This is a genomic window from Pseudoalteromonas shioyasakiensis (assembly GCA_013391845.1).
Lineage (GTDB): Bacteria > Pseudomonadota > Gammaproteobacteria > Enterobacterales > Alteromonadaceae > Pseudoalteromonas > Pseudoalteromonas apostichopi.
The window spans coordinates 288,358-346,028 of record CP058414.1; the positions used below are offsets into that span (position 1 = coordinate 288,358).

The 57,671-nt window shown below is 39.6% G+C and carries 45 protein-coding genes and 3 pseudogenes (2 of these 48 only partly in view); 18 read left to right on the forward strand and 30 right to left on the reverse strand.

All coding sequences use genetic code 11. The features are described 5' to 3' along the window. The 5 genes in view from rplB to rpsJ are tightly spaced (at most 27 nt apart) and all read right to left on the reverse strand, a layout consistent with a single transcriptional unit that may run on beyond the window. Positions 1 to 384, reverse strand: partial view of a 50S ribosomal protein L2 gene (rplB, locus tag HYD28_01380; GenBank protein ID QLE07733.1) — the 5' end (the start) only. Its footprint begins 441 nt before the window's first position; 384 of the gene's 825 nt are visible here — the first part of the coding sequence; the start codon lies at positions 382 to 384; its stop codon lies beyond the left edge, outside the window. Between the two features lie 17 nt (positions 385 to 401). Further along, positions 402 to 704, reverse strand: coding sequence for a 50S ribosomal protein L23 (gene rplW / locus HYD28_01385; protein QLE07734.1), 303 nt, complete (start codon positions 702 to 704; stop codon positions 402 to 404). Further along, entirely contained in the window at positions 701 to 1,306 is a 606-nt protein-coding gene (rplD, locus tag HYD28_01390; protein QLE07735.1) for a 50S ribosomal protein L4, read from the reverse strand. The genes rplW and rplD overlap by 4 nt, the downstream gene beginning before the upstream one ends. 17 nt (positions 1,307 to 1,323) lie before the next feature. Then, positions 1,324 to 1,959 (reverse strand): 50S ribosomal protein L3, encoded by a 636-nt coding sequence (gene rplC / locus HYD28_01395; protein ID QLE07736.1) that lies wholly within the window; start codon positions 1,957 to 1,959, stop codon positions 1,324 to 1,326. A 27-nt stretch (positions 1,960 to 1,986) separates the two neighbouring features. Beyond that, positions 1,987 to 2,298, reverse strand: coding sequence for a 30S ribosomal protein S10 (gene rpsJ / locus HYD28_01400; GenBank protein ID QLE07737.1), 312 nt, complete (start codon positions 2,296 to 2,298; stop codon positions 1,987 to 1,989). 431 nt (positions 2,299 to 2,729) lie between these two features. Here rpsJ and plsB point away from each other — a divergent pair, with 431 nt between their 5' ends. Next, entirely contained in the window at positions 2,730 to 5,180 is a 2,451-nt protein-coding gene (gene plsB / locus HYD28_01405) for a glycerol-3-phosphate 1-O-acyltransferase PlsB (GenBank protein ID QLE07738.1), read from the forward strand. Here plsB and tesB read toward each other — a convergent pair. Next, positions 5,177 to 6,034: an acyl-CoA thioesterase II gene (gene tesB, locus HYD28_01410; protein ID QLE07739.1), complete on the reverse strand. Its 858-nt coding sequence runs from the start codon at positions 6,032 to 6,034 to the stop codon at positions 5,177 to 5,179. The genes plsB and tesB overlap by 4 nt on opposite strands. 79 nt (positions 6,035 to 6,113) lie before the next feature. On the opposite strand from tesB, the gene HYD28_01415 reads away from it, so the two are divergent. Beyond that, positions 6,114 to 6,572, forward strand: a complete 459-nt coding sequence (locus tag HYD28_01415; protein ID QLE07740.1) for an EVE domain-containing protein — start codon at positions 6,114 to 6,116, stop codon at positions 6,570 to 6,572. A 77-nt stretch (positions 6,573 to 6,649) separates the two neighbouring features. Next, on the forward strand, positions 6,650 to 7,681 hold the full coding sequence (locus HYD28_01420; GenBank protein QLE07741.1) for a cytosolic protein: 1,032 nt from the start codon (positions 6,650 to 6,652) through the stop codon (positions 7,679 to 7,681). A gap of 405 nt (positions 7,682 to 8,086) precedes the next feature. Here the strand turns inward: HYD28_01420 and HYD28_01425 are convergent, their stop codons facing one another. Continuing rightward, positions 8,087 to 9,151: a two pore domain potassium channel family protein gene (locus HYD28_01425; GenBank protein ID QLE07742.1), complete on the reverse strand. Its 1,065-nt coding sequence runs from the start codon at positions 9,149 to 9,151 to the stop codon at positions 8,087 to 8,089. 145 nt (positions 9,152 to 9,296) lie between these two features. Between HYD28_01425 and HYD28_01430 the strand changes: the two genes are divergently transcribed. Both HYD28_01430 and HYD28_01435 read left to right on the forward strand, forming a co-directional pair. Next, positions 9,297 to 10,250 (forward strand): chemotaxis protein CheV, encoded by a 954-nt coding sequence (locus tag HYD28_01430; GenBank protein ID QLE07743.1) that lies wholly within the window; start codon positions 9,297 to 9,299, stop codon positions 10,248 to 10,250. A 114-nt stretch (positions 10,251 to 10,364) separates the two neighbouring features. Further along, entirely contained in the window at positions 10,365 to 11,678 is a 1,314-nt protein-coding gene (locus tag HYD28_01435) for a short-chain fatty acid transporter (GenBank protein ID QLE07744.1), read from the forward strand. A gap of 54 nt (positions 11,679 to 11,732) precedes the next feature. On the opposite strand, the gene HYD28_01440 is transcribed toward HYD28_01435, so the two are convergent. Then, positions 11,733 to 12,749, reverse strand: a complete 1,017-nt coding sequence (locus tag HYD28_01440) for a site-2 protease family protein (protein QLE07745.1) — start codon at positions 12,747 to 12,749, stop codon at positions 11,733 to 11,735. A gap of 175 nt (positions 12,750 to 12,924) precedes the next feature. Between HYD28_01440 and HYD28_01445 the strand changes: the two genes are divergently transcribed. After that, positions 12,925 to 14,145: an EAL domain-containing response regulator gene (locus HYD28_01445; protein QLE07746.1), complete on the forward strand. Its 1,221-nt coding sequence runs from the start codon at positions 12,925 to 12,927 to the stop codon at positions 14,143 to 14,145. Here HYD28_01445 and HYD28_01450 read toward each other — a convergent pair. After that, the gene (locus tag HYD28_01450; GenBank protein QLE07747.1) at positions 14,142 to 15,206 is read right to left on the reverse strand and encodes an HlyC/CorC family transporter; all 1,065 of its coding nucleotides are present in this window, start codon (positions 15,204 to 15,206) and stop codon (positions 14,142 to 14,144) included. The genes HYD28_01445 and HYD28_01450 overlap by 4 nt on opposite strands. A 144-nt stretch (positions 15,207 to 15,350) precedes the next feature. Between HYD28_01450 and HYD28_01455 the strand changes: the two genes are divergently transcribed. Beyond that, positions 15,351 to 17,846 carry a S9 family peptidase gene (locus HYD28_01455; protein ID QLE07748.1) on the forward strand — a complete coding sequence of 832 codons (2,496 nt, stop codon included), beginning with the start codon at positions 15,351 to 15,353 and terminating at the stop codon, positions 17,844 to 17,846. A 165-nt stretch (positions 17,847 to 18,011) separates the two neighbouring features. Continuing rightward, positions 18,012 to 18,716 (forward strand): response regulator transcription factor, encoded by a 705-nt coding sequence (locus tag HYD28_01460; protein QLE07749.1) that lies wholly within the window; start codon positions 18,012 to 18,014, stop codon positions 18,714 to 18,716. A gap of 8 nt (positions 18,717 to 18,724) precedes the next feature. Here the strand turns inward: HYD28_01460 and HYD28_01465 are convergent. The 8 genes and pseudogenes from HYD28_01465 to HYD28_01500 form a co-directional block, all read right to left on the reverse strand. Beyond that, a pseudogene (locus HYD28_01465) lies at positions 18,725 to 19,327 on the reverse strand (ATP-binding protein). Positions 19,328 to 19,775: 448 nt separating this feature from the next. After that, positions 19,776 to 20,048, reverse strand: a complete 273-nt coding sequence (locus tag HYD28_01470) for a YkgJ family cysteine cluster protein (GenBank protein QLE07750.1) — start codon at positions 20,046 to 20,048, stop codon at positions 19,776 to 19,778. A 3-nt stretch (positions 20,049 to 20,051) separates the two neighbouring features. Further along, on the reverse strand, positions 20,052 to 21,530 hold the full coding sequence (locus tag HYD28_01475; GenBank protein QLE07751.1) for a hypothetical protein: 1,479 nt from the start codon (positions 21,528 to 21,530) through the stop codon (positions 20,052 to 20,054). Between the two features lie 49 nt (positions 21,531 to 21,579). Continuing rightward, positions 21,580 to 22,635 carry a hypothetical protein gene (locus HYD28_01480; GenBank protein ID QLE07752.1) on the reverse strand — a complete coding sequence of 352 codons (1,056 nt, stop codon included), beginning with the start codon at positions 22,633 to 22,635 and terminating at the stop codon, positions 21,580 to 21,582. A 15-nt stretch (positions 22,636 to 22,650) separates the two neighbouring features. After that, positions 22,651 to 23,037, reverse strand: a complete 387-nt coding sequence (locus HYD28_01485) for a TerB family tellurite resistance protein (GenBank protein ID QLE07753.1) — start codon at positions 23,035 to 23,037, stop codon at positions 22,651 to 22,653. 665 nt (positions 23,038 to 23,702) lie between these two features. Next, positions 23,703 to 27,608 (reverse strand): hypothetical protein, encoded by a 3,906-nt coding sequence (locus tag HYD28_01490; GenBank protein QLE07754.1) that lies wholly within the window; start codon positions 27,606 to 27,608, stop codon positions 23,703 to 23,705. A gap of 282 nt (positions 27,609 to 27,890) precedes the next feature. Next, entirely contained in the window at positions 27,891 to 30,911 is a 3,021-nt protein-coding gene (locus HYD28_01495) for a KAP P-loop protein (protein QLE10456.1), read from the reverse strand. Between the two features lie 35 nt (positions 30,912 to 30,946). Next, entirely contained in the window at positions 30,947 to 31,249 is a 303-nt protein-coding gene (locus HYD28_01500) for a helix-turn-helix transcriptional regulator (protein QLE07755.1), read from the reverse strand. 195 nt (positions 31,250 to 31,444) lie between these two features. On the opposite strand from HYD28_01500, the gene HYD28_01505 reads away from it, so the two are divergent. Further along, entirely contained in the window at positions 31,445 to 31,993 is a 549-nt protein-coding gene (locus HYD28_01505; protein QLE07756.1) for a hypothetical protein, read from the forward strand. Then, a pseudogene (locus HYD28_01510) lies at positions 31,987 to 33,367 on the forward strand (DEAD/DEAH box helicase family protein). Before HYD28_01505 ends, HYD28_01510 begins: the two are co-directional and overlap by 7 nt. Before the next feature lie 126 nt (positions 33,368 to 33,493). Here the strand turns inward: HYD28_01510 and HYD28_01515 are convergent. The 10 genes and pseudogenes from HYD28_01515 to HYD28_01560 all read right to left on the reverse strand — a co-directional run bounded on the left by HYD28_01515 (position 33,494) and on the right by HYD28_01560 (position 45,104). Further along, the gene (locus HYD28_01515) at positions 33,494 to 34,012 is read right to left on the reverse strand and encodes a GrpB family protein (GenBank protein QLE07757.1); all 519 of its coding nucleotides are present in this window, start codon (positions 34,010 to 34,012) and stop codon (positions 33,494 to 33,496) included. A 294-nt stretch (positions 34,013 to 34,306) separates the two neighbouring features. After that, positions 34,307 to 34,705, reverse strand: coding sequence for a hypothetical protein (locus HYD28_01520; GenBank protein ID QLE07758.1), 399 nt, complete (start codon positions 34,703 to 34,705; stop codon positions 34,307 to 34,309). Beyond that, positions 34,702 to 36,678 carry a hypothetical protein gene (locus tag HYD28_01525; protein QLE07759.1) on the reverse strand — a complete coding sequence of 659 codons (1,977 nt, stop codon included), beginning with the start codon at positions 36,676 to 36,678 and terminating at the stop codon, positions 34,702 to 34,704. The genes HYD28_01520 and HYD28_01525 overlap by 4 nt, the downstream gene beginning before the upstream one ends. A gap of 4 nt (positions 36,679 to 36,682) precedes the next feature. Beyond that, positions 36,683 to 38,317, reverse strand: coding sequence for a hypothetical protein (locus HYD28_01530; GenBank protein ID QLE07760.1), 1,635 nt, complete (start codon positions 38,315 to 38,317; stop codon positions 36,683 to 36,685). Further along, positions 38,307 to 39,611: a site-specific integrase gene (locus tag HYD28_01535; GenBank protein ID QLE07761.1), complete on the reverse strand. Its 1,305-nt coding sequence runs from the start codon at positions 39,609 to 39,611 to the stop codon at positions 38,307 to 38,309. The genes HYD28_01530 and HYD28_01535 overlap by 11 nt, the downstream gene beginning before the upstream one ends. Positions 39,612 to 39,718: 107 nt before the next feature. Beyond that, positions 39,719 to 40,627, reverse strand: a pseudogene (locus HYD28_01540) (YifB family Mg chelatase-like AAA ATPase). Between the two features lie 39 nt (positions 40,628 to 40,666). Next, positions 40,667 to 41,281: a trimeric intracellular cation channel family protein gene (locus tag HYD28_01545; GenBank protein QLE07762.1), complete on the reverse strand. Its 615-nt coding sequence runs from the start codon at positions 41,279 to 41,281 to the stop codon at positions 40,667 to 40,669. 438 nt (positions 41,282 to 41,719) lie between these two features. Further along, positions 41,720 to 43,135 carry a mannose-1-phosphate guanylyltransferase/mannose-6-phosphate isomerase gene (locus tag HYD28_01550; protein QLE07763.1) on the reverse strand — a complete coding sequence of 472 codons (1,416 nt, stop codon included), beginning with the start codon at positions 43,133 to 43,135 and terminating at the stop codon, positions 41,720 to 41,722. A gap of 65 nt (positions 43,136 to 43,200) precedes the next feature. After that, the gene (locus tag HYD28_01555; GenBank protein ID QLE07764.1) at positions 43,201 to 43,974 is read right to left on the reverse strand and encodes an amidohydrolase; all 774 of its coding nucleotides are present in this window, start codon (positions 43,972 to 43,974) and stop codon (positions 43,201 to 43,203) included. Then, entirely contained in the window at positions 43,962 to 45,104 is a 1,143-nt protein-coding gene (locus HYD28_01560) for an aminotransferase class I/II-fold pyridoxal phosphate-dependent enzyme (GenBank protein QLE07765.1), read from the reverse strand. Before HYD28_01560 ends, HYD28_01555 begins: the two co-directional genes overlap by 13 nt. 99 nt (positions 45,105 to 45,203) lie before the next feature. Here HYD28_01560 and HYD28_01565 point away from each other — a divergent pair, with 99 nt between their 5' ends. The 5 genes from HYD28_01565 to HYD28_01585 all read left to right on the forward strand — a co-directional run bounded on the left by HYD28_01565 (position 45,204) and on the right by HYD28_01585 (position 49,665). Continuing rightward, positions 45,204 to 45,833 (forward strand): methylthioribulose 1-phosphate dehydratase, encoded by a 630-nt coding sequence (locus HYD28_01565; GenBank protein QLE07766.1) that lies wholly within the window; start codon positions 45,204 to 45,206, stop codon positions 45,831 to 45,833. Beyond that, positions 45,830 to 46,516: an acireductone synthase gene (gene mtnC, locus HYD28_01570; GenBank protein ID QLE07767.1), complete on the forward strand. Its 687-nt coding sequence runs from the start codon at positions 45,830 to 45,832 to the stop codon at positions 46,514 to 46,516. The genes HYD28_01565 and mtnC overlap by 4 nt, the downstream gene beginning before the upstream one ends. After that, on the forward strand, positions 46,513 to 47,055 hold the full coding sequence (locus HYD28_01575) for an acireductone dioxygenase (GenBank protein QLE07768.1): 543 nt from the start codon (positions 46,513 to 46,515) through the stop codon (positions 47,053 to 47,055). The genes mtnC and HYD28_01575 overlap by 4 nt, the downstream gene beginning before the upstream one ends. Before the next feature lies 1 nt (position 47,056). Continuing rightward, positions 47,057 to 47,398 carry a gamma-glutamylcyclotransferase gene (locus HYD28_01580; GenBank protein QLE07769.1) on the forward strand — a complete coding sequence of 114 codons (342 nt, stop codon included), beginning with the start codon at positions 47,057 to 47,059 and terminating at the stop codon, positions 47,396 to 47,398. A gap of 98 nt (positions 47,399 to 47,496) precedes the next feature. After that, positions 47,497 to 49,665 (forward strand): winged helix-turn-helix domain-containing protein, encoded by a 2,169-nt coding sequence (locus tag HYD28_01585; protein QLE07770.1) that lies wholly within the window; start codon positions 47,497 to 47,499, stop codon positions 49,663 to 49,665. A 5-nt stretch (positions 49,666 to 49,670) separates the two neighbouring features. Here HYD28_01585 and mtnA read toward each other — a convergent pair whose 3' ends face one another. Then, entirely contained in the window at positions 49,671 to 50,696 is a 1,026-nt protein-coding gene (mtnA, locus tag HYD28_01590) for an S-methyl-5-thioribose-1-phosphate isomerase (protein ID QLE07771.1), read from the reverse strand. A gap of 134 nt (positions 50,697 to 50,830) precedes the next feature. Here mtnA and mtnK point away from each other — a divergent pair, with 134 nt between their 5' ends. Continuing rightward, a complete protein-coding gene (gene mtnK, locus HYD28_01595) occupies positions 50,831 to 52,048 on the forward strand; it encodes an S-methyl-5-thioribose kinase (protein ID QLE07772.1) in 1,218 nt (405 codons plus the stop codon). Positions 52,049 to 52,105: 57 nt separating this feature from the next. Here mtnK and HYD28_01600 read toward each other — a convergent pair whose 3' ends face one another. Both HYD28_01600 and HYD28_01605 read right to left on the reverse strand, forming a co-directional pair. Then, positions 52,106 to 53,590, reverse strand: coding sequence for an FMN-binding glutamate synthase family protein (locus tag HYD28_01600; protein QLE07773.1), 1,485 nt, complete (start codon positions 53,588 to 53,590; stop codon positions 52,106 to 52,108). A gap of 112 nt (positions 53,591 to 53,702) precedes the next feature. Next, complete coding sequence (locus tag HYD28_01605) at positions 53,703 to 55,481, reverse strand: DUF885 domain-containing protein (GenBank protein ID QLE07774.1); 1,779 nt, start codon at positions 55,479 to 55,481, stop codon at positions 53,703 to 53,705. 359 nt (positions 55,482 to 55,840) lie between these two features. Here HYD28_01605 and HYD28_01610 point away from each other — a divergent pair, with 359 nt between their 5' ends. After that, on the forward strand, positions 55,841 to 56,827 hold the full coding sequence (locus HYD28_01610) for a GGDEF domain-containing protein (GenBank protein QLE10457.1): 987 nt from the start codon (positions 55,841 to 55,843) through the stop codon (positions 56,825 to 56,827). 121 nt (positions 56,828 to 56,948) lie between these two features. Beyond that, positions 56,949 to 57,671, forward strand: partial view of a bifunctional demethylmenaquinone methyltransferase/2-methoxy-6-polyprenyl-1,4-benzoquinol methylase UbiE gene (gene ubiE / locus HYD28_01615; protein QLE07775.1) — the 5' portion only. It continues 33 nt past the right edge of the window; the window shows 723 of its 756 coding nt (coding positions 1–723); its start codon is at positions 56,949 to 56,951; the stop codon falls past the right edge of the window.

Below are 57,671 nucleotides of genomic sequence, written 5' to 3' on the forward strand. Positions count from 1 at the left end.
GTTACCAGCTTTGATTGGTGCATCAATACCAGATTGGATTGAATCACCAGCTTTTAAGCCTTTAGGTGCAATAATGTAACGACGCTCACCGTCTGCATATAATACAAGAGCGATGTTTGCGCTACGGTTTGGATCATACTCTAGACGCTCAACAACAGCTGGAATGCCATCTTTAGTGCGTTTAAAGTCGATTACACGGTAATGATGCTTATGACCACCACCGATGTGACGAACCGTGATACGACCTTTGTTATTACGACCACCAGACTTAGAGTTTTTCTCTAGTAGTGGTGCGTAAGGTTTACCCTTATGTAGATCTGGGTTAACCACTTTAACCAGGTGACGACGACCCGCAGAAGTTGGTTTACACTTTTGAAGTGCCATAATTCTAACTCCCCTTATTACTCGGCGCCGCCGACAAAGTCTAGCTCGCTACCTTCTTTAAGAGTAACGTAAGCTTTCTTCCAGTCTGAACGACGACCGAAACGCATGCCAGTACGTTTTGTTTTACCCTTAACGTTTAGTGTGCGAACACCAGTTACTTCTACTTCAAAAAGCTTTTCTGCTGCAGCTTTGATTTCAGCTTTAGTTGCATCAGAAGCTACTTTGAAAACAATCGTGTTGTTTTCTTCAGCAGCGATAGTGCTTTTTTCAGAGATGTGTGGAGCAAGGATCACTTTTAAAAGACGTTCTTCACGGATCATGCTAGCGCCTCCTCAAGTTGCTTAACAGCAGCAGCTGTAATAAGTACCTTATCGAAAGCGATTAGGCTTACAGGATCGATACCAGCTACATCACGCGTGTCAACCTTGTATAGGTTACGTGCCGATAAGAAAAGATTCTCATCTACTTCTTCAGTCACGATTAGAACATCTTTAAGCTCAAGTTCTTTAAGCTTAGCAACTAGTTCTTTAGTTTTTGGTGCTTCAAGACCAAACTGTTCAACAACGATTAAACGCTCTTGACGAACTAATTCAGATAAGATGCTTTTGATCGCACCGCGGTACATTTTACGGTTTACTTTTTGGCTGTGATCTTGTGGTTTAGCTGCGAAGCTAACGCCACCTGAACGCCAAATTGGGCTACGAATTGTACCAGCACGTGCACGGCCAGTACCTTTTTGAGACCATGGTTTTTTACCACCACCGCTTACTTCAGAACGTGTCTTCTGAGCACGAGTACCTTGACGAGCACCTGCTGCGTAAGCAACAACTACTTGGTGTACTAATGCTTCGTTAAACTCACGTCCAAAAGTAGCTTCAGAAACTTCAAGAGCGCCAGAAGCGTCTTTAATTGCTAATTCCATCACTAAATCTCCAGGACTTATGCTTTAACAGCTGGTTTAACGATAACGTCACCGCCGATAGCGCCAGGTACTGCACCTTTAACTAAAAGCAAGTTACGCTCAGCGTCAACGCGAACTAGTTCTAAGTTTTGAGTCGTTACACGCTCAGCACCCATGTGACCGGCCATTTTCTTACCTTTAAACACCTTACCAGGTGATTGGTTTTGACCGATTGAACCAGGAGCACGGTGAGATAGAGAGTTACCGTGAGTAGCGTCTTGCATGCTGAAGTTCCAGCGCTTAACACCACCTTGGAAACCTTTACCTTTAGAAGTACCGGTTACGTCAACTTTGTTGATTTCGTTGAATAATTCAACAGTAAGCTCAGCGCCTACTTCAAAATCGCCTTCACCACCATTTAGGCGGAATTCCCACAGACCGCGACCCGCTTCAACACCAGCTTTAGCGAAGTGACCCGCTGCTGCTTTGTTTACACGGCTTGCTTTTTTAGTGCCTGCGGTTACTTGAAGCGCGTTATAACCGTCAGTTGCTTCAGATTTGATCTGAGCAATACGGTTAGGAGTCGCTTCGATAACTGTCACAGGGATAGATACACCATCTTCAGTGAAGATACGTGTCATACCCACTTTACGACCGACTAGACCTAATGCCATTTTCCTAAAACCTCTCTAATCTTCCGATTAACCCAGGCTGATTTGAACATCAACACCAGCAGCAAGATCTAAACGCATAAGAGCGTCAACAGTCTTGTCAGTTGGTTCTACGATGTCGATCAGACGTTTATGGGTGCGGATTTCGTACTGATCACGCGCGTCTTTGTTAACGTGCGGTGAAGTTAGTACAGTAAAACGTTCAAAGCGTGTAGGTAGTGGGATTGGACCACGTACTTGTGCGCCAGTGCGTTTCGCAGTTTCCACGATTTCCGCCGTTGATTGGTCAATCAAACGGTGGTCAAAAGCTTTTAGGCGAATACGAATGCGTTGATTTGACATTCTTAAACCTCAATATAAAGAGCATTTAAAAAGAGCATAAAAAAACGACCGAAACATACTTATTAATTAAGATGTCGGCTGTTCTCTTATATCTACGTTGAATTCCAAATCGGAATTCCTGTTTATTAGCTTGAAATCCAAGCTTAATTTTTCCTTCCAAGTTCCCGAGGGAATTTTGAAAGCCTGCGTATTATAGATAGATTGGTGATAAATGCAACAACTATTTTGAAAATCCCAAAGGTCTAAATTAAATTTTGTTTATTTTTCGAACTTTATCAATAACATTAGCGTCTTTAAATTATACTTGGTTCGGTAAAGGAGCTAGAAAATCGCTTTTAAATGGTCAGTCCAGTTAATAATTGTTATTCTATGCTGCTTATTTTTGACCACACTCGGTCTATTTAATATCTACTAATAACTTTGGTGAGTTGATGCGTATCATTAATCGTTGTTTAAATTTCATTTCTGCCGGTATGAACCGCTTGTTTGTAAAAAGTAAGGTGCTACCAGAAAACCCGATTGAACAATACAATCTAAACCCAGCCAACCCGACCTTCTATATTGTTAGGCTTAATGCGCGTTCTGATTTAGCCGCACTCGCACGGGTATGTAAGAAATACGGTTTACCAGACCCAACCGAAGAACAGTTATTAGGTAATGCTGAACTTGATCGCTTTATTGGTATTCAAAACCCGCCACCGCTAATTGGTAACAAAAGCAAACCAAGCAATGCCCTGCAACAAGGCAAACAGATTATTGACCATCTGATGCAATCAGGTGAGAAAAACGTTCAAGTGATCCCAGTGACGATTTTATGGGGCAGAAACCCAGGAAAAGAAAAGCCAGGTTTGGGAACTTTGGTATCTCACTCATTAACACCTAGCTGGTTTCGTAAGTTCTTTGTGCTGCTATTCTCTGGCCGCGATAATTTTATTCGTTTTAGTCAGCCGCTCGACTTATCTTTATTAGTAAATGAAAAAGCCGATGTTGATGAGCTTCCGCATAAATTATTACGTGTAGCCCGTGTACACTTTCGCCGTCAAAAACTAGCAGCGACAGGCCCGAAGATGCCATCGCGTGAGCAGCTTTTTAATTCGCTACTTGCATCACCAACAATTAAAAAAGCAATTCAAATAGAAGCGAAAGAAAAGAACATTAGCCAAGAGCAAGCTCGCCAAAATGCCCTTAAATTACTTGATGAGATTGCCGCCAATTACAGCGATGCAACTATTCGTGTTGCAGACCGTATTTTAACTTGGCTTTGGAATAAACTTTATAACGGTATTGATATTAAGTTTTCTGAACAAGTGCATGAGCTTACAGATAAAGGTCACGAGATTATTTATATGCCATGTCACCGCTCGCATATGGATTACTTATTGCTGACCTACTCTATTTACCATTTGGGCTTGGTTCCGCCGCATATCGCCGCAGGTATCAACTTAAACTTCTTCCCAGCAGGTGGTATTTTCCGTCGTAGTGGTGCTTTCTTTATTCGCCGCTCATTCGCGGGCAATAAATTGTATTCATCTGTATTTAAAGAGTACCTGAGCCAGTTATTTATCAAAGGCTATTCAGTAAAGTTTTACACTGAGGGTGGCCGTAGCCGCACTGGTCGCTTGTTACCCCCAAAAACAGGCATGCTCGCCATGACGTTGCAAGCCATGCTACGTGGCATTGATCGCCCTATTTCGATTGTTCCTGTATACATTGGTTATGAGCACGTAATGGAAATTAATACCTACTTAAAAGAGCTTGCTGGTAACGATAAGAAAGGTGAGTCGGTATTAGGTATCTTTAAAGCGATAAAAAACCTAAAAAACTATGGCCGTGGTTACCTAAACTTTGGCGACCCTATTTCGATTAATCAATACCTAAATGATCAACAACCTGATTGGCGTGAATCTATTCACCCAACTGATGTTCAGAAACCACAATGGCTTGGACCGCAGGTCGCCGAACTTGCTGATAAGGTAATGGTTAATATTAATAGTGCTGCTGCACTAAATGCAGTGAATCTACTTGCCATGATTTTATTAGTTAATGATAAACATGCATTGAGTAGACCTAAGCTGATTGCTCAACTTGAGTTTTATCTTCATTTACAACGTAGCGCAAGTTACAGTGAAAAGGTGACCACACCAGACGAAAGCGCAGAACAGCTACTAGAGCATGCACTCAAACTTAATAAGTTTGATGTTATCAGTGATGAATTTGGCGAAATTATCGCTATCAACGATAAAGAAAAAACACTGTTTAACTACTACCGAAATAACGTATTGCACTTATTTGCAGTTCCAAGCTTATTGGCGCTGCATTTATTCAAGGCACACAAAACGACCTTAGCAGAGTGCCAAGCCTTAATTGCGCGTTTTTACCCGCTGTTTGCCAAAGAGTGGTTCCTACATGAGTTAGATGAAAACTACATTACTCGGGTTCTAGCAAGCTTCGTTGATCAAGATCTCATTGAAATTGATGGCGATAATATCAAGATCACCAACAGCAACGACTGTTTAGCAAAACTCGAAATGCTAGGTCGTGCCTTAAACCTAACGCTACAGCGTTACGCTATCGTGGTTGGCTTTATTCAAACTAGCAGTGGTATTGAGCGTGAAGAACTTGAACACGAAAGCCAAGTGTTAGCAGAGCGCTTAGGCACCTTGCATGGCATTAAAACCCCAGAGTTCTTTGATAAAAAAGTGCTTATTGGTTTTATTTCAAGCTTACGTGAGCAAAAGCTAATTACCGAAACAGAGCAAGGCTTAACGGGCAGCAATGAGCTGTGTGAAGTGTATTTATATCTTAAAGCATTGCTGCCAGCACGGGTCTGGCAGTCAATTGATGATATAGTGCAAAGCCAAGCTCAGCATTCAGAAAATTAACGCTGGCGCATGACCCCTTCTTGGATCGTTGAGGCAACCAAATTGCCTTGACGGTCAAAAAACTGACCTCGTACCAAACCACGACCAGAACTCGCACTTGGGCTATCAACTGAATATAAAATCCAATCATCAAGTCTAAAAGGACGGTGGAACCACATTGCATGGTCAATCGTCGCAACCTGCATATTCGGCTGCATAAACGATACACCGTGTGGCTGTAATGCGGTTGGTAAAAATTCAAAATCAGACGCGTACGCAAGTAAGTAATTATGAATACGCTGGTCATCAGGCATCTCACCATTTGCTTTAAACCAAATATGCTTAACTGGCTCCATAACTTGTGGTTTGAACGGGTTATGGAAAGTCACAGGACGCATTTCAATCGGTACTTCACGGATGAACTTATTACGAATTGGTTCAGGAATAAGCTCTGCATTTGCTTGGTAAAATTCAAGAGATGATTTTAATTCTTCAGGCTGAGGTACATCAGGCATCTGCGCTTGATGTGATAAGCCCTCTTCTTCACCTTGAAATGAGGCGGTCATGTAAAAAATCGGCTTACCGTATTGAATTGCTTTTACACGGCGAGTACTAAAGCTTTTACCATCACGAATATTCTCGACATCATAGACAATCGGCTTTGCTGCATCACCTGGGCGTAAAAAGTAAGAGTGTAAAGAGTGAACAATACGCCCTTGTGGTAATGTTTCTTTTGCTGCAGATAGGGCTTGCCCCATTACTTGACCACCGAATACAGCTCTAAACCCTAAATCTTGGCTTTGCCCGCGATACAAGCCTTGCTCAATCTCTTCTAACGACATTAATGACAGTAGGTCATCTAATACTTGGCTCATTTATTTATCCTCAATCCCGACAAGCGTTTAATGATACTATAGACTAATTGGAAGTAAATCTTTGTAAGAGCACCTAATTATGGCTTATTGGCTTTTTAAAACCGAACCCGATGCATTTTCAATTGATGATCTAAAAAACGCACCTGAGCAAACCTCTATGTGGGATGGCGTGCGTAATTATCAAGCCCGCAACTTTCTTCGCGATGGTATCAAGCAAGGTGACTTGGTGATGATTTATCATTCAAGTTGTAAACAGGTGGGTGTTGCAGGTATCGCTACGGTGACTCGCGAAGCTTATGCCGACCCAACACAGTTTGATTTAAATAGCGATTACTACGATGCCAAAGCAACCGCTGATAACCCGCGCTGGTTTGTGGTCGATGTGAAATATCAATCACACCTTAAAAAGCTAGTTAGCCTGCAAGCAATTAAAGCCAATGAGTCAATTACCGAAATAGCCCTTAAAAAAGGCGGACGACTGTCAGTAATGCCGGTAACCGAACATGATTGGCAACAGATCATAGCAATGAGCTATTAAAGTAGCGACCATTTTTAATGAGCTGCTATTTTTGCTATAATTTCGCCCCTTTATTTTAGAGGTACTAAGGGGGATGTATGAAATTACTGTATTGGTTAGAGGAATGGACCAGTCTCCCCCGCGATGAGCAACAAAGCCTTATGCCTATGACTGGCGGTGACTTGCTCGGCGATGTTTATGTAAAATACCATATCATTGATGCCAATAAGCCCCTGCTAATTACCTTCTCTCCTGCTGGAACAAATTATCAAGAACATGATATCACTGATGATTTTTCGCCTTGGGCTTATAAGCTCGCGAAAAAGCAAGATGTGAATATTATCGCCTTTCAACATTTAGGCATTAGTAACTGGTTTAGACACCGTAATCTGTTGTTTTTCATTGAGCAGCTAGCGCCACTGATTGGTGGATTTAAAGAGCGGTTAGGTTATGGCTTGAGTCGAGGAGGCTTTGCCGTTGGTGCATTTGCCAATCTATTAAAGCTTGATAAAGTTTTACTCTTTCACCCTGTTAGCACAAAAAACAAAGAAAAAGCACCATGGGATGATCGTTCAAGCACCGAAATCGCGCAAAAATTCGATTGGAACGGTGACTACCACGATTTAGATTTAGGCCATGCAAAGGGTTATATTATTTACGATCCAACTAATCGCATCGACCGCGCTCATGCTAAACGTTACCCACAACTAACCCACTTACGCGTGTTTGGTATGGGCCATAGTGTTCATGCAACATATTTAAATAAGTTTGGCTTTTATAAAGATGTTGCTGTTGATTTTATTAGCCACCAGCAAGTTGATATAGCCCAATTCCGCCAGCAAACCAAAACCCTGCGCTTTAAAGAAGACTATTATCGTCGTCTAAATAAAGCAAACAAGAGTTCGCCACATCGTTTAGCCTTACTAAGCACCGCGCATACAATTTTAGCAGAAGAAAAAGCTGAGCATATGCAAGAGCAAAAGAATGCGATTGATGTGCAACCGCTGATTGATGTTGCAATCAAACATCAAGATGAACACCCAAACGATGCTATTAAGGTATTAGAAGTAGCGCAACAACTCTCACCGGATGACCCTGTGATAGATCATAAACTAAAACAGTTGAAGTGATACAGCAGCTTGAAGCCTTAAGGCGTAAGTTAACCCTTGGGTTTTACTTTGCGGTGTTTTTTGACCCGTCCGTGTTTGGGGATAATTGTTAAGTACATCACTAAAGCTAACCACGAAAAGAAGATGATACCTATTAACCAAGCATTCTTTTCGTGGCCCTGAGTGCGTTTACTATTGAGCACAATGACCACAGGTAAGATGTAGGCACTCAATACAATAATTAAAAACGCAACTTCACTCATAAATACCAATTCGCTTAATTAAGTGGTCCATTTTGAGGCAATAAAACCTTGTTGATAGCAAGGCAAAAATTTTGTTATTTAGTTGTTCTAAATGAGGAATTTTTAACGCAGTTAGCAACAGGTTTAATCCCTCAAAATGATTAAGTATTATTGCGGATTGGTACTATACCAACGCTGACCAATCAACTTCGTCGCTCAAAACACGCTCCGCAGCAATATAATGCAAAATATCTCCCTCACTTACTACATAATCAAGTGGCGGGTTTAAGTCCATATTTTTTGCACTCAAGTTATGTGCGACACCCAGTAGTATAGCATCGTGACTATATTTAAAGTGATGAAACAGCTTGCCAAATTCCATTGCTTGCACGCCTTTTGGAATTGGTAAACTAAATTGAGTATCCCCGTGTAGTGTCGATAACAACTCTTCTTGCACGCGGCTTGAACCTGGGTCTTGCATTGAACGCACTAATATCTCTGCTGATTTAGCACTACTACATTCTACATTGTGGCAATGCTCATGTAGCATTTCGATTTTAGTTTCATCAGTAAAGTGCGCACTGATGTGGCACTGTTCATTGACCAACTTGCTAATACGCAGGGCTGTTGTAAACGTTTGGTCATCATCTTGGCCATCAATTATAATTTTGTCGGCGCGATCAATGGCGATTCTTTTCAACTCATCTAAGTCAGTAAAGCTACTTAGCCGAGCAAAATCAACCATCGGATTTGCTAAAAATGGATGTTCCATTTGCTCTGTGACCGCCAATAGAATACGACGATCTAAACGTTTATGATCGGCCAAAATATAGTCAACCATCTTCTTAGTCCGTGTATCGTGCCAACCAAAGATAATTATGTGATTGTTTATATGTGCGAAGCTTTTATCACCCGTCATAGCGCGCCTAATTAAATAAGTTACTGTTTGCCCTGTTTTTCCTAACAGAACGCCAAATAATGCTAAACCAAAAGGTATTTGTAGTAATGCGACAATCCAACGGCCAAGCTCTGTGCTAGCGCTAAAGTCGCCATAGCCAACTGTTGATGTTGTTACTACATAATAATAAAAATAAGTACTGAGTGGTGTGAGCGCTTGCTCTCCTGCAAGCATAAGTAGCCACCAAATAAGTAGCATATGCAAAAGCGTAGTAAATACCACAGCCTGCCAACTTACTTGATCTATATGACTGCGAATAAGTACCACTAAACGATTAAATATATGATGCATAATCCTTGCGATTTATAGTGGAGGAAATTATCGATACGGTACTGTAATGCTTGCTCTTTGGCAACTGATGGAAAATTCCTAATGCATGTCGATGAAAAATAATAGTAGACTATACTATCTCTGTATTAGGTATTTAGGGTGAAATATGTCAGGTGTTCTTGCTTCTGTTGATAAGCGTACGCAACTGGTCGGTGAAAACCGCTTAGAGCTTTTGCTATTTTACCTACACAGCCGCCACTTATTCGCACTCAATGTGTTCAAAGTGAAAGAAGTGGTCAAGTTACCGCAAATTAGTAAAATTCCCCATGCGCATCCTAAAGTGTCTGGGGTCGTAAATATTCGCGGCGAATCCATTCCGGTGATTGATTTACGCAAAGCGATAAACATGCCAGAAGCTAAACACATCGAAGATACAAACCTCGTTATCACTGAGTACAATCGCACCGTGCAAGGCTTTTTAATTGGTAAAGTTGATCAAATTGTCAATATGACATGGTCAGATATCATGCCGCCGCCAACTGCTATTGGTAAAAATCACTACCTAACTGCCTTAACGAAATTGAAACGTGATGACCAAGAGCAGTTGGTTGAAATTATTGATGTAGAAAAAGTGCTCGCCGAAATCGTTGAATACGAAGTCCAAATATCTGAAGATATTCTTGATAAAAGCATCGTGAACGAATTTGCAGGCCGCAAAATTCTTCATGCCGATGATTCACCTACAGCACGTAAGCAAGTAAGCGATACATTATCGCAACTTGGTATCGAAATCATACCTGCTCGTAACGGACTTGAAGCACTTGAGATGTTAAAAGGCTGGGCTGATCAAGGCAAAGATGTTGAGAAAGAACTACTTATGGTGATCACCGATGCTGAAATGCCAGCAATGGATGGCTACCGTTTAACACACGAAATTCGTAACGACAGCCGAATGAAGAACTTACATATCGTTCTTAATACATCCCTAAGCGGAAGCTTTAACCAAGCTTTAGTTGAGAAGGTTGGCTGTAATGCCTTTTTATCCAAGTTCCAGCCAATACTATTAGTAGAAGAAGTTCAAGCTCGCTTAAAAGCCGTGCTAGAGCAAGACTCACAGTAATCGCTATAGCATCTGTTTTTAAACGCATCAGCTAAAGCAACGGCGTCGCAATTTGCCAATTATCGTTATTCATGATTTATTGGCATTATCGATTCGACGACAACAATAAAAACTATGCTAAATCGCGTTGCTAAACCATTCACTAAACTAGTTGAGCGTTATCTACCCGACCCGTTCGTATTTGTTATTTTACTCACCTTACCGAGCTTCATCGTTGCAAGTCTCTTTACTCCGTCAACGCCCACGCAGGTACTCGCGGCTTGGGGAGGTGGGTTTTGGAACCTATTACAATTTGCCATGCAAATGCTGCTGGTGCTGCTAACGGGCTACATGCTAGCGAGTACCCCTGTTATGCGCAGCATACTCAACAAACTTGCAACTCTCGCCAACAGCCCTGCCAAAGCGATCATACTCGTTACGCTCGTGTCTTTATTGGCTAGCTGGCTAAATTGGGGCTTTGGTTTAGTTATTGGCGCTTTGTTCGCCAAAGCAATTGCGAAACAAACCCGCGTTGATTACCGTTTACTAGTTGCCAGTGCTTATTCTGGTTTTATTGTTTGGCATGGCGGCTTAGCCGGCTCAGTACCGCTGACTATCGCAACCGACGGTCACTTTTCACAGCAAAGCATTGGCATAATAGGCACCGAGAACACGATCTTTTCAGCATTCAATATCGCCATCGTTGTGGGCTTATTTATTATTATGCCGCTGGTAAATCGCTATATGTTGCCAAGCGAAAAAGACAGCGTTTATGTTGACCTAGCAAAGCTTGAAGATGAATCACAACAAATAGCGACGCCTACCCGCCCTGCCGAAGTCATCGAGCACAGTCGCTTGCTTGGTATGGGGGTAGGTGCCGTTGGTCTTGCCTATTTATTCTATTATTTTGTGCTAAACGGTGGCGGCTTAAACTTAAATAGCGTGATCGCTATTTTCTTATTCAGTGCAATTTTACTGCATCAAACACCACATAATTTACTAAGCAGCTTACAACAAGCAATCCCCAGCGGCGCTGGTATTGTCATTCAATTTCCATTTTATGCTGGGATCATGGCGATTATGGTAAAAACGGGACTCGCTCAACAAATCTCTGAAGGGTTTATTGCCATTGCAACCGCCGAGACGCTGCCATTTTGGAGCTTTGTAAGTGCAGGGTTTGTTAATATATTTGTGCCATCAGGCGGCGGCCAGTGGGCAGTGCAAGCGCCGATTGTCATTCCAGCCGCACAAACACTTGGCGCTGATATGCCACGAGTTGCTATGGCGGTTGCATGGGGCGATGCCTGGACCAACCTAATTCAACCGTTCTGGGCACTCCCTGTGCTTGCTATTGCAGGCCTAAAAGCAAAAGACATCATGGGCTTTTGTCTTGTGCAGCTGATCATCACCGGCGTGTTTATATCTTTGATGCTGAGCTTTTATCCTTAACTCAAAATTAGGAAGTGAAAAAACACTTCCTAATATTTAATATTGCAATGCTTATTAACTTGCTAAAATCTTCATTGGTAAGCTTAGGATTGCGCTTTCTGAATCGGCAAAGTGCATCATCACTGCCACATGACCTGCAACAACCAGTGCGTACATTACCGCTGAGAAGCCTTGCCCATAAGTATCAAGAGGGATGAGGTGTGAGTAGTGACGTCCGCGCCACTCAAAGATAATCTCAAGTGCCCCTACAAATAAGAAGAACACAAGTAGCATCAAACCAAAGGTGTAGCTTAGCCATAAGCCAAATAACACACCTAATAAACACACACTTAGACCTATCCATGAACGCATCGAAAAACTAATACTTTTAAGTACATGGCCGCCATCTAAGGGCAGAATAGGTAACAAGTTGAATAGGTTTAACAGTGCACTGAGTACCGCCACACCAGCGAATATTTCCATTTCAGTGGCGTAGTAAAGCACGACTCCCAGTACTGAGGTAATTAAGCCAAAAGCGGGCCCCATGAGTGAGATCACCACATCTTGCCATCGCGTGGTAATTTTATCATCGGAAACAGCCAAACCACCAACAAAGGGAATAAGGTAAATACCTTTAGTTTTAATGCCAAAATATTTCATAGCACGCACATGACCATATTCATGTACAACCAAGCAAGCAATTAACATTAAGGCAAATTCAATGGAAAATAACCAAGCGTAGCCTGCCACCGAAGCACCCGCTAAAGCTGCTTTCACTACTTTTGCACTTTTGAATAATTTAAAACCCAGTGCCAGCAAACCTATAATGCCGCGTTTTGGTTCAGCTTCTTGTAACTCAGGTAAAGCAAGTTGGCTCACCTGCTGCTGGTTAACAAAAATTGCTAAGCTTTTTTCGTGCACTTTACTGGTATCAAGACCAATACGCTGCCCCTGAAAATCAAACTCATAAAGTTCGAGCTCTGGGTTATCGAAGGCAATTGCTTGTTGTTGATGAAAAAGCTGAATTAACTGTGAGCCATTTAAATGCAAAATAAAGGTTTCGTCTGCGAGACTCAGCTGAAGTCTGACCATAGTTCTTATATATACGAATAAAAAGTGCGGCCATTATACTTAGGCCTTGCAAAATTACTAATTTCCTTTAGGGACAAGGTTGTGTATTTTTTACGCTATAAAACAGGTAAAAAACATGACTAAATACCTTTTATCTACTACTTTTAACTTTAGCGTTCTTGTTCATGGAGTGAATATGGTGAAGTCAAATAGACACATTCTCGTAGTAGATGACTCTAAAGCCATCTTGATTGTTATGCATGCCATTTTAAATGAGCTTGAGGTTCCGCATATAACAACTTGTCTAAGTGCCGAAGAAGCATTAGAAAAGGTGAAAAAAGCCCCTCACTTTTTTGATGCTATTTTTACTGATCTCAACATGCCAGACATGGATGGTATGGAGCTTATTCGTCATTTAGGCTCTATGAAGTACCATGGAGCAATTGCTATTATTTCGGAAATGGATCCTAAAGTTATTGACCTTGCTGCTGATCTGGCACGTAAGCATAACGCCCACTTAATTGGTAATGTCACTAAACCGGTACAGCTAAATCAGGTTTATTTACTACTGCAAAAACTTGAGCACTTTGCTATTCATGTTGAGCGCACCAAAACCCCTATTTCTGAGTCACTGTTACTACACGCTATCAGCCATAATGAAATTATTCCGTTTTATCAGCCTAAGATTAATCGCCATGATAATCGGGTCGAAAGTATTGAGGTACTTGCCCGTATAAATACTAGCCAAGAAGAGGAAATAATCTTACCGGATCGTTTCATTTGCATAGCTGAAGACCTAGATTTAATAAACCTCATCACATTTCAATTATTTGAAAAGGCGACTAACGACTTTGCAGAAATCAAAGAGCAGTTTGATCCTAACTTAAAATTGGCGTTTAACTTATCACCCTCACAGCTCGAGGACTTAAGTTGCCCAGATAAACTCGCTTTAATACTTCACCTTAACAATTTAACACCAAGTGAAGTAATTTTAGAAATTACCGAACAGTATGCGCTCCGTAGTACTGCTCAACTTGAAACACTCAACCGCCTGAGAATGCGCGGTTTTGGTATTTCACTTGATGACTTTGGCACAGGGTTTACTAATGTTCAGCAGCTAAAAACGCTGCCATTTACCGAAATAAAGATCGATCGCACCCTGATTAGCAATATTGAAACCGACCAGTTTTCCCAAGTGATTGTTAGTAGTTTGGTGAATATAGCAATTCAAGAAGACCTTGCCATTGTTGCTGAAGGCATTGAGCGTGTGGAAGAGCTTGAGTACCTTGACCGCTACAAAGAGTTTATTTTAATGCAGGGCTTTTTACTGTGCCGCCCGAAGGCCAAAGAAGATTTTTTAAATTGGTCACTCTCATGGCGGCAAATGGTAAAGACGGCAGCAGGACACCGCCGTTAAGGATTACGCTTATCGTCACTAACGATGGTATTACTCGATGCTAAACGTTGTCGCCAGCGCTGTTTGGCGACTTTTTGCATATTAGCTGATTGATCATGCTCATCAACAATTTCGAGCCCCATTAATGCTTCAATTAAATCTTCAAGAGTGACAATACCTTGTACATCACCGTACTCATCTACCACTAAACAAATGTGAGTACGCTCTGACAGTAAAGTCTCGAGTAAGGTCGGCACATGCAAGGTTTCTGGTACGGTGTAAATAGGCTTAACAAGCTTGCTAATTTTATAGTCTTCACCTAAGCGATGATAAGCCAGCATGATGTCATTTTTATGCACGAAGCCAATAATATCGTCACCATTTTTGTCATACACCAATACCCTTGAAAACGAAGACGAACCATGTTCCGACAAGTATTGGTTTACAGTTAAATCTTTATGCACTTTAAAAAGCACCGTACGTGGCGTCATTAAGGTATCGAGTTTGGCATGACGAAAATGCAGCAGGCTGCGAATGATTTCAGATTCATCTTGCCCAAGCGCTCCTGACTCAGAGCCAATATCAGCCATTGCTTCAATCTCTTGGCGGATGTAATAAGCTTCATCGTAATTACGCCCCAAAAAGCGCGTTAAGATATCTGCAAACCACACAAAAGGTTTTAAAATAAATACCAACCAAATGAGGCTCACACTAACAATGGGGGTTAATCCTCGCCAATAATTAGCGCCTAATGTTTTAGGAATAATTTCAGAAAGCACCAGTACCAATAACGTCATAATTGCGGAGGCAACGCCAACTGCTGCATCTGAAAACACCACTGCAGCTTGTGCGCCAACGCCAGCGGCGCCTGCCGTGTGCGCTATGGTATTTAACGTCAGTATTGCTGCTAAAGGTTGGTCTATATTATCTTTAAGCTTACCAACACGTTTTGCCAGTTGCGGTTGTTGCTTTCTGAGCATGGCAACATAACTTGGTGTAATACTTAACAGTACCGCCTCCATCACTGAGCACAAAAACGAAACCGCAATGGCAACAAACATATAAACAAGTAGCAATGTCACGCTGAGCCCTCTTAAAAAGTTAACCTGCTCACCATAGCAATTGAAAACCACAAGCTCAAACCCGACTGCAATCTAACGCAGAGCACTTTTTGGGTAATTTGCAGCGTGCTATATTGGTTTAAATTACCTTCAACAGGCGAAACTATGACACTTTCAACTACTTGGCTAAGCCAATCAGCCAAGCTAAAAACAACATTTAGTGCATTAGCGCTATGTGCATTAAGCAATACTGCAATGGCCGCTGCCATTGATAAATCAGCGGTGCAATTTATTGGTCCTCTTGGCGAAGATATGCAACTTAAGCCATATCAAACGGACCATCGTGATGCCATTATTGCCAACCTATTACCTAGCTTACAGAAAAGCAGCAATAGCATTCGTGTATTTGGTAATGAGCTTGACTGGCAATCATTCGACAAAATTAGTGCGCTAACACTTGGTGGTTTACAAGCCCTTAAATTTACCGCCTCAACTGAGCGCTTTAGCCAAGGCTCATTAACGCTTAAAGGCATTGAAAACGCACAGCTATTTATTGATGGTGAAAAGCAAACAGAAAAGAATAAAAGCTATGAGCTAGCTTTAAGCCAAGGCGATCATCAGTTTGTTATCATTACTGAACAAGTTGCCAACTGGAATGAGGTTGAGCTTGATTTTACAGCTAAGTCTGAACTAGATGCTGTGCAATTTAGCGCTAAACAACAACACGGTTTGTCTGCTAAGCAATTATTCGATGCGCCAACGGTAAGTTATATTTCAATGGCGCCAAATGGCGATTACTTCATTACTAGCCAACGTCATTACGAAGATGCAACCGCTAATCAAGCGCAATATGTTACTGAGCTTAAAGACGCCAAAAACAACACCCTTTATCGTTTTGAGTCAGCCCAACCGAGTAACATTACTTGGAGCCCAGATAGTAAAACTTTAGTGTATCTATTAAATGGCGAGCTTAAACGTTTAAACCTAAAAACCATGCAACTTAACGTGATTGCTAAAAACCTTGCTGGTGCAAATGGTTTTCAGTTTTTTGATAACAACAGCTTAATTTTTAGTTGGTCAAAATCTCCAACAGATAATGGTAAGCTCACTAAACATTATCAAGGCCTGCAAGACCGTTGGTCTTATGCTCGTACTACATCGCAAGTATATTTACTCGATATCGCTACAGGTCTAAGCAAAATCTTAAGCCAAGGCCCGCTTAGCCATTCACTTGAAGATTTTGATGCTAAAAACGGCCACGTTTTAATGAGCCGCTCAGCACAAGCAATGCAGCTATCACCACAACCCGCAACTGAACTTGTTGAGTTAGACCTAACTACATCGGCCCTCACAGTACTTGGTCAATACAATACCTTTAATCAGGCTAAATATACTGATGACGGTATTTATGTCACTGCCGGCCCTGATTTTAATAATGGCTTAGGTCGTAATCTTCCTGAAGGAATGCTTGCTAATAACTATGACGGTCAACTTTATCTACTGAGCCGTGACGGTAAAAAAGCCAGCGCTCTAAGTAAAGAGTTTAACCCAGCTATCGGCCAGTTAAATGTGCTTGATAATGGTGATGCACTAATTAAAGTTACCGAGCGAGACACTGCGCAGCTTTATCAATTCGACTTGAGTAAAAATCGTTTTAATAAAGTGAATACGGGCTTTGATGTTGTTGAGCAAGTTAGCTACTCACACGAACGCACCCCGCGCATCTTGGTTACCGGCACCACAGCGTCAACACCTCAGCAGTTAAAACAACTACACTTAGGTAAGAATCGCGCTAAAGTATTGTGGGACTCTAAGCCAATTGGCTATGAAGATACTCAAGTAGCCTCACTGGAAGAGTTTAACTTTACTAATAAAGATGGCATTGAAATTAAAGGCCGTGTTTATCTGCCCCATGATTTAGATAGCAATAAACAATACCCTGCACTGGTTTATTACTATGGCGGTACATCGCCTGTAACACGTGGTTTTACGGGTCGTTACCCATTTAACTTATGGGCTGAGCATGGCTATGTTGTTTACGTTGTACAACCTACTGGCGCAACAGGTTTTGGCCAAGAGTTTTCAGCTAAACACGTAAACGCATGGGGTGAGTACACAGCCAACGACATCATTGACGGCACAAAAGCCTTTTTAGATAAATATAGCTTCGTAGATAGTAAACGTGTGGGTAATCTAGGTGCATCTTACGGTGGCTTTATGACCATGTTATTAGCAACCAAAACGGATATGTTCAGTGCATCGATTGCCCATGCGGGGATTTCAAATATCACCTCGTATTGGGGCCAAGGTTGGTGGGGTTACTTATACTCAGCTGAGGCATCTAAAAATAGCTACCCTTGGAACAATCCTACACTTTATAGCCAACATAGCCCTGTGTTTCATGCTGACAAAGTAACAACGCCGTTATTACTACTTCACGGTGACTCAGATACCAATGTACCTGTTGGTGAAAGTCACAATATGTACACGGCATTAAAATTATTGGGTAAGGATGTTGAGCTGATTGAGTACAAGGGTGCTGATCACCAAATATTTGCTCGCGATAAGCGCTTTGATTGGTGGAATACGATGTTGGCTTATTTTGATAAAAACTTAAAAGATCAGCCACAATGGTGGCAATATCTTTATCCTGAAAAGTAGTTTAGTTATTTAACTGGGCACTCGTTGAGTGCTCAGCTTTCCCTCTATTTAAAAAACGCTAAGCCATTAAATTGTAAGAAATAGTTACAAACTTCGCCATGACACTTCTCAGCCTTTGCCATACAGTGCTAACATAACAACAAATCAAGTGTGAAATTAAAGCGAATGACTATTCAAGTTTTATTGGTTGAAGACGACGAATTACTCGTTAAACGCATTCTTAATCATTTTAAAGAAACTGAGTTTAATATTGAGGTAGATTCAACGGGTGCAGATGCACTAAGCATTGTGCAATCACGTGCTTCGTCTAAAGAAGCAATTTCTCTAGCAGTTATCGATATTGTATTACCAAAGCGCGATGGGCTGCTTCTTGCCAAAGAACTTAACGCCTTAACTGATATTGGTGTTATTGTACTGTCTAGTCGTGACTCGCAAGCTGACCGTATTGCCGGACTTGCACAAGGTGCCGATGACTACATTTGCAAGCCAGTTGACTTACTAGAACTTGAACTAAGAATGCGCGCCCTTTTTAAACGTATAAAAGGCTCACAGCATGATGATGAAAGTGAAGAATTTATAGAATATTCCGACTTTAAACTGCACCCAGATAACCGCACATTGATCACTCCTAATGGTGAAGAGTCTCGTCTTACAGAGGCAGAGCACAAGGTACTTATTTGTCTCATTGCAAATGCTGGTAAGGCCACATCACGTGAAAAAATTTCCGAAGAAATTGGTCAACCTGACTGGAGCCCAAGCGATCGTACCGTTGATGTACTTATTGGCCGCTTACGTAAAAAGTTAAGCGATGAAAAAGACCAAAAACGTATCGTTACCGTTCGCGGCAAAGGCTACATGCTATCTATTTAGCAAGCTTGCTAATACTGCGTTAATTGGCTAATTAACCTTTCAAAGGCGCGATAATTCAACGCCTCTTTTAGTTCGTTTAAGGTAATTGAAGGCTGCGCTTTTAAGTCGCTAATGGTACGCGCAACTTTAATAACACGATGATATGAGCGCGGTGAAAGTGCCAGTTTTTCACTGGCTTTTGCTAAAAACTGCAGCTCAGCAGCTGCCAACTCACAATGAATGCTCATTTCTTTATTATTCAAGCGCGCATTCACTTTGCCTTGTCGGTTAAGCTGAATTGTATAGGCTCTTTCGACTCTGGCTCTCACCTGTTCACTACTCTCTTCCACTTGCGTGCTCTGTAATTGGCTACTGGTAAGTCGCGGCAGCTCAATTTGTAAATCAATCCTATCGATAAATGGCCCAGACACCCGAGATAAGTACCGCAGAACTTGATCTGGTGTTGCACGTTTATCGGTATGACTTCCTGTGGGGCTAGGGTTTAATGCGGCGATTAGCTGGAATTGCGATGGAAATTCCATTTGTCGTGCCGCTCGCGATATAGTCACCACGCCCGTTTCCATTGGTTCGCGCAATGAGTCGAGCACTTTTCTTTCGAATTCGGGCAGTTCAGCCTTACACTCTAAACAGACATCTATATAGACACACTCTAGTGCCAATTAAAACATACATCACAGACATATAGATTAATGTCTATAGTTTTCACCAATATCTATAAATAAATAGGCTAATTTAGTCTTCATTACCTTACTTACACAATCTTATTTACATAAGTGTGCTTACCGAGGGATACTGACGGTATACCTTTGCATCCGGGCTACTTCAGTTAACGTTTAGTGCCATGATCTGCTGCTGTTTTCTCCTAATAGGGAATACCGTAACGCCAGCGACTATTGCATTCGTTTAATGAAGAACAGAAAGGCATTAATATAGAACTCTCCTTATTGTATTTTGGATATAATGCTGGAGTTTTCTATTTCTGGTAATATTAAACGCGAGATTTTTGTCAAATCATTTCCCGCGAATAGTCACTATCAGCGAGTTTCTATATCGAGTACTTTATTTCGCTTTCAGTTGCGTGCAAATAGTAGAGTTAATCTCGATGAACTCTTCCCACTCGTAAATATGCGAAAGATGGTGTGTGTAGTATTCCTCTACCCGACAAACTAGTGGCCTTGATTCGTAAATCTCGCATAACTTGGTTGAGTCGTTGAAATTAACACACGTTCCATCGCCTCTGTCTAAATAACTAGTCTGATTGCTTAAATGGACATTGCGACAGCATTGCCCACAAGCATCACAAGGGAAGGTACGTTTTTCGGTTGAATGCATGCCTTACTCACCCATCATGAACGCTTCGAATTCATCCAAATTAGAGAAACGAGATTCAAAACCAAACTGTGATCCAATAGTATTTATTGTTTCGGTTGCTTGTTGATATTCCTTCTTCTCTAGGTGATTGTTTAGATCACCAAGTAACCCATCAAGCGTAGAACGTCGTTCTTGAAAATACAACTTAACTTTCTGATTGTGCTCAGAGAAAAATGTCTCCGTTATCTCATTGACATCATCAGTGAACTTACCGAATGCTTCAGCACGCAATTTATATCGATAGAGTTCAATATCGTTGTTCAAAATAGAGTACGCATGTCTAACTCCTAAATAAGATAATCGCATCCAAGCAACAAAATTCAGTCTACTAAAGAACCCTACCCAGTTGAAATCAGGGTTTCTCGCGAAAGCGTCACCAGCATCAATTAAGCATAAAGTACCGTGACCAGCTAAAAGCATTTTTCTTAATCTAGGGCTCTTATCTAGTTTGAAGAATTCCATGCAATCAGACCATGAGCGCCCAAATTGATAACGGTGTCTAATGATACAGAAAATGCGTGTAAACAATTCAACCATAAATACTGGTATTGCTTGCACCATGCCGAATCGAAAGTCGTAACCTTGTTCAAAGACTTTTACAGCAATATCTGCAAAAGAAAGCTGTTCACCTTTGTGTTCGAAGCTACCAATATTAAGCGTTTGTAACAGTTCATAGAATGGTATCGGAACACCCGTACCTCTTCCTTGTCCTCCCGAAGAGCCTGCAATATCAGACATGATATGTCCCATCCAGTTAACAAAGGCACAGAATATTTTTGAGATAACATTACTACCTTGTAGCTTGCTATCTGCAGTTACAGTTATCAATTGGCCGTTATCGATAAATGTGGCGGTCCCGCGAAACTGGTCAATAATTGAAAAAATCAATCCAATTGGACTCGGAGAGTGTGAAAGAGACTTTAAGTGATGATTAGATGGGGTCATCTTCATAAAGTCATTAACTATCTTTCCATGTTGATGATCGTAATTAACTTTAAAAGTACGTTCTAAGAAACCAATAGCACTCTTAGTTGAGTCTGCATCCCCTCTTGGCCCATTCCAGCCATTAAGTTTTGCAAAACTTTCCACTAACGAATCCATTGTCCTATCAGCGTGTTCCAGTAACTTAGAGTCGCCTGGGGAACCAACAAAAAACGAGTCGACAAGTCCTGATAATACTCCAGCAGAAGCGGAAAAGATGTAATCCCACTTATCACACTCGGTTCCAATTTTTACGTCTTCTTCTATTTGGGCTAGTTGCTTCTCAAGTTCTTTTTCTCGGTCACATATTTTAGTTAATGTAATATCGTGCGCTTCAAGTATCTCGGCAAATGATTGATATTTTTTCGTGGCAGTCGGGAATAATGAATCTAGTTCAGGAGAGGCTTTCTCAAGCAATTGAACAAGTGATTTTTTGTTGAAAAGTTCTAGGTTGTTTTCCATACGTTACTCTAAAAGAAAGAGAGCCGAAGCTCTCTCTTATTGCCAGGTATTAAGACAAAACGTTATTAGCTTGTTTGATTAGCTCAATGGTTTGAGGATTAACTTCATCTCCTTGTTCATTGATTATACCTAAAGTAATAAAATCTCTGAGTAGATAAGCCACAGCATAACTATGCATAATAATGCGCTTATCTTCTCCTTGCATGTCTCGGTAATGCATATTCTTATTTGCAAATTTATACAAGGTTTTCAAAAGCCTTTGGAATACTTCCCAAACAGATTCACATGTTGAATGGCACAGGGTTGTTTGCTTTTCAATTGCGCTCAGCTTGGAAATAACAACTCTGCCTTTATCAACTTGAGTCTTAATATAGTGATAATGTTCAACCGCTTCATCTTTTGCTTTCGCAGCTTTAGCTGCAAACACTGAGCCGCCAATTGCCAATAATGGTCCAGCAACAAGGCCGCCTAAGACCATTGTGCCACCTGCTATTCCAAAACCACCAGATGCAAGTGAACCACCACCTAGCCACGCTAATGTGGCGTTCGTTGCTGCAGCACCAGAAAGACCACTAATTGCTGTTCCTGTAGATGCTGTGGCTAAAGATCCGACACCCAAGTAAGCACCACCACCAGCAGCAACTCCAGCCAGAGAACCTGCGCCAACTGACTGCAAACCATGACTAATCTGACTTAACTCTACCTTGCCAGCAAGAATCTCACTGGTTGCTTCTTTAATGGACAAATCAGAATCAATAACACCAATCTCTTTCAGGATTGCGACCTCTTCTTCTTTAGTAATAACAATGCGTTGCGATTTTTTGAACTCGTTTTTTATCGAGGAGCCATTTGTAACATCAAATAAACCTTGGAAATCAACAACCGATTCGGTTGCCTGTTTCTTTAGCCTTCCATAACGTTCAAGAACCGCCATCGTAGCGGTCTTTTGGTTTTTTAGATCGCTTTCAAACTTTTCAGCTAATCTATTAGCGCTGCTATTGTAGTCTTTTGCATCATCGAGGTCGCCTTTCGCATCAACACCCTTTTTGACACCATAGCCTGCGGCTGCAACTGCAACACCGGCCAAAATAAAAGGTAATGGCATGATTAGTTCTCCTTACTAAGCCAAAAGCTCTTGTACTTCTAGAGATAGAGACATTTGCTTTGACACCCAACCTTCAACCTGAAGTAGTTTCTCTTCCGATACATTCATAGCATCTGCATACTTATGAATTAACCCCTTTTCCTTATGGTGATAATCACCGTCTGCATGAGCAACACCGATCAACTCAAGCAGTAATGAAATTTTTGATGTGTTTGTATTAAATAACTTGGCTAATCCATCTAAAGATACTGATTCTGGCGATATAGATGCATCAACTTGACTAGCTAGAATCGATAGAATCTCCTCTTCGCTTTCATGTAGCTGCTCATCTACGTCTATGACTTCTTTTGCTAAATATAGCAATGCTGACTGTTGTTTTGTATCTAAATTCTGAATAAACATATAGACTCCTTTTCCTTTTTATTCATAGTTTCATAATTTACCTGAGCTCTGGATAATAAATTTATCAACTTAATATCAATGTGTTAGTAAACCTCTTAACCAAAGCTCAGGTTAATTTTCTATCTAATTCACTTGATGTGACTGTATCAGCCAAACTTTTGGTGAAGTCCTGCATCAAGAGAGCTGAAGCGTTTTTTATATATCATTATCTTCTTCAAGACGCTTTAACTTTCGAAGTTTAAGTTGATCTGGCGTAAATGTAGTTACACTAACCTGAGCTGCACAAGAAATGGAACTAAATATTCTTGCGGTGATCAGATCTTTCGACCAAGAAACATAAGATTACCGAGGCAAGGGCATGAATAACTTAGATGCAATTTACGTAGATGTCGATGATTTTTGTTTATTGTTTGTGGTGATAAGGCTAGTTTTACTCTAAACAGACATCTATGTAAACATGGTTTTAATGCTAAAGAAAATAGGCACTCCATACTATTGAAAAGTGTCTATACTTCTTACCATTTTTATAAAAAACAGTCTAATACTGTCTGCACTTTCAAGAAATCCTCTAAAAAATGAGCTGAATACATGCTTTAGAGGTAGTCTTTACTGACGGAAATTTAGAGGGGTAGTACCGGAATTTCTCTAACTTTTAATCAGGTCCATTACGACCTACCTATTAGCATATCTCTTTCTGCCTCACGTTTTTCTTCATACTCTATTTGCCTATCAATGTCGCTTATGAAAGAACTAGCCCAAGTCCGAACCTTAAACTCTTCATGATTTATCAGAGGAAGCAGTAGTTCTTTATCTGCCTTTAAATAAGGGACTAGCGAACCAACCCAAGAGCGAGTGTGAAAGCTTGAAGATACTTCTCTGACAAAGGCTTCATTATCTCCAAATACCGACAACAAACGGATTAACAGAGAGTTTATGAGTTTATTCTCACCTTCCGACAAAAACATAGGGATTGCTCTTGCTACCAGTAGTAACGCAGTTTCATCGTGGCACCAATCAATAACTATATCTTGAGGTATCGTATCAAAAATACTCTCTTCTCTTTCTTCATATGACTTCCCACAACCAATTAAGTCAATCAATCGGTAGGCTTTAATTATGCTGCCGTCTAAAAGTCTGCAAGAAATTATGGGCCAAATTGATTCACCGTGTTTTTCAAATGCCTTATAAAAAGCGGCACTTATATAGTCCAATAAATCTGAATAACCTATATCATAGTTGCCAACCTGAGCTATTAGATGCAAGCATAGTTCAGTTGCAAATTCTTCCCCTTCACTATCTAGCAATTTTTCTACGGAATTTAACCAATGATAGCTATCAAGTTGACCGGAATTAGCATCTTTCTCAAATGAGACAGATAAGACGAGTCGTCTTAATACGGGATTAAGTTCCTCATAATCTGAGCCTTTTTTGCCAAATATGTACATATTAACAATATTTAGTGCAGTCCAAGTTCCGACATTGTCAACTTTACTTAATGATAGGCAAAGCTCTGACATTTCAGGTATCGATAAATGATCAGTTACGCTACCATAAGATAAAGCTGACGCGGCACATGAAGGTAATTCTCCTTTTTCGATAAGAACTAAAAGTCTTTTCAAGTGAGTGGCTTCATATTTGCCTGTTCTTATGGCATCTGGATAGAATCTAATTAATCTTCTATCTGTAGAAATTAAGTTAACTGTTGAGCTCCAATCAGAAGGCGACTTTGTATGTAAACCAGCTAAAAGGCCTAGTAAAAATTGGAAATTCAAGTTTTCGTTGGACCGAATATAATCAATAACAGAATCTAATAAGTTTTGATAGGATTCAGCTTCAATAATAAGCTGCCTTGCAAATACCCAAGTTTGTTTTTGCTCTTCAAATGTTAAAATCAACTCTATTAGGGGTATTATCTCATTGAGACGCCCTTTGAGTGAATGAGCTAAGTCCTTAGCCTCTTCTGCTGCGACGTCAACATAATGGCCATCATCTCCTTTTACATAGCCACAAGAAGGATTTAAAACAGTGAGCTTTATTTTTTCCTCAAGGTTATCTTCATCTGGAGATAACAACTCTTCCCATGAACTCAAGTACGCTAGCTGTTCATCATTCATCCTGTCTGCATCGTAAATTAAAGCATGAACAATAGATTGCATGGCTGAAGGCCAGTATTTATCAGAAAGAGTTATCATTTCTCTAATAAATCTATCGAGAACTCCATATTGCTCGTATTTAACGAGGCCTCTAATTCTCCGCCCCAAAACATCCTTAACCAAAACAATATGCTTTCCTCTCTTTGCAATTATGAGCAGAATGTCTAATAAAGACTGCCAGTACTCAAATATCTCCTGCCATTTTTGAGGTATCCATTCCTCTAACTTCTCTTTAGTGCCTTGATATTCTGCACCAACAGCTCTATTCGCTCCATGAGTGTCGAATGCCCGTGCCACAGCTTTTATTATCACAGCATCAGCACTCTGAACGTTTAGGCCCAGAGCTTTACTTAGGATTCCTAATCGCTGGTTAAATGGAGCGCTTGTTCCTGATAAGAGCCACCTGAATAATTGTGAAAACTGTCCTGTAGCATTGTTACTGAATTTTTCGTTCTCTAATTGTGCCAACTTAAACAAACACCAAGCTGACTTGTCAAAGCAATCAACGTGGTAAACAAGCATCTCTAAGGCCCATACTAGGTTACGGCGACTATCACCAGTAATATTGGCAATCTCATCATTGCTTATAGATGTAATTACTTGATGCAGTAGCGAACTGGTTGCATTGGGGTTCACTTCAACTAGGGCGCGAAACAGTCTTGAACCCGCTTTAGAAAGCAACAGTTCCGCTTGGGCAAAAGGGCTTCCGGCCTTACAAAAGTTATCAACAAAGCCTTGAACATTTATTGATGAATCCAAGTATTTAATTTGTTTACAGAAGCTTTCAACTAAACTCTCTGGTAGGTTATTTATGAGTTCGCTCTGTCTTTCAAAGAGGCTTGACTCCCACCATCCCATTGCAAGGTTTAGCGCTAAGGGCTTAGGTGTAACTCTGGCAAATTGGCCTGTTATATTGATTAACTCTTTTTTTCTAAATCGTGTTACAACCGAATCAAAGTCAATATCAGTAGCTTTGGCTATTTCTTTTATTAGCTCTTTGTCTTGATTTACGCCTTCGTTAATTCCTCGTTCGATCTTGAAGTAATCAAACAAAGACATAACTTTCAGAGTTTCTCTTTGGCTTTGCGAAAGTTGAGAGTCTCCATTAATTAATTTTTCAACTAAATCATCTTCTGTGAACTCTGCTCTCAATTCTCCAGATTCTCGGATATGTTTAATAAGCATATCAACTAGCAGAGGAAAACCTTCGACAAACTTAGATACTCGAATAATGTATGCTCTTTCAGCATGAGGTAGTAATTGTGTTACTAATTCTTCAATTTTTTCTATCGCTAAACGTTCTAACTTTATGTGGGCTGATGATTGAATTTTGTCATGGTAGAAGTCGACTGTTACTACTTTCAAGTTAGGATGCTCAGTGCTTAATGCTCTTCCTATTTTGTTGTGAAAATTGACACTGCAATTCTCAACTACTATCAAAGAACGCAATTGGTTTTTGGATGCTAGGAGCAACTTATCTAAGATCCCCTCTTCATCGAGGGACGCGTTGTAGACTAGAACTAGGTCTTCTGGAAAACTATTTTTAACTATATATTCAACTATCAGTCGAGACTTTCCTAGCCCTGACAGCCCTGTTAATCTTACCAAAGGCTTATCAGATTCAAGAGCTGATGTTAGTGAAAATAGGGCATCTTCTCGTTGCTCATCTTCGACATACCGTAGGTTGTGGAGGCGGTCAATTTTTCTCCAGTTACGATAAGTCCTTGAAGCTCCGATTAAATATTTGTCGAGCTTTGGATTTGACTTCAGAAATTTTTCAACTTCGACGACTACGTTGTCATTTTTAGAGCTTGGCTTTGCTATTTCTCCGTGATTGACCTTAGGAATTGTTTTCGTATCAGGGTAGTTATATGAGGAACTTGATCTTGAAACAACGTCATCTACCTCGGCACAAAGGTTGAGAATTTGAAGTTTAGAGTCATATCCCTCTTTTTGCCAACGTTGATTGATTTCAGTTAGGCTGTCTGAGTTGCTATTCAGAGCTTTTAGGTGTTTGTTGCGTGGATTAAATAACTTACCTAAGTTTGCAAGTCCAGAGCCAGTGTGCGGGACGTCAAGGAAGCAAACTCTGGTGATATTGTGTTGTATCTCATTTAAAGCTAGTTGCTGTAGAAGCTTTTTAACAACTATTCCACCATTACTGTGAGCTATAAAAAAGATCTCATCATTAGAAAAATCTTCACACTTATTCTCTAACTCTGTGATGAATGCTTCCGCTATGTTTAGATGGTTTGGGGCAGCTTTCCAGAACTCATAAAATTTATGCGGTGAAACATAGTCTAAGCAAGCAACCTCATACTGCTCACCGAGTTTATCTTCGATAAAATCAGGGAATGCCCCCCAAGCATCTTTGGAATTTGATGAATATCCATGAACGAAAAAAATATACTTAGCCATTAATCTAGCCTTTTCTTATAAGTATTGAGAATCTTGAGGTATTCATTAGACAGTCCCTGTCAATGTTGCCAAAAAACAGTTGGTTATGCCATACAGTGTAGCATCCAATCCATACAATTTTGGCAATGTATTCAACCATGAGAGCTATCTTCCTCATTGTCGGCCATAAGTTTCTATTTCTTGTTATAAATCTTTTTCTCGCTGACAATACTAAGCCAGATTTTATCTTTCTTATAGCTTGTAAGTAACTCTATCCATGAGGTGCTTATGAGTGCGTTACAGTTAATTAATGTGGGTTGTTTGATCTTCTTCTAAAATATCGCCTAGAGTAGTTAAAACAGCTTTTAAGTCTTCTTCATAACTCGCAATATAATTAGGCGTATATACTTTTCTTGTTGTATTCCTATCAGCCACTTCTTTGATCTTATCTTTGTGCCTTTTCCAAAACTCTCTAAATTTATTTTTATTTAATGGTTGGATTATATCTTCCTTTGTCGGCACAAAATCATCAGAGTCTAAATCAGAGAAAAACCCACTTGTTAAATGAGATAGGCAGTAGTCAATAAAGTAAATGGCATTTTTTTCAGTTATTTCAGGGTTAAAACAAACATCAAACAAGTAGTCATTCATTAAATTTGCTATACCATTATTGTCTTCAGAGCCTTTTTCGTCATAGTAACCGCAACCCACTCCACTTCCCTTAGGTCCTTTATCATTACTTAAATGGTAAATTACAAAATTGGCAATATTAACTTTGGTGACTGTAATTCGTTCACTGTTTGACAATCTCCCAATATATGATGCCTCTTCCTCATCAAAACTTGAATTAATAAATAGCTCTTCTTTTGTTTTTTCCATTTCATTAAAGAAGTTAACTTTGTGGCTGATGTATCTATTGAAAAATAAACCAAAAATTTCTTGTGAAATTTTTCTCATTGCTTGGATTGTTAATTTGTTTACAGAGCCTGTAGTTTCCTCATTATCATTTTGCTCACGAATGAGTGCAGCATTCAGGTTATAAAATTGCCCACCTCGGTCTCCACAACAATATAGTCTGAAAAGCAGTAAGTCTTGCCATCCAAGTATGCCGCTAGCACTACTTATGAATCTTTCTAATATTCCGTTATTATCATATTGCTCAGTTCCAAGTATCCGCCATGCTATCTCTTTTTCTTTACAGTTTACATTGCTATTATTGCGTCGATCCTCAGCACTTTCTCCCCAGCCAGCTCTATCTAAAACCCTTATTAAAGTTAATATGTAACGTTTTCTTAAGTCTTGTTTAGAATCGAATAGTATTGAGCTTTTCTGAACCTGCTCAATTAATGTATCTATAACGTTGTTAGCAGAAGCTTTATTTAACCTACCAGAATGAGAAACAAGCAGAGTCAAAAGCTTATCTTTCGATTCAGGCGTATTAAAGTGTGGATTATTTAATAGTTCAGAATACTCTTCACCGTTTATTACTTTATCTACAGTATTCTTATATAAATAGTATGTTTCTGCCGGTTCTGGTTTGATGCATCGTACTATTAGCTTAAGGAAACTCTCTAAATTTTTAGCGGTTCCAGAATTAAAGCAAGCTCTTGAGAAATAGACTTCATCACTTAAGCGAAAGCTATTAGCATCATTAAACCCTAAAGTATCTAAATCAAAAAGTTGCTTTAACAAAAATTGAGCTGTACCTTCTTGTTTATTAAGGATATCGATAAAGTTTATGGAGTTTTCATATTTGGCATTTTTTTTTATAAGAGAGAAGCTTCCTTTTGAATTACATGTTTCTTCTAGATAAATTTGCCTGAATAGTCCTGGGTAATTTAAATGTAACAGCACAAGATTTATAAAGTCGTGTTCATTAAAATCATTTTGGCTCAAGTCATTTGATTCAATTTGCATTAGCAAAATTGTATTTATAAAACGTTTTAACTTTCTCAAGCTACCTAAAAGAGGAAGGTAATGAACCGCAAATTCACCTTCTAAATTTAAAGCTAATGCCTCTAATATAGAACTTAACTTTACAAGTGTATCAGCAGGTATACCTTCCAATTGAAATTGAGAACTTTTTTGCCAGTTATGCTTTAAGAAATCAACTAAATGTTTGGTTTCTGTAAATACGTTTAATTTTACAGTAATAAACTTCTCTAAAAACTCACGAGCTTTTTCTTTATTATCTTGTTCGCCTATCAATATTTCTGTGTCAAAACTGAGTACATAGGTTGCTTGAGAGAGTTTGAATGATTGTTTAGTAGCATATAAGACATTATTTATAGATACTGGATCCAGTCTATCGAGATCATCAATTACTATTATTACGCGAAGCCCTAACTGCTTTAGGGCATCATCAATATCTTCTAATAAGTCATCAATACTATCAGCTGTATGTGATAGTGAGAGCTTTAAGCCAAATAATGAGAAATTAGCTTTACCCTTTATTAATCGAGAATAGCGACTCGCGGCACTTTTTAATTCTGGAGCAAAGGTTTTTCTTTGAATTGCATTTGTTATTTCGGTTATAAGCCTATTTGTGATATTGCTTTCAGAGGCGTATCGGAGAGGCTCAAATCTGCATACAACTATATTTTTTTCATGCTCCAACCAGTAGTTCTGAGCCATATTTATTAAACTACTTTTTCCAACTCCCCATGGTCCATCTATTCCAAAAACGAGTCCTGATGAGTGGTTATTGTTTAATACATGCTGAGAAAAGTTCTCAACGGCTTGCCTAGTATCAAATAAATCAAAACTTTCATTTGCTATTGGTTCATCACTTAAGAATATGCTTTGAGTTACTTTTTTGTCTTGAATACCTTGCTTCAGTGAAGCCCTAAAAACTGTAAAAAAGAAAAGAATAACAGTAGGGGCAATAAAACCTGGTGCATTTCTCAATGCTAAGTGTATAAACTCTAGCTGTGGAAGTAAGAAATAACTTATGAATATTCCAAATGTGAAGGTAAGTATCAGGTCTAGCCTTCTTCTTTTAAGAATTAATAGTAAAGTTTTGTGACCCTCTCTATGTGAAACGTAAGGTTGGATAAAGTAGTTAATAGCAATTGCTGTAAATAATAAAACTATTGCTAAAACTACTCCGCTCACAGTAAAAAAATCGTCAAAAGAAGGCTTATTATAGCTTTCTGCTAGAGTAAACAGGGATTGAACTGAGGCTCGGAGAACAGTCAGAGCCTTCAATGAAAAACTTAAACCTAGATTGTATCCTAGAAACAGGCTCTCACTAACCAAAAAACCTATAATTAATGACTTAATATATATTAAATAATTTGGCTCTTTGATAGTTTCGCGCTCCATAGCCATCGTTTAATCCCTTTAAACTCAAAAGGCTTTTAACCTTTTTTTAGTTTTTTTATCAGTTCAAGCTTTTTTTCAGTATCTAACTTTGATATTTCAATTGCTAGCTCTGCTGTTGTCTCATCTTCACAGAAAAAATAATTTAATGGAACATTTAGTTCATCAGCAATTTTTTTTAGGGTTGCTAAATCTGGAATGTGGCGGCCTTTTTCATAGTGGTTCATGCGACCACTCGCTGAGTTTTCATCCATACCGATAATTATTCCCAGCTGCTTTTGAGTAATACCTGACTTAGCGCGGGCCTGTTTGAGCCTAATTGGGATTGGATTTTGGAACACAGAATTATCATTTTTTAGTCTCTAATAGCTTAGATTGTCTGAGTTTTACAATGGTTTGTACACTTAGGAATCCTAAGCCAAAATTTTGCCACACTCTTAAAATCCCTCCCAATCATAAAACTTAGCATTTCTAAGTTTTACATTGTTCTATATACTTAGCAACCCTAAGTTTTCTTAATTTGAGTTGTATAAGAAATGCCCCACGTTATCAAATTAAACCAATACATTTATTCCCTTTTTATCGAAAAAGAATGCAATGGCTTTACAATTGTTGAGCTCAGAAATGAGTTATTAAACGTCACTGATACATATCAAGATATAGATGAGGCACGTAAGTTCATTTATAGACAAACGACAGCTCTTGAGCGGAAGGGACTCTTAAATTCAAAAGGAAGTGGCCGTTATAAAAGGTATTTTAAAACTGAGCTGTTTGATAACGCTACATTTGTGGCGAAACAGGTTGTAATTGACAAAGAAAAATCAATTAGCAGTCATACTGATAATCAAGCATCTCAGCTTGTTGTAACCTTATTAAATGAAAAGAAACAGTTTGAGGCTGAGCTTGCAATTTTATTGGGGGAGGTTGATGAATATAAAGCTCTACAGAAACGATTCCCTGAGCACCTTAGCTTGTTTTACCCTGCATTCGATGATGCTAAAAATAATTCAGCTAAGTTACTAGGAAAAGTTAACGCTTTAACTAATATATTGGCTTCTTTGGATAATGGTGCACGGCAATGCTGAGAAGTTGGCAAAGGGAATGTGTTGAGTTAGCAGTAAAAAAATATACAACTATTGATAAGCACTTTCTATGTCAGGCCACTCCTGGTGCTGGTAAAACAATAATGGCAGCTTCATTGGTCAAAGCGTTATTTGATAAAGGAATGATAGACAGAGTGATCTGCTTTTCACCATCGGTTGAAGTGGCTAATAATATCAAAAGAACATTTGGAAAAATAATTGGGTGTTCGTTTGATGGCTCATTTACGGCTGTAGGTGCCTCTATGACTTACCAAAGCTTATGCTCTATTCCTGAAAGTACCTGGGATGGGCTTAGAAAGTATCGTACATTTTTTATTTTTGATGAAATACATCACTGCTCATTCTCGCAAGATAAATCTAAAATCAATACGTGGGGTGAGAAGGTTGTTTTCCATTTACAGGATATTGCAACTTACACACTTGCGCTATCGGGTACTCCTTGGCGCTCAGACGCCCTTCCCATTGCTTTAGTGAATTATTCTGACCCAGAAGGTGAGCTGATATGCGACTATCAATACAGCTTGAGTCAAGCTATTAGAGATAACGTGTGTAGAGAGCCCAAAATATTGTTAGTTGATAGCAATAGTATTTCAGATGGTAATGAAACATATAGATCTATAGCTGAATTTGTTAAACAAACTAACTCAACTTATCAAGAGATACTTAATAATGAGTCTGCACTTAGATATTTACTAAAGTTATCCGTATTAAAATTGTCGGAGATAAGAGATTCAAACCCGACTGCTGGCGGCCTAGTTGTCGCCTCTTCAGTTAAGCACGCTGAAATGATAAATAGTCTATTAACTGAAAAATTCAATCAAACGTCAACTATAGTTACTTACTTACACGATAATTCAGCACAGAAGATCAGCTCATTTAAGTCATCTACTGCACAGTGGATTGTTAGTGTTGGTATGATCAGTGAAGGAAACTGATATACCTAGACTACAAGTATGTTGTCATTTAAGTTCAATAAAAACAGAGTTGTACTTTAGGCAAGTCCTAGGGCGCATTCTTAGATCAAGTAAAAATAAAATAGAGTTTGCTTGGTTATTCACATTTGCAGAAACAAGCTTAATAAAGTTTTCTGAACGCATTAATATTGATATACCAGATAGTTGCTCCTATGTTGATATGGAATGTAGCACTCTTTCATTGTCAGGTGATTCATTGGAGTGCTCAACACAATGCAAGACAGGAAAAAATAGCAGCTTAAAAATGAGCTTTGATAAATTACATGTAGACTATTTATCTTTAGGTATCGATGAATCTTGCACAGGTGAGTTACCTTATTACTCAATGAATAGTTTATATATTAAGTCTCTCAGATCTAGAGTAATAGAAGCATTTTTATAACTATTAATATGGGCTATATTCGACGCTGATTCATTTCTGTTTTGATACGCTATAGTAAATTGCTTAACCAAATATTTTGGAGCGTCACAAGATGTTAATAGTTGGGTTGAATTTGCCTTGTAGAATTTAAGCCTTATGTTCTTTATTACTTGCACTTGAGAGCTTTAAAACATCACGTATAAAGTATGTTTTTTCTTGAGTATATTTTTCTCTGTCACCACCAGACTCTATTGCAAGTTTACGTTTTAACTTAGCATAGTCTTGAGCAACAATAGGATGAGAGCGCAGATAATCACGAAATACTAACCTCTCAAACCATAACTTACTCTCAAATGGAATTAGGTGAACGTGGTGAGTCCTGACTTCGGGAGATGGTTTGCAAAACCAGTGCATTACATCTCCTTTATAAGGATGGTAACAGTAACCATTGCTTTCCAATACTTGTATGGCATTCTTAGAGGCCTCAAGACTCTCTAAGCCTACCATAATATCAATAATAGGTTTTGCAGCTAGCCCTTCAACAGATGTGCTTCCAACATGCTCAATTGTTCCGTAGTCGATATTTTTAATTAAGGAGCCGATAAACCGCTTTTCTATATCAAATAAATCAGGCCAATTTGGGGTGTATTCAACTATTGATATCATCTTTTTAACTACTGATTCTATTAAACATAATGTAGCGCAGAAACGTACTATTAATAAAAACAACACTAAAAATATTTACGATTATAATGAATACACCTGAATTTGTATTTTGATCAAATACTACAAGCAGGCTAGAAAACCTTTACGGACTTTCACCATTAGAAGTGTTAAAGCGAAGAGTTTCCCCATTAGGAATTGATTTGAATGTATTTCTAGAAGCAGACAAAGTTGTCAGCTCTGGTTAAACTTCATATTTTGGTAGGCTGATATCTAATTAGCCTTAATAGAATCATTTCATCTTAACGACTTTATTTGAATAGGTTTGATTTTACCACTTTTAAGGTCACTAATCTCATCTTTCAATTGTTCAATAACGTTGTTTTGTGCTTCACATATTGAAGCTAGTTTATCTCTTTCTCTTATACAATCTGATAAACGAACCTCAAGACTTCTTTGCTTTCTAAGTCGCTTTTTTTTATTGATGACGTCTGAATCAATCTCCTGTTGCTTTAAGTAATCCTGTATCTCAAGAACCAGAACAGGGAAGCGAGCTTTCTTAAGCGCTGTAGGATGCTTCCCTGCTTCTTTTGCAACATTGTTTTGGCTAACCTTAGTGCCTACCTCAACATTAATAGGTTTATTAGCTTTAAGGCGCTCAAACGCCTCTCTAAACAACGCTTCTGCTTTACTCACTCAATGCTCCTTTCTCTTTTAATTATCTCAAGCACACTATCATAAGCTTCAACCTCCTTTTTTAAGGATTCATATCGTGGAGAACCTTCCACTAATTTAGAAATTTGCTCTTGGTAATGCGCTTTATCATCTTTGAACTCTTGCTCTCTATCTCCGTCGATAATTAAATCAGGACACATTTTACTTTCATTACCACCTGCACAATTCACAATGGAGTCAAAGCCGCCAAATTCACATACCCCCTGTTTCAGGCAAAATCCAATAATATTACTACGACAAACAATAGCTCCATTTTTTTGAGCTTTTAATAGTTTTTTCCTATCACCATCTTTTATAAAGTGAATAACCTCTGGCTTAACAGGTGACTTACTGTGAGGAGCAATTAACTCACCTTGCACTACGCTCGTAATATTACGCGCCATTTCAGCGTAATATTCATTTACCACCTCCCGCTCTGCATTCTGATTTAACCTTAAACGACCTGCATTGTTTTGGTAATGAAACTGCTGCTCACGAGTCCCATGCTTCATTTGCTGTTGAACCGATGATGCTGACACTTTATTCAAGGCGAAATGGACCGCAAGTGTTCTTCTGAATTGATGAAAATTAAACTTCCAACTTTGACCAACTTTAAACCATTCCTGTTTAGCTAAAGAAGGAGTTAGCGCAAGCGCTTCAGAATAATCTTCTTGTGTAATTTTGAATAATTGGGGTTTAAAAACTTTCTCAGCCTTTGCAGTAACAGAGGAATAATCACCTATTTTTCTTGTCTTTGAGGTTCGGTGACTTGCTTGCCATACCGCCATGTTTTGAAAAAGAGGTGCAGAAAAGTCTGATGTTGTAACATGGCGCAACTTCCAACCAACTAAAGTTTCAGCAACACTGATAACACGCTCTAACCGCTTTGGTACAACCCAACGAGCATCATTATCAGGATCAGTTTTCGTTGTTTCGCCTACTAATAAGCAGTAATCACCTAGTCGCTCATCTCTATCAAGAACAAAGCACCCCACCCGTAATGATAAAGCCTCTTCCTTTCTCATAATTGAATAATACAATACATATAAGTAGCAACTAATCACTATACTGTTTAATAAGCATGAAAATTGGTCGATATTATAGGTACTGCCATTATTCAATGCAGGACGACTGACATACTTTTCAAATAATTCCATCAAGCCATGCTCGTTTAGGTAGTCTTCAAACGACCCGTTATAGCGCTCTTTATTGGAGGAAGAATGTTTATTGAATGGGCTTGCTTCGTAGTGAGAAGTCACTTTATTTAGATTGCTTTTTACTGTACCTGCAAGGTAGTTATATAAATTACTTAACTCATCTTTATATAACTCAAAGTTATTCAGTATCTCATCCAAATTCTGGACAAACTTCAGCCAGATCCGATTAGGAATATAGGCATTTTGTCCAGACTGATGTTTAGGATCAAACTGTTTATATAGTGCTATACCTGCGTCATCTAAAAGAGTGAAGCCTATCTGCTCTCGATTTTTTAATATTTTATTAAAGTAACAAACCGCACTATTAACTAGCGATGGTGATTTTTGAGCATATTGCTTAGCAAACCCCTCTATAACTTTTGGGTATCGATGTAACTCACTAGCGATAACGTTGGCTGATGAACAAGATCTAAACACAGCACTAAGGGGAATGTAATAAGCATTCAAGCTTCGATATTTACCAGGGAATAAATGACTGTAGATAATGTAATACATCAATTGCTTGAACAATTTTTTGTTTGTTTCATCGTATTCATAAAACTTATATTTAGTATCTCCGCCGAACGATGTGAAATCCCAAACATCATCCCCATACCGAGAAACTATCTGACCTTCTTGATTGATAGACAGTACAAAGTCCTCTTTTGGTGGATAATTAGGTGATTGGTAACAAGGTGATGTCTGTGTTACAAACTCTACCTGACCTTTAAATTTTAGGTTCTCAGTTAAATATAGCAAGAACTCAGCCCTCGTATTTTTCTATCTTTCGAGCCCATATTGGATGATAGTCTCCTTCCTCAACTCTCATCTGAGATTCAACTACCCACTCTTTCCTTTCTAGACTTTCATTATTGAACCAATTTATTTTTAGATTAACCCAATCGATTACAATATTTGAGGGCTTCCCTTCTTTCGTTCTATAAGAAGATGACTCGATAATTTTTAAATATTTAAAGCTATGTAGATTCCAAACATAATCAAAGGAATCATCATCTCTATAATGTTTACAACCTATGCAGCCTGTCGGAGTAACACAATCTGGGTGTGGTAGCCTATTTGTAGCACCCTCTATTAGTTCTGGTTTACCATTACATGGAGAGTTGAAAAGCGACACAGTGGGCTGTTCAAGCGCCAGAGGATCGTTTTCATCCCAAAACCGTCCAACTTCAATCATCGCCCTTTGTTGCGAAGGAAATTCATAATTTCCTCTAAAGGTTGCCAAAGAATGATTACCAAAATCAGCTGCGGTTTGTGAATCTGATGCAAATCTCAATAAGATATTTAGGCCAACCTTTCTAAAGGTGCTTGGTGGCACCCAAGGAACACCATATCGGATGCACAATTCTTTAAACCTATTAGTATTGATTTCATTTCTTTTTCGGAAGCCCTCACTTTTTTTAAAAAAAGGAAACACCCAACACGACTCAGGGGCAACCTCATCTATAAATGATAAGTATGACTCAAAGCTAGGTTTGTATTGTTTAGGTATTTTAAACAACACTTCTCCACCTCTACGACTCTTGTACTCTCTAACCTCATAACTATCCCCTAAAGGCTTATAATCAAACTTAGTTCGTTTTAGGCTATAAGTAGGAGACTGATTTTGCATTGTCATCCCTAAGAATATAAAAACCTCGGACGCTACTCTGTAATTGAAAGCCACTAGAGCTTGGGTTTTAGTAAAGTCACTGTCTACCTTGATTGCGTGCCGCCTAGAAGCTGTTAAGTTGATCTTCTGCGAATTGATATCTAAAACGATAGGTAGTTGCCCTGATGACAAGGTAACCGCTTGAACAGACTGCGTAATTTCAAAACAGAACTTGGCTAATTGACTCGCATTGCTCAGTAATAATTTTTCAGCACTTCGCCCCAATACTGTAAGTCTCGGCCTGTACGATTTTAATCTCGTTTGCTCCATAAAAAATGCAAGATCTTCAAAAGCTGCATTTAAAAAACGTGATATCGAAAGAAAGCTTTGATAGGCACTTCGATGTTTGATTTGCTTTAGGTTAGCCTTTGATAATAGATGTTCACTATATTCAAAAAGTGCGTGGCGCATATTTTCCAAACAATCAAATTTACAGCCCTCTTTATCTAAGTAGGTAAACATGGATTTAATATTTCTAATTGAAGTAGCAACAGTACGTGGGGAAAAACCAACCTCAATACACCCCTCAGCATGTTCTTTTATCGATTGGACAATTTCAATTTGATTATGTTTAATCCAGAGGTATCTTAACCGTTCCAAATGACTCTTATTTTGAATAAAAACATTAGTTCCTCCCTCATATACCAAAGCAGTTAGATCCCACACCATTGAATTTGGATTATCAATTCTAGGATGACTAACTGTTAAATTAGGAAGCTTATGTCGCATCGAACATCTCACCATTGGTAAAGCTATCAATTATGAGATTTGAATCCGTTTTGGAGCCTGTAAACATTGACCATAAAGCGTCAAATAACTGCTCTTCAATAGGCTCCTTTTCAATGAATTTTATATATTTCCAAGTGGTACTAGCATCTTTATGTAGCAAAGCTTCTTGAACAATCTCTATTGCATTCAGATTGGACATACTTTGGATTTTAAGGAGTTCACGCATCAGCATGGTTCCGAAGGTAGCTCTTAGTTGATGAAATTTAAAACGTCCAAACTGAGAGTGACCTTTTTTAATAAGCTCTTCCTTTAATCTGAATATCAGTGTTCCAAAAGTCTCAGTTGTATATCTATTGCCTCGCGAAGTTAAAAAGATATTTCTCTGCATTTTCTCGTTAGCTTTAGAGCGCCTCAAGATGGCTTCAGCAGAATAGAAGTAATTGATTAACTCATCTATAAGAGACCTTGAAAAGTAAACTTCACCAGAAACATCGAATTTAGTCTTTACTCCAGTACCAGGCCCCACCTTTACTCTCATGGTGCCTGTAATCATTTGATCTGGGTATGCACTTTTAAGCGCATCTAAATTGAGTGTTGTAACTGTCTCATGGCGGCAACCAGTTTGAAGAGCAACCTTTGCCATCAGATACAATTCATAGTTTCTGTGCTCAGATAAGTGATTCATTAAAATCTCTGTATTAACTTGACTAATTGGAGTTAAACCATCCTCTAAATGATTGCCAGTACGCATTCTATTTGGAATTGAAAGCTCTGAAGAAAGAACGCCCATCGTTCTTTTAAACCCTACTTTGTCGAAAAATGAAATAACCTTAATTTCATCATCAAATAAAGATGGTCGTTCACTCGCATATCCATGAACAGAAGCCCATCTATAAAAAGCTATTACAGAGTTCATGTTCTGTGATGTTGTTGAAGGGGCTAGCAATCCACTATTTCTTAATTCAAGCAAGTACCCCTTATACCTAAACAAACAACGCTCTCTCTTTTTTTTAGGAAAATGTAACCAATGAACACCTGTATTTTCTAGCCAATCCGCATATCTAACTAGATGCGTCATTTCCCGATTAATAGTCTTCAAATCTTTCTGTAAGTCATGGTAACGGTAAAAAGCATATCGATTTGCTTCACGCCAAGGTTCACCATTTGAAAAAAAAATATGAGGAAATGATTTTATCGATTTCAAAGCATCGTTAGGAAAAAAGCTGTCATTACCTACTCGATGTAATGAGTTAAAAACCATTGGTTGATAATTTATTCTTTCGAGAATAGCCAAATCAATAACTCTACAAATCAATAATAAAATTAGCGTAGAGTACCATCTGATTTATGTCTATATTTATAATGTAAAGAAGTAATGGGTATAGCTTAATTGTTTAGCGTGTCTAAAAACAGTACGCCATTATGAGCAAGGGAGATTTCACCCGGCTTAGGGTTCGAAGAACCACCGACTAGGGCAACTGCAGAGCAAGTATGATGAGGGTTTCTGAAGGGGCGTTCACGCCAATTAGATAAATCAACCGATTGACCAATAATAGAATATAACGCGGCAGTACTAATTGCTTCATCATCGGACATAGTTGGCATAATCGTTGGCATGCGCTGGGCAAGCATTGATTTACCAGTACCTGGAGGACCAAGAAACAGCAAATTATGGCCACCAGCGGCAGCAATTTCGAGCACTCTTTTTGCGCCAGGCTGGCCTTTCACATCGCTTAAATCGAGTAGTGAATCACGCTGCGACTGCTGTTCTGGATAGCTAATATTAAGTGGTAAAGGTTGCTGATTTAATAAGTCATTCCAGACATCTTGTAAGGAGTAAACGGCTTTTCGAGAAACGCCCGACACTAGGCTTGCGAGGTTATCGTTTTCCGCGGGTAAGAAACAACAGCGGCCCAGCTCTTTTGCTCCCAATACCGATGGCAAAATAGCATTAACCCCTCTTACTTCACCATTTAAAGCCAACTCTCCGTAAAACTCATATCGATGTATATCAGGGCAGTTTATTTGCCCAGAGGCGACTAAAATACCCACAGCAATAGCCAGATCAAAACGACCACCCTCTTTAGGCAAATCGGCAGGCGCAAGGTTGACGGTTATACGTTGGTCAGGAAAACCAAACTGTGAGTTTTCGAGAGCACTACGCACTCTGTCTTTCGACTCTTTGACTGATGCCTCTGGCAAGCCAACGATATGAAAAGCTGGCAAGCCATTTCCTAGGTGTACTTCAACAATTACTTCAGGGGCTTGCACACCTACTTGTGCACGTGAAAATATTCTAGCTAAAGACACAATCCATGATGTCCCTATCATTAATCCTTAATACTAAGCTTAGTCGGGATATTTAAAAACGTGAAGTGTAAGTTGCCACTTCATTGCCGCTAAACGAAGCGATAAGGTCATTAGCATTGCTAAAATCATGGCTACTTCGGTTACTAAACCAAGCGAGATACTTAATGTATAAACGATGCCACCAGCAATACAAGCAATAGCATAGAGCTCACCTTTTAACAGCATCGGCATATTTCCAGCAAGCACATCACGGATAACGCCACCAAAACAGGCTGTTATTACACCCATAATAATCGCCGTAGTGTCTGGCATACCTGCGAGCATGGCTTTTTGTGTGCCCATCACCGCAAAAAATGCCAAACCAAATGCATCTGCAACTTGTAGCGCATTAAGTGAAATCGAGCGCTGCTTATTGATTAAACGAGTGGTGACAAATACAGACAATAAAATAGCCCAAAAATAGCTTTGATCATGCAGCCAAAATACAGGAACATCTAAAATAACGTCGCGTACTGTACCACCGCCAATAGCAGTGACTGTGGCTAACACAACAACCCCAAAGCCATCCATTTTTTTGTTGTACGCCAGTAGCGTTCCTGAGACAGCAAACACGGCTACGCCGAATAAATCAAACCAATGGTAAAGTTCAGTCATGTTTGTAACTAAAGAGTATTGTTAGTGTCGTTGTAACATAAACTTTTCAACCTTTTAAGCAAAGTTGTAATAAAAATAGGCTCTGAAAATTGATCATTATGTAATGCTAGCAACTTAACGCCACTATTTAAGTACCAATAAAATAACTGCGACTCGTTATCGAGTGCCGAAGAATAGATACTGTGGATACAGTAAACTCATAACCATCAAACGGTTTAAACCTGCCTGTGATTAAAACCACATGAGGCCTTGAAGAACTTGCAGAATATCAAACATGACACTTTGCGATAGACCATCATCAATATTGAAAGTTTGAGATACAGGCCAAGCTGAAGGTAAAAACATAAGCGGTAAAAAGATATACTCCAATTCACGATAGCCAAGCTATCTCTATCAAAAAGCAATTCTCTCGATCTGCTTAAAACTTATAGCTTTCAGCTAGCCTCTCCCATACCTATCATCAAATCGCTCGATGTCGCTTTCATCAAGTATTGCACCAGTTTGTACTTCAATAACGATCAGAGGTGTGGCTTGTTGATTAGCGAGGCTATGTAATTGTTTAGCGGCAATATAACAAGATTGATCGGCTGTTAATTCAAATTCTTCATCGCCAACTCGTACACTTGCGACACCAGATACTACAACCCAATGCTCCGCACGATGCTGGTGGCGTTGAGTTGAGAGCTTTGCGCCACTGTTGACGATTATTTTCTTTACCTTAAAACCAGTACTTTCAATTAAAGTTCGATAGTTTCCCCAAGGTCTAAATACGGCTTGATGGTGAGTCAATTTATCACTATCAACTACAGCAAGCTGTTTAAGTAAATCAGGAAGCTTATCGAGCGAGCTTTTGTCTGCCACTAAGGTGGCATCATGAGTATGTATAATTGCTTTATTACTGACGCCGAGCGCCGCAATGGTGTGATCTGCTTCACTTATAAGTAGATTATTTTCACTATCTAAACTCACCCCTTGCGAGCCCAGATAGTTACCATGATGGTCTTTTTCAGCGATTCTCGATAATGCTGAAAAGCCGCCAACATCACTCCAAGTTAAATCAACAGGAATAACTGCAACGTTAGCACTACGCTCCAAAATAGCATAATCAATAGAATCACTTGGACATGCTGTGAGCGCATCCGCAACAGGCCTTTGAAACCCTAAGTCTTCAGTAAAGCTAGCTGCTTTTGCGACACTTTGTGCAATCTTTGGCGCAAAGCGATTAAGCTCGTTTAAATACACTTCTGGCAGAAATAAGAACATGCCGCTATTCCAGCCATACTCACCACTGGCAAGGTATTTTTTAGCTAATTGCAGGGCTGGTTTTTCTTTGAATTCAGCCACCTTAAAGCAGCCTTCCTGGGCTAACTGCTCACCTTGGCGAATATAACCATAGCCGGTATGTGGCTCAGTAGGTGTAATTGCAAAAGTCACTAATTGTTGTTGCTGACAAAGCGCTATAGCCTTATTTAAGCATGCAATAAGCTTATCAAAATCACTTATGTGGTGATCAGCTGGCATCACCAATAAGGGATCGGTTAGGCCATTTTGCAATGCAAATTCAGCTGCTAACGCAATCGCTGGCGCGGTATTTTTACCTTCAGGCTCGAGCAGTAACGTATAGCTATTAGTGATTTCTGCTATTTGCGTTTTCGCAATAAAACGATGCTCTTCATTGCACACTAGAAATGGGGCATTAAATCGTGAGTCAGCCACTCGTAAAAGCGTGCTCTGTAATAGTGACTTTTCGCTAAGTAAAGATAAAAACTGCTTAGGCATCGCTTTTCGCGATAAAGGCCATAAACGAGAACCTATGCCACCAGCAAGAATAACGGGGGTGATTTTGCGACTCATGATTGCTTAAAGTAAATAATCCAACCATGAGTTTAACAAATTTTTGAGTATGCGGCTTCGAGCAATTACAGTAACTGAAATTGATCGGCATCTAAGTGAGCAGGAAACGCTCTTCGAAAGTCATCAAGCGGTGATTTTTCTAAGCGCTGAATAATGATACCCGATTGGTCATCTTCAAGCGCAGCCAAGGTGTCACCTTTAAAATCATATACAGCAGTGCCTCCGCTGTGGGCAACATCATTACCATCAGCCCCAATGCGATTCACACCTACGACATAACACAGGTTTTCCATTGCGCGTGCTTTTAGAAGGGTATCCCATACATGGCGACGAGCTGCTGGCCAATTCGCTACGTTGATCATCACATCGTAGTCGTTGCAATTACGCTGAAATACAGGAAAGCGTAAGTCGTAACACACTTGCGGTAAAATACGAAAATCATTGATAGCGAATATCTCGCGCTGCTCGCCTGCTGCGACGAAATTGCCTTCGTTACCTAAACAGAATAAATGGCGTTTGTCGTAATACTTCACTTCGCCATTTGGCCAAACCCAATAAAAGCGATTAGCCTTTTTGTCGCCTTTTGCAACTAAAACAGAGCCTGCAACCACAGCATTTTTTTGCTTAGCAGTGGCTTTTAACCAGCTAAGTACCTCGCCTTGTTCTGGTTCGCTGCAATCTAGATTAATCGCAAAACCCGTGGCAAATGTTTCTGGCAAGACAATTAAATCAACCTGCTCGCTAAAACTGTTAAGCTGCTCTGTAAAGTGCTCAAGGTTAGCGCTTTTATCAAGCCAATGTAGTGAAGACTGCACTAAAGCTAAGGTTAAAGTTGACATAAAATCTCCGCGGCACGTTTTAATGTGTCATCATTTTTAGCAAAACATAAACGAATCACTTTATCGCTGCTAGCACTGTTATAAAACACACTGAGTGGTACAGCTGCAACACCCGCTTGCTCAACCAGCCATTGGCAAAACTCAACATCATCAAGATCAGACACCTCACTATAATCAAGTAGTAAAAAGTAGGTGCCTTCACTTGGTAATATTTTAAAACGGCTTTGCGCTAGTGCTTCGCTGAGCAAGTCGCGTTTTTGTTGGTAAAAACAACTTAGTTCATCAACATGTTCTGGCTCTAACTCGAGCATATCGGCTAGTGCATGCTGGGCAGGCGTAAAGCTTGAAAAGGTCACATATTGGTGAATTTTACGAAACTCTACCATTAACTGGGCAGGTGCAACACAATAACCCATCTTCCAACCAGTGCTATGAAAAGTTTTACCAAAGCTTGAGATCACAAAACTACGTGCAAATAACTCAGAATCGCTCAGCGCACTTAAATGCAAAGCACCATCAAAGGTGATGTGCTCATACACTTCATCACTAATTACATATAAATCATGCTTAGAAACAAGCGCTTTAAGGGCATTAATATCTTCTGTTTTAAAGATTTTACCGCTTGGGTTATGTGGCGTGTTGATGATGATGACGCGTGTTTTGTCAGTAATAACATCGGATACGGCTTGCCAATCGATTTTGTAGTCTGGCGCACGCAAGGCAACGTGAACTGAGCGACCGCCAGCAAGTTCAATTGCTGGTTGGTACGAGTCATAAGCGGGGTCAAACACCACAACTTCATCACCCTCTTTAACAAGCGCTTGAATTGCTACAAATAATGCTTCTGTTGCCCCTGAAGTGACAGTGACTTGTTGCTCGTAGTTTATGTTGTTATGGTATTTTCTAGCAATCAGAGCAGCTATTTGCTGTTGTAGCTTTGTAACCCCACTTGAAGGCGCATATTGATTTACCCCTTCAAGTACATAGTGATTGAGTTGTTTTTTTAACAAATCAGGTGCATCAAACTCAGGAAAACCCTGAGATAGATTAATAGCTTGGTACTGATTTGCCAGAGCTGTCATTTGACTAAAAATACTAGTGCCTAAATTCGGCAATTTACTTTCAAACACAGAGGTTCCTTAAAGATGGTTTTGCGCCCAAAGCGATGCTATCATTGCTTAAAACAGATGTATAGCCGTCTAAATAACTTTTAGAATGTCGAGGAATATATGCACAACAATACCGCTATTTCAGAACTAATTGAAGCTGGTAAATGGGTAAGCCAACGTGGCTGGGTCCCTGCTACTGGTGGTAACTTTTCAGCCCGCACTGCAAGCGGTTATGTTGTCACGGCAAGTGGCTTCGATAAAGGTCAACTCGGCACTCATGCATTTATCGAATTTGATCATGAAGGCAATCGCACCAAAGGCTCTGGTAATCCATCAGCAGAAACTGAGCTACATCTAAATATGTATAAGCTAATCCCATCAGCTAAATTTGTTTTGCACACTCATTCTGTCGCAGCAACCGTGCTATCTCGTGTTATTAAGGGCCATACTATCAACTTAAATGGCTACGAAATGCAAAAGTCTCTAAGTGGTGTTAAATCGCATTTAGATACGCTAAGTATTCCAATTTTTGATAATGACCAAGACATCGACCGTTTAAGCTTACTTGTTAGTGATCATCACCTTCACACCCCTATTGAGCATGCTGTATTGATTCGTGGCCATGGTTTATATGTGGTAGGTCGAAATATCAAAGAAGTACTTCGTCATTTAGAAGGCTTAGAGTTCCTATTTAGCTGTGAACTTGAGCGCTTAAAACTAGAAGGTATTCAAGCCGGAGTTCAGCCATGATCAAAGCGATTTTAACCGATATTGAAGGCACGATTACCCGAATCTCATTTGTTAAGGACGTATTATTTCCATACGCGGCTGGGCAGTTACCTGAGTTTGTAAAGTCACATCAAACAGACCCAGAAGTAGCAGCCCAAATTGAGGCTGTTAAAGCACATATAGAACAACCTGATGCCGATATCGAGACGGTAATTAAGCATTTAATTCATTGGATAGAAACGGACCAAAAAATTACTCCACTTAAGCAATTACAAGGATTAATTTGGCAAACTGGCTACGAAAATGGTGATTTTACTGGACACCTTTACCCTGATGCTTATGACTTTTTACAAGCCCAAAAACAGGCTGGCAAAAGTTTATATGTCTACTCATCGGGCTCAGTAAAAGCCCAGCACCTGATTTTTGAGTTTTCTGATTATGGTGATGTGAGACCTTTATTCAGTGGTTACTTCGATACTAAAGTAGGCGCAAAACAACAGCAAAGCTCTTATGAGAATATTATTGCTGAACTGCCTTTTGACGCTGAAGAGGTGCTATTTTTAAGCGATGTTGAAGCAGAGCTTGATGCTGCAAAAGCGGCAGGTCTGCGAACGCTTCACCTTATTCGAGATGGCCAAGAAGCAAGTGATATCCACCCATATATTAACGATTTCACAGCATTCAGCGCGGAGCTTTTAGTATGAGTCAATTAACTATTTTTAATGATACAAACGCAGATAACATACTGTTTCATAGTGAAGATTTAAGCGCTATTGCTAGAGAGCTTAATGCAGTTGGCGTTCGCTTTGAGCAATGGCAAGCAACGGCACAGATTGATCAAGACACCAGTCATGACGCTATTTTAACTGCCTATGCTAACGATATAGAACGCCTTAAGGCTGAAGGTGGCTATCAAACAGTCGATGTTATTTCACTTGCAAAAGGTAACCCAAATGCCAGCGAGTTACGCAGCAAATTTTTGTTTGAACATACTCATAGCGAAGATGAAGTACGTTTCTTTGTAAAAGGCCAAGGTTTATTTTGCTTACACTTAGGCGATAAGGTGTATCAAGTGCTTTGCCAACAAGGCGACTTAATTTCAGTACCAGAACTCACACCACATTGGTTTGATATGGGCAGCGACCCTGAATTCACAGCAATTCGCTTATTCAATAATACCGAAGGTTGGGTCGCTAAAAGCACTGAGTCAACCATTGCGACCAACTTCCCACTGCTGGATTAACATGGAAAAGCTATTTTCGTACGGTACCTTGCAGTACCGACAAGTTCAATTGGATACCTTCGGGCGCTTGCTCGAAGGTATTCCTGCGACATTATCAGGGTATATCATTGGCGAGGTCGAGATCACCGACGAAGCAGTTCTTAAAAGTAGTGGCCAGCGTTTTCACCCCGCTTTAATCAAAACGGGCAAACAAAGTGATACGGTTAATGGCACAATTTACTTAATCACCGAACAAGAGCTTGCTCAGGCAGATGCTTACGAAGTTGACGATTATCAGCGCATTGAAGAAACATTTCAGTGTAGCAACCAAGCTTGGTTATATGTTGCTAAAAAAAGCCTTTAATTTACAAAATTAAAACAAAAAAACCCAAATAAAGAACAAAAGCTGTTATTATTCTCCCTCATCAAGATCATTACTAATTATTAGTTAAAGGACTAAACATGGGGTCGGCATTTTCACCCTTACGCGATACTGTTATTTATGTGGGTGAGTGGCAATTTAACACACAGCAGCAAACCATCAGCGATGGCACTCATACGCGCGAACTAGAACCTTTACTTTATAAACTATTATGCTTTTTCATTACCCATAATGATCGCATTATTACTCGCCAAGAATTAGTTGAGAACATTTGGCAACAAAGCTTTGTTGATGACAATGCCATCAACCGTGCAATCTCAGAGCTAAGAAAAGTACTCAAGTCAGAAAAGCAACCTGGGCAAACCATTAAAACCCATTACCGCAAAGGTTACAGTTTATTTATTGAAGTTAAGTCTCTTGATCACGCTGTGAGTACAGAACAGCTAAAAACAGAAAATGTAATAACAGTAGATAAAGACGCTGAGACTCAAGTTAATACAGCCAACATTAGTCCACAAAAAGATCATACTTCACGCTGGCCGTGGCCTTTTGCAGCCTTAGTATTGAGTTTATTGCTTGCTGCTATTTGGTTGTTCTTACAACAGCCTAAAGCCACTATTGAAGAGCAAAGTGAAGTACCTCATTTAGACCTGCAAGCAGAAACTATTTCATGGCATAAAGGCACACACTATCGCTTAATGCTCAATCAAGACAAAACAAAATTAGCCTACATACTGCAAAATGATACTGATAATAAGTACCTTTATGTTGTCGACTTAACCACTAAAAAAGAATATGTGATTGCCTCTGGCAATATCTTTTTACAGGGTTGGTCTGAGGATGGAGAACGATTATTTTACGGTTCCTGTGAAAACAAAGACTACAGCGATTGTATCACTTGGCAAGCAAGCAACCTGTTATCAAGTGAAGCGTTAATAAAACCACGTATTAACCAATCTTTACTTAATTCTCAGCCAAGTCAGTACATCGAAGTGGGTGATGTCGCAATTTCAAGACGTAATAATTACCGTGGCTTAACTCATTTATATGCTTTATATGCACAAGATTTAAAAACCGGTGAAGAAATTCGCATTAGCACACCCAATATCACTGGCACTGGGGACTTTATTTTAACAACTATTAAAAACCCGATCCGCATCATCTTCGAGCGCCATAATGTTGACCAAGTAGAAATATACATGGCGAATTTAGATGGCAGTTCACTTAAACTTTTAACGACGAACGATTACCGAGCTTGGGCTGCAACTTATGATCAGCAAACTAACTCTCTTGTTTGGTATAGCCGCGGCACCTCAACTATTGAATCATTCTCTTTTGATAGTATGAGTCGACAACCCGCTATAAAAGCGCCAGTAAAGCGAGCAAACTATGCTTACCCGTTAAGCAAAGAAAGTGTTTTGATCAGTACTGACCTTCACGATAAAGATGCCGCAATATTTGACCTTAATTCAAAAACAATGAGTTACATCGCCACAGCGAATAAGCACGAAGACGACTTAGTCGCATTAGCCAATAATGATGTGTACTTCTCTGACTTTGAGTTTGCAGAACACCAACACTGGCTCAGAAAAGCAAACCAATACATCAATATAACTGGCAAAATTGGTGAAGATAGCTCAGTAATTGCAGTAAATAGTGACAGTAGCCGACTTGTTAGCTTTAATAAAACCAATCAGCAATTAACATTATTAAATGCAGCTGATTTCTCAGAAATTAAGCACTGGACACTTCCTGGTAGTACCAAGTTGGCAGCTATAAGAGGTAACAAGATTGCCGTGCTATATACCGATCTTAGCAATCAGCTAAATCAAATAATGATTCTTCACACCCACAGCGATGAAGTGATCAAAAGTACTATAGATACACCTCTAGCTATCGCATGGTATGACGATACACAGCTGATTGTTCATTCTAAATACGATAAATACCTGCTTTTAGACAGCGATAACAATACCTATAGTGAGCTGACTACACCAGACAAACTAACTGAGTTAAAGCCTTCTATTGTGTCGATGGCAAGTAACCTACATAGCTTGTATATCGCCACTGATACTGAAGTTTTCAGCATTAATTTAGCCAAAATGCAGGGCGTTGAGTCAATACTTCAAATGAAGCCTTCTCACTATATATCGCGCCTTAATGCTAAAAACGACAAGCTGGCAGTGACCTTCTTAACTGCCAACAATCAAAATAGCATTGAGCTCTACACTAAAAAAAGCGCTGAATAAATCCGCTATTTTAACTGCTTTAAAATACCTTGCTCGATATCTGCTTGGTTATAAACCCCGGTATCGAGCACCCAACCTGTTACTAAGTTAGCAGGTGTTACATCAAACGCTGGGTTATAAACCTGTGCATTAGTCGGTGCCCACATTGCTTCACCAAAACTACCACTAACACCGCGCACTTCATTTACACTGCGCTGCTCAATTTCAATGTCATTACCACATATCGTTTGCGTATCAAGTGTCGTGAGTGGCGCTACAACATAAAATGGAATGTTATGGAAATGCGCTAACACAGCGAGGTTATAAGTGCCTACCTTATTGGCAAAATCTCCGTTTGCAGCAATACGATCTGCGCCCACAAATATCTTATCGACTTTGCCCGCAGCCATTAAACTGGCCGCCATGTTATCGCAAATCAAGGTGTAAGGAATTTGCCAACGCTCGAGCTCAAAAGCAGTTAAACGACCGCCTTGCAGTAACGGTCGTGTTTCATCAACCCAAACATGAATATCACCATAGCGTTGCTGCGCTTTATAAATAACGCCTAGTGCAGTGCCAACACCCGCAGTCGCTAACGCACCTGTATTACAATGGGTTAAAATGTTGTCGCCTTTATCAACCAAGGCAGCACCACGTTCAGCCATACTATCGCAAAGGGCAATATCTTCTTTAAATAACTGCTCAGCTGTAGAGACAACAGCAGCAACATAATTAGTCTCTGCAAGCGCTGCACGTAACTTGGCCATACAGTGCATAAGGTTTACCGCTGTTGGGCGGGTTGCTTCAAGTTCATCAATGGCAGTAGAAAGTGCTGATTGACTCATGCCCTGCTCAGCTAAATGTGCAACCAATAAGCTAGCACCTAAGCCGATTAAAGGTGCGCCCCGGATTTTCAAAGTCAGAATCAAATCTTTCATCGTTTCAACATCGTTACATACATGCCAATGCTGTTGATGTGGCAACAAATACTGATCAAGCACGGTTAGCGTACCTTGCTGATATTTAATACTGCTCGCGATGAGATCTTGCATACAAAATCCAGATAACTAATTTAGATGAGTCGTTATTTTACATCAGTTTTGAGAACTAACAAGTTAGATGTATGGACATCTAAACGGTTACAGGTATAGAATGCTTAAAGTTAATTGTATTACGAGATTAAGCCATGGCTAAATATACTGCCTTCACTGCAGAGCATGCTGTTGATTACATTAAAGAACTTATTGAAAGTAAGCGAATTTCAGTATTCACTAATGATGCAAAGCTTAGTGCATACGAATTTGGCGACGGAAACTTAAACTTAGTTTTTCGTGTTGCTGATCAGCACAACAATAGTGTAATTTTAAAACAAGCACTTCCTTACGCCCGTTGTGTAGGTGAGTCATGGCCGTTATCTTTGGACCGCGCACGCATTGAAGCCGAAGTATTGATTAATCATGGTCAGTTATGTCCAGAGCATACAGTGGCGATATTGCATCATAATGTAGAACTGGCTTTAACTGTATTAGAAGATTTAGGTGAGTTACAAATTTTACGTGGCGCACAAATCAACGCAGAGCAATTTCCATTATTGGCAAGTCATGTTGCGCTCTATTTAAGCCGAACAGGCTTTTATAACTCAGACTTTTACTTATCTGCTGAAGATAAAAAAGCCAAAGTCAGTCAATTTATTAATCCTGATTTATGTAAGATCACAGAAGACTTATTCTTTACTGATCCGTACATTGAGCATGAGCGCAATAATTTCCCAGCTGAGCTTAATGAGCACGTCGAAAGTATTCGTAATAATGATGCTTTAAAACTAGCAGCAGCAAAATTAAAAGCTAAATTCTTATCTTGCCCACAAACTTTATTACATGGTGATATGCATAGCGGCAGTATTTTTGTTGATAGCAATACCACCAAAATGATCGATCCAGAGTTCGGCTTTTTTGGTCCTGTTGGTTTTGATATCGGCTCATTTATGGGTAATTTGTTACTAAATTACTGCGCCCAAAACGCGCGTATCGCTGAGCAAGCAAAGCGCCGCCAATACCAAACCCATTTATTAACTTGCTTACAAGACTGTTATAGCCAATTTGAACAACATTGGCTAAACCTGGCAAGTAACGAAGCAACTGATATTAGCTTTGCAAATCGCGCTTTTAGCGAAGATTACTTACAACAAGTACTGCGAGATGCGATTGGCTACTGTGGCGCTGAACTTATTCGCCGTACTATTGGTTTAGCCCATGTTGCTGATATCGATGGAATTGAAGATGAACAAGCGCGTTTAGCAGTACAACAACAAACACTTGTACTCGGCGAGCAACTGATGCTCAATGCCACAAGCTGTAATAATAAAGACGAGTTCTTTTCTTTGTTAATCAGTTTATTAAACTAATAGTCAAAAATTTAAAAAGGCGCTCAATGCGCCTTTTAATTATTCAACCCAACTAGATTATTTATTGTAGTGCTCATACATTTTATCGAGCGGTTCTGATAAGCCATTTTCTTGTACCACCCGCACATGCTGACGAGCCAGCTCTCTGGCACTTGATACGCCACACGAATGGGCTATAAGCCCTGCGCCGTAATGAATGTACTTATTATAGTTAGCAACACGCTGGGCTTTGTCTGTTACATCCAAGCCTCGTTGTAAGCGTTCATTATGCGTAGTAATGCCGGTTGGGCAGGTATCTTTATTACATTGCAATGCTTGAATACAACCAAGCGAAAACATGTGACCACGAGCTGAAACAATAAAGTCAGCGCCCAATGCCAATGCCCAAGCAACTTTAGATGGTACAATCAACTTACCCGAGGCAATCACTTTCACTCGCTCTCTAAGCCCATGTTTCTTCAATAAATCAACAACCAAAGGTAAGCTTTCTCGCAGGGGCAACCCCACAGAATCCATCAAAGGCTGAGGGGCAGCGCCCGTACCACCATCGGCACTATCTATTGTGATAAAATCTGGGGCTGATTCAATGCCACAGTTATTAATTTCACTGAATAAGGTTTCGAGCCAAGTGTATTCACCAATCACCGCTTTGAAACCTGTGGGTTTGCCCGTGGTATTGCGCACCATGGCGACCATATCAAGTAGGTCAGCTGGTGATTTAATCTCAGGATGACCATTTGGACTAATTGAGTCTTGCCCTTCAGGAATCCCCCGAATTTTTGCGATTTCTGCAGTCACTTTACGTCCCGGCAACATACCTCCCTTACCGGGTTTTGCGCCTTGGCTCATTTTAATTTCGAACATTTTAACTTGTTCGTGATCAGCAATTGCTTTGAGTTTTTCGGTGCTTAATTTACCGTGCTCATCTCGTACACCATATTTTGCCGTGCCGATCTGAAACACGATATCAGCACCACCTTCAAGATGATAAGAGCTTAGCCCGCCTTCACCTGTGTTCATCCAACAGCCAGCTAATTTAGCACCTCGAGATAGTGCTCGAACAGCCGGCTTAGATAGTGCACCAAAGCTCATGCCTGAAATATTAAATAATGCATTTGTGGTATAGGGTTTAGGACAATAAGGTCCTAAAGTGACTTCACTAGGATCGAGCGCCTCTTCATCTAAGGTAGGAAACGCGCAATTCATAAACATTACGGTTCCTGTCGCTTCAAGACTCTGAGTTGAACCAAAGGCCGTCGTACGGTCAACATTCTTCGCAGCACGATACACCCAACTCCGCTCTGCACGGTTAAAGGGTAATTCTTCTCTATCCATAGCAAAGAAGTACTGACGGAAAAATTCCCCCTGGCGTTCAAAAAAGTAACGAAAGCGGCCAATCACTGGGTAGTTACGGCGAATAGCATGTTTAGATTGCGTTACATCACTAATGTAAAAACACACAATCACTAGCAAAACGATGCCTAATGCAAAAATAAATAAACTGGCAAATACATCGATACTAAAAATTATAAAATCACTCATCCAAGGCCCCTTTGTGAAATGACATCTATCAAATCATATAAGTTGTTTATATTAGGTGCAATAAACAAAAAAGGCGTGATTTAAATCACGCCTTTTCGTTTCTTTTATGCCGCTATGCTGCTCGTTTGGCTAACTCAGCTTTAATATAAAGTTGAATTTGCTCTTCAAGTACTGACATTGGCACTGAGCCATGACGTAATATTTGATGATGAAATTCGCGAATATCAAAATCTTGACCAAGCGCTTGCTCAGCTTCGTGGCGTAAACGTTTAATTGTTAACTCACCAATTTTGTATGACAAAGCTTGTGCAGGCCATGAAATATAACGGTCGGTTTCGGTCTTCACATTATGCAATGAAAGCGCGGTATTTTCGCTCATAAACTTCATCGCACGCTCGCGGCTCCAGCCATACATATGCATACCTGTATCAACCACTAAACGAGCTGCACGCCACATTTCATAGGTCAAACGACCAAAGTCACTGTATGGGTCTTGATAAAAACCCGCTTCGATACCTAAAAACTCTGAATATAAGCCCCAACCCTCACCAAATGCCGATAAATAAGCATTACGGCGATAACTTGGCAGTGACTCAAGTTCCGCATTAAGTGAGATTTGCAAGTGGTGCCCCGGAACAGCTTCGTGCAAAGTTAATGCTTCAAGAACATACAATGGACGCTTGTCTAACGCATAGGTATTAACCCAATAATAACCCGCTTGGTCATCGCGACGAGAACCTGAGTAACGGCCAGTTGTATATTTAGGCGCAATACTCGCTGGCACTGGCGCAACACCATAAGGCATTCTTGGTAAGGTGTGGAATAACTTAGGTAATTGAGCATCCATTTTCTTAGCGATGTAAGAGGCTTCTTTTAGCAGTTCTTTTGGTGTTTTTGCGTAAAATTGCGGATCAGTACGTAAAAAGTGGACAAAATCAGCAAATGAGCCTTCAAAACCTACTTTCTTAATAATTTTTTCCATTTCGGCACGAATGCGTGCCACTTCTTGTAAACCCAGCTCGTGGATTTCTTTTGGCGTCATATCTGTGGTGGTATAGTATTTAGCACGGTTTTCGTAAAACGCTTTACCGTTTGGCGTACTAGAAATACCAATGTCTGTTCGTGCACCTGGCTGATATTCATTATTAAAGAAAGTTAAGTAACCTTGATAAGCCGGAATAACCTGCTCTTTAATGATAGTTTGCGCTTGCTTTTGCAATGCTGCAAATTCGCTGTCACTAATACCTGCGGTATTTTTTAAAAATGGTTTGTAGAATTCTGACTCTGTTGCATCATCAACAATATACGCAGTAATTGAGTCTTGATACCCTTCTAAAACAGCCTTAGGTTGAGTCAGCCCCACCTCAAGACCCTTGCGCATCCAACCAATATTTTGCGAAAAATAGCGAGGAATTTGCTGTAATTTAGCAAGATATAGTTGGTAATCTTGTTCTTTTGTGTAGTCAGAGCTTGAAATCATAAATGATAAGCTAGAATGAAACCCATACTCAGACGTTAGTGGCATATAATGCGTGTTAAACACATATTCATCGACACTATTTTGCACTTGACCACGTAAAATAGTTAGGTTGATGCGGTTTTCTTCAGATAATTTATCACGGTCTATAGCATCTAAATCGGCGAGTAACGCTGTATTTTTCTTATATTTTTGCTCTAGAAACTCTGCTGATAGGTTTTCTAATAAATAACCATCTACGCCATTTTCTTTACCATATGGACTGATACTTTGACGGTAATTAACAATATTTTCGGCTACTTGAGTAAATTGCTGATCAGCATCAATATTTGTTACCTGGCAAGCGCTTAAAGTACAAGCTAAAGCAACCGCAATAACAGAACGGTTTAAAGTTCGCGACAGTGTTTGTTTCATAGCATTCTTTTTAGTTTTAATCAGTATTGCTAAAGTAGCGCAGCACTGACTAAAACCCAAGCAAATGCGACCAAGCTCAGTTTAAATGCGCTCAAATTAGCATCACTGGGGAAGCATCAATGTGCAAGCTTTAAGCAATTTTTAATTACACTTGTTAAAGTTGTTGAGAAAATCAGCTAATAGACACAAACAGAACAAATTTAAGTTCCAAAATTAGCGATTTTGCTTTTAAATAGGCTGATTACAGATTACTGTAGACTCAGTATTTATGCTTGGAAGCAAATACACTTTACGGAAGAGATGATTAATTGGTTGATATGCGTATTTAGTGGTATTGAAAAATGATGTTCCATGATCCCATGGCTATTGCTCAAGAAAAAATGACAAAGGTATGTATCTTTTTAGAACACCATGCATTACCGCCGTCACCACTTAACTACCAAGTTGTTTACACCTACGTCAGCCAATCTAACCCCAAGCTTAATGCCACAATTGACCGCGCCATTGCACAAAGAAAAGCCATTGATTGTGTCTATGTAGAACAGCTGTATTTCGATTTTATAGAACAAGGCCATAAAATGAAAACCGCCATTGTTCGCAACGTTGACTCAGTCATTAACACCCTTTCGCGTAATGCTAGCAATAACGAGCAAAATATTGTGCGCTTTGCTGATCAAGTTAGTGACTGTGTGCATTCAATCGATGAAAACAATATTGAACAAACGCGTCACGCATTAAAAATGCTCAGTAAGCAATCTGAAGTACTGCTCAACCAGCATCGCCAATTTAAGCAAGAAATAGCAAAAGCCAAATCAATACAAGAAAAAACCCAAAAACAGCTCACTCAGTTACGTAAGCAACACATTACCGACCAACAAACTGGCTTATACAAGCGCCATTACTTAAATCAACAAACCCAACTCTGGGTCGGCCAAAATAAAGCAGTTTGTGCTATTTCTATCCACATTGAGAACCTGAACCATTTTATTGAAAACTATGGTGATGTCATTGGTGAGGTCATTTTAAATAAAGTCGCAAAGCAAGTGCAAAAATACGTACAAGAAAGTGGTTTGCCAGGGCGTACAAGTAAAGATGAATTTACCATCTTACTTGCTGACATAGAGCCTGAAACTGCCAACTTAATAGCTGAAAAAGTACGAAATGGCGTCGAAAAACTACGCTTTGTAAGCTCAAAAAATGGCACCAAACTACCTGCTATCACCCTAGCCCTTGGTATTGCCAAGCATGAAGGCGATGGTGACTTTAATAGTTTAGCCCGTAAAGCTTCTTTAGCTGCAGCTAAAGCCAAGTCGCTTGGACAAAGTAGTTTTATTGCCGGTCAATAAAGTTTAACACTGCGCTAAGTCATGAAAAGCCACGCTAATCTGATGATTTAGTTATAATCAAATTGCACCCCACAGCCACAATCAAGTACACTAGTCTTTATTGCCACGATAGAGATTAATCATGAACGAGAATCAAGAAAAGACCACGCATTTTGGCTATAAAACCGTTGCTGAAAACGAAAAAGCATCAATGGTTGCAGATGTATTCCACTCAGTCGCTGCAAAGTATGACGTAATGAATGATCTTATGTCGTTCGGTATTCATCGTTTATGGAAACGCCAAACTATTGCAAGTTCAGGTGTTCGTAAAGGTCACTATGTATTAGACCTTGCGGGCGGTACTGGTGATTTAACCGCTAAATTTAGTCAATTAGTTGGTGAAACGGGTCAGGTTATCTTAGGCGATATTAACTCTTCAATGCTGAAAGTTGGCCGCGAGAAACTTCGTAACCTTGGTCGTGTTGGCAATATTGAATATGTACAAATGAATGCAGAAGCATTGCCATTTCCTGATAACAGCTTTGACTTGATCACTATCGCATTTGGTCTTCGTAACGTTACCGATAAAGATAAAGCACTACGCTCAATGTATCGTATTCTGAAGCCTGGCGGTCGCTTATTAGTACTTGAATTCTCTAAACCGGAACAAGAAATACTGAGCAAAGCCTATGACTTCTATTCATTTAATATCTTACCTAAAATGGGTGAGCTAGTAGCGAATGATGGCGAGTCTTATCAATACCTTGCGGAATCTATCCGAATGCATCCAGATCAAGAAACGTTAAAAAGCATGATGGAAGATGCAGGTTTTGAACAAACTAGTTATCAAAATCTTACTGGCGGT

Bases quoted from the DNA above. Each gene is read 5' to 3' on its own strand.
- HYD28_01565 (QLE07766.1), top strand. From the start codon at position 45,204: ATGCACAACAATACCGCTATTTCAGAACTAATTGAAGCTGGTAAATGG.
- HYD28_01545 (QLE07762.1), bottom strand. From the start codon at position 41,281: ATGACTGAACTTTACCATTGGTTTGATTTATTCGGCGTAGCCGTGTTT.
- plsB (QLE07738.1), top strand. From the start codon at position 2,730: ATGCGTATCATTAATCGTTGTTTAAATTTCATTTCTGCCGGTATGAAC.
- HYD28_01495 (QLE10456.1), bottom strand. From the start codon at position 30,911: ATGGAGCGCGAAACTATCAAAGAGCCAAATTATTTAATATATATTAAG.
- HYD28_01580 (QLE07769.1), top strand. From the start codon at position 47,057: ATGGAAAAGCTATTTTCGTACGGTACCTTGCAGTACCGACAAGTTCAA.
- HYD28_01420 (QLE07741.1), top strand. From the start codon at position 6,650: ATGAAATTACTGTATTGGTTAGAGGAATGGACCAGTCTCCCCCGCGAT.
- HYD28_01605 (QLE07774.1), bottom strand. From the start codon at position 55,481: ATGAAACAAACACTGTCGCGAACTTTAAACCGTTCTGTTATTGCGGTT.
- HYD28_01475 (QLE07751.1), bottom strand. From the start codon at position 21,530: ATGGAAAACAACCTAGAACTTTTCAACAAAAAATCACTTGTTCAATTG.
- HYD28_01550 (QLE07763.1), bottom strand. From the start codon at position 43,135: ATGAGTCGCAAAATCACCCCCGTTATTCTTGCTGGTGGCATAGGTTCT.
- rpsJ (QLE07737.1), bottom strand. From the start codon at position 2,298: ATGTCAAATCAACGCATTCGTATTCGCCTAAAAGCTTTTGACCACCGT.
- HYD28_01555 (QLE07764.1), bottom strand. From the start codon at position 43,974: ATGTCAACTTTAACCTTAGCTTTAGTGCAGTCTTCACTACATTGGCTT.
- HYD28_01430 (QLE07743.1), top strand. From the start codon at position 9,297: ATGTCAGGTGTTCTTGCTTCTGTTGATAAGCGTACGCAACTGGTCGGT.
- tesB (QLE07739.1), bottom strand. From the start codon at position 6,034: ATGAGCCAAGTATTAGATGACCTACTGTCATTAATGTCGTTAGAAGAG.
- HYD28_01505 (QLE07756.1), top strand. From the start codon at position 31,445: ATGCCCCACGTTATCAAATTAAACCAATACATTTATTCCCTTTTTATC.
- rplW (QLE07734.1), bottom strand. From the start codon at position 704: ATGATCCGTGAAGAACGTCTTTTAAAAGTGATCCTTGCTCCACACATC.
- rplD (QLE07735.1), bottom strand. From the start codon at position 1,306: ATGGAATTAGCAATTAAAGACGCTTCTGGCGCTCTTGAAGTTTCTGAA.
- mtnA (QLE07771.1), bottom strand. From the start codon at position 50,696: ATGCAAGATCTCATCGCGAGCAGTATTAAATATCAGCAAGGTACGCTA.
- HYD28_01460 (QLE07749.1), top strand. From the start codon at position 18,012: ATGACTATTCAAGTTTTATTGGTTGAAGACGACGAATTACTCGTTAAA.
- HYD28_01415 (QLE07740.1), top strand. From the start codon at position 6,114: ATGGCTTATTGGCTTTTTAAAACCGAACCCGATGCATTTTCAATTGAT.
- HYD28_01455 (QLE07748.1), top strand. From the start codon at position 15,351: ATGACACTTTCAACTACTTGGCTAAGCCAATCAGCCAAGCTAAAAACA.
- HYD28_01515 (QLE07757.1), bottom strand. From the start codon at position 34,012: ATGATATCAATAGTTGAATACACCCCAAATTGGCCTGATTTATTTGAT.
- HYD28_01480 (QLE07752.1), bottom strand. From the start codon at position 22,635: ATGCCATTACCTTTTATTTTGGCCGGTGTTGCAGTTGCAGCCGCAGGC.
- HYD28_01425 (QLE07742.1), bottom strand. From the start codon at position 9,151: ATGCATCATATATTTAATCGTTTAGTGGTACTTATTCGCAGTCATATA.
- HYD28_01530 (QLE07760.1), bottom strand. From the start codon at position 38,317: ATGCGACATAAGCTTCCTAATTTAACAGTTAGTCATCCTAGAATTGAT.
- HYD28_01575 (QLE07768.1), top strand. From the start codon at position 46,513: ATGAGTCAATTAACTATTTTTAATGATACAAACGCAGATAACATACTG.
- HYD28_01485 (QLE07753.1), bottom strand. From the start codon at position 23,037: ATGTTTATTCAGAATTTAGATACAAAACAACAGTCAGCATTGCTATAT.
- rplC (QLE07736.1), bottom strand. From the start codon at position 1,959: ATGGCATTAGGTCTAGTCGGTCGTAAAGTGGGTATGACACGTATCTTC.
- HYD28_01490 (QLE07754.1), bottom strand. From the start codon at position 27,608: ATGGCTAAGTATATTTTTTTCGTTCATGGATATTCATCAAATTCCAAA.
- HYD28_01435 (QLE07744.1), top strand. From the start codon at position 10,365: ATGCTAAATCGCGTTGCTAAACCATTCACTAAACTAGTTGAGCGTTAT.
- HYD28_01585 (QLE07770.1), top strand. From the start codon at position 47,497: ATGGGGTCGGCATTTTCACCCTTACGCGATACTGTTATTTATGTGGGT.
- HYD28_01470 (QLE07750.1), bottom strand. From the start codon at position 20,048: ATGCATTCAACCGAAAAACGTACCTTCCCTTGTGATGCTTGTGGGCAA.
- HYD28_01445 (QLE07746.1), top strand. From the start codon at position 12,925: ATGGTGAAGTCAAATAGACACATTCTCGTAGTAGATGACTCTAAAGCC.
- HYD28_01440 (QLE07745.1), bottom strand. From the start codon at position 12,749: ATGGTCAGACTTCAGCTGAGTCTCGCAGACGAAACCTTTATTTTGCAT.
- HYD28_01600 (QLE07773.1), bottom strand. From the start codon at position 53,590: ATGAGTGATTTTATAATTTTTAGTATCGATGTATTTGCCAGTTTATTT.
- HYD28_01610 (QLE10457.1), top strand. From the start codon at position 55,841: ATGGCTATTGCTCAAGAAAAAATGACAAAGGTATGTATCTTTTTAGAA.
- mtnK (QLE07772.1), top strand. From the start codon at position 50,831: ATGGCTAAATATACTGCCTTCACTGCAGAGCATGCTGTTGATTACATT.
- mtnC (QLE07767.1), top strand. From the start codon at position 45,830: ATGATCAAAGCGATTTTAACCGATATTGAAGGCACGATTACCCGAATC.